Origin of the sequence: Phormidesmis priestleyi BC1401, from assembly GCF_001650195.1 — a bacterium.
GTDB classification, from domain to species: domain Bacteria; phylum Cyanobacteriota; class Cyanobacteriia; order Leptolyngbyales; family Leptolyngbyaceae; genus Phormidesmis_A; species Phormidesmis_A priestleyi_B.
Window position 1 is genome coordinate 1 of sequence record NZ_LXYR01000039.1, and the last position, 48,488, is coordinate 48,488.

Here is a 48,488-nt window from a genome sequence, read left to right on the forward strand (position 1 = left end):
TCACTTGCGGTTTGCGAAAATGCCCACTTTGGTCAGTAGGCTCTGTACAATGACTTCCATCGCTATTCATCCGGTGCTTGGTTGATACTGGCACCCTATCCGATGGATAGCTTTCCTGTCAAAAATTGTCCGGACTATTGATTAGACGCATGTAACCAAATATTCACAAATCTCTTCAAACACGAGCAAGTTATCAGCTAAAACACAGGTATGCCTTGAGGAATTTTGATTCTCTATGAAAGGCTAGGCAATGCTTCAAGGCACAGTTGGGCTGTGGTAGACAAAACCTAAACAAAGTAATATATCTTCATTCGCCGCACCAACGGTTTTTTGGTCTCCGGCGGCTCTCTACCAACCCAAACCTGTAGTACTCAGGCTCACTTAACATCCGAACTCCCGAATTTTTAGCACTGGCTCAAGTTATCTGTAAACCGCTAGAATCATAGACGGCTTAATTAGAGGTGTAACCCTCTCTTGCCGTGCTGATTACTTCACCGAAATTGGAGAGCAAGATGTCGAAAGCCCCCAATCTACCAGTAGAAGCAGAGATCACACCTGAAAAAAGAGATGAGGCTGAAGCAGAAATACGGGACAAGCAGAAACCTATAGACTACGACACAAAAGAGTACCCAGTGGAACTACTTATTCAAAAGTATACTGATGGGCTGGATGACGATACTAATGAATTATTCATCCCGGACTATCAACGAGAACTGGTTTGGGATAACACAATGCAATCAAAATTCATTGAATCTGTACTTTTAGGGTTACCGCTCCCATATATCTTTGTGGCTGATATTCATGGAGAAAAGAATGAGTCCCGCTTGGAAATTATAGATGGGGTGCAACGTATCCGCACCTTGGCTAGATTCTTGAATAATGAGCTAAGGCTTGAAGACCTCAAAAAATTGAAGAAATTGAATGATTTCAAATTTTCTGATTTGTCGCTTCCTCGTCAGAGACGCTTTAAACGAACTACGATTCGGATAATTGAGCTGACTGACAAAGCGGATGAAGATACTCGCAGAGAGATGTTTCAGCGGATCAATATAGGTGGTTCTGCTTTGAACGATATGGAGGTGCGCAGAGGCATACAGCGTGGACCATTTCTTGACTTTATTGATCGACTATCCGAAAATTCTAAGTTCCGCAGCTTATGCCCGTTCTCAGAAGCTCTTATCGACAGACGCGAACCACAAGAGTTTGTGCTGAGGTTTTTTGCCTATCTACATAACTATGAGAATTTCAAACGTCAGGTTAATGAGTTCCTCAATGAATATTTAGAGAAAAATAACGATGGCAGTTTTAATCGTGAAGCAATGCAAAATGAGTTTGAATCAATGCTTGATTTCGTAGAGAAGTATTTCCCGAATGGATTTCGCAAAGGTAAAAACCATACTACAACCCCTCGTATTCGGTTTGAGGTAATTTCTGTAGGCACTGCACTTGCGTTAAGGGAGAAAAGCGATCTTGAGCCAAGTTTAATGACATGGCTTGACTCACCAGAGTTTAAGGAACACACTACCTCGGATGGGCTTAATTCCAAAACTAAAGTAAAAAATCGGATTGAATATGTGCGCGACAAATTTCTCGGCAAATTGTGACTAGTGTGTTGATTCAAGATTTCACGGAACGCTCTAAAGAAGTGAGCAAATATTTTATTTTTTTAAAAAGTCTGGAACAAGGCACAACTAAATTAAGCATGAATGGTAAGGGGAACAATTCAAAAATTAAAGAAATTGATCCTGAGTTATTGAAGACTTTAAAAGCAAGCGGTTTCTTATTGCTCTATAACTTAGTAGAAGCAACCATGAGAAATATCATCGAAGCAATTTTTGATCAATTGAGAAGTGAAGGAATATCTTACGATGAAATAAGACCTGAACTTAAGAAGGTTGTACTTAAAAATCTTAAAAAGCGAAATCCCGACGAAGTTTTTTCCAGCATAGCAGCAATTTCTGTTGATATTATCACTGCTGGATTTGACAAAAAAGACTTGTTTTCAGGGAATCTTGATGGGAAAAAGATCAGAGAGACTGCTGCCGAATATGGATTTTCTCACTTAACCGATCATACAAAAACTGGTAACGGTAGTGATCTTTTAACTGTCAAAGCTAATAGGAATGATTTAGCACATGGAATCAAGTCCTTCGCAGAAATAGGGCGCGACAAAACAGCAGATGAGCTTTTAGAAATCAGAAATAAGGTAATTAGATATTTGAAGCAGATACTAAAAAATATTGAGACTTATTTAGACAACAAAGATTATCTAGATGCTTCGGTTGTGAGAACTTCCTAGGTAAACTTTTCGATATGTTCTAGAATGCTTTGAGCAATGACTTGACCTAATTTAACAGGAACAGCATTACCTACCAGTCGCCCTATCCGATCAAAAATAACAGGTTGGTCAAGAGCCATAAACTCATAATCCGATGGGACGGTTTGCAATAATGCTGCTTCTCTAAGAGATATCGCTCGATCTTGTTCAGGATGTCCAAAACGACCATTACCAAAACCAAAGCATTGAGTTGTAATAGTTGGACTAGGTTGATCCCACTCCATTCGACCATACACTCCTGGGTAAGTTTTACCACTTTTTTTCGTATGGCACTTAGCTACTAAATCTTTAGACCAATCGCGCCAAGTTCCTCCAGGTCTTGAAGCACGAATGCGACGAAGATTTAAGTCAGATAATTTGCTGCATTGATGAAGCCGATCAATCTTAGACGTTTGACCTGCAATAAGGGGACTCAGATGCTCAATCGTTTTACGGACGGTTTCATATCGTTCAGCGTCATGTGTTGGCGGAATCAATTCGATTTCCCCAAACTTTGAAGCAAGAAGAACTAATCTTTTGCGAGCTTGAGGAACTCCATAATCTGAGCAATTGACTTCATAGGATTCAATTGAATAGTTTAGATTTTTTAGGGTTTGAATAAATTCTGTGAAGACAGAATGATGTTTTAGCTGGAGCACATTTTTCATTGAGACAATTTCTGGCTCACAATCTTGTACTAAACGAGCAAAGTCTTGAAGAAGCTTCCATTTCGATTCTTTATCGTTGTAACGCCTTGCATAGCTAGAAAACGGTTGGCAAGGAGCACAACCTGCTAAAACCTTAATTGCACTTTCAGAAAAGTGTTGTTCCAAGTCAGACTTACTAACACAACCTACATCTTGTAGTACAAATTTAGCCTTATTATTATGTTCATATGGAAACTTACACGCTGGGTCAATATCATAGCCAGCTTTAACTGGAAGACCTGCTTGCTCAAATCCATAAGTTAGCCCACCAGCACCACAAAATAGATCAACTGTAGAGATGCTGCCAATCATTTACTCTCTCTTCAGTAGCGCGTTGTAAATCAACGCATTACTATAGCGCATTTCAGCAATCAACTCAATATGTTAGTTCAAAAGGAATTTTCGAGCTTTTCAATTAGATATTTTCAGCCACAAGCTAACCAAAGAAGGTTGTTTGTAGTCCAAGCGATGAGGAAACCTATCAATCTTAATCCCTGCCAAGCCGTGTAATTTATCCTTCAATCTTGATTCGTTTCTGTGCGTCTTCTAAGGCTTTTTGCACCTGCTCAAATCCGGTGCCGCCATAGCTATTGCGGGCAGACACTACTTGTTCGGGCGCGATCGCCTCATAGATATCTGCTTCAAAGGCAGAATGCAGATCTTTCCACTCGTCGAGGGTCAAATCTTTGAGCAGTTTGTTTGCCGCCAAAGACGTTTTGACCACCTTTCCGACCAGGCTATAGGCTTCGCGAAACGGAACGCCCTTTTTAGCTAAGTAGTCTGCAACATCGGTCGCGTTAGAGAAATCTTCGTTTACCGCTTCAGTCAACCTCGCCGTGCGAAACTCTAGCCCTTCGCGAAATAGGATGGTCATCGCTTCGAGACAGACTTTGACGGTTTTGACTCCATCAAACAGCGCCTCTTTGTCTTCTTGCAAATCTTTGTTATATGCCAGAGGCAGCCCTTTCATCAACACGAGCATCGCCTGAAGATGCCCAAACACCCTGCCCGTTTTGCCACGTACTAATTCGGGTACATCGGGATTCTTTTTCTGGGGCATAATGCTCGAACCCGTGGCGCAGCTATCGGTAAGGCTGACAAAGCTAAACTCTTGCGATGCCCACAGAATCACCTCTTCAGACAAGCGACTGAGATGCACCATGATTAGACTTGCTGCACAGAGAAACTCGATCGCAAAGTCTCGATCGCTAACGCCATCTAAGCTATTGGCGTAGACACTGCTGAAATTTAATCGTTCGGCGGCAAAGTGACGGTCGATCGGAAAGGTCGTGCCTGCAAGTGCCCCAGAACCTAACGGAGAAATATTCACCCGTTGACAAATCTCACCTAAGCGCTGCCAGTCTCGCTGAGTCATCTCAAAATAAGCCAGAAGATGATGTGCCAAGCTGATCGGCTGCGCTCGTTGCAAGTGAGTATAGCCAGGAATCAGCGTCTTGACGTTCTGACTTGCCAGACTCAGCAAGACTTCTTGAAACTGGCGAATCTGCTGACGAATCTGCTGAATTTGATCGCGTAAATAGAGCCGAGTATCGGTGCCGACCTGATCATTGCGCGATCGAGCCGTGTGCAGCTTTTTGCCCACGTCGCCCACTAATTCAGTTAATCGCCGCTCGACCGCAAAATGGACATCCTCTGCGTCGGTGCCGGGGTTGAAAGTGCCCTGGCGATAGTCTTGACGAATTTGCTCAAGCCCCCGAACCAGTTGCTCACCTTCTTCTGGCGAAATGATGCCTGTCTTGGCTAGCATTTCGGCGTGTGCCTGAGAGCCAGTCAAATCATATTCGATCAGTTCGATATCAAATTTGATGCTGGCGTTAAACTCAGCGATCGCAGGATGCAAGGCTGACTCAAATCGCTGACTCCAGGTTTGGGCAGGGTTCGCGTCGGGGGGCTGATTGGGGTGCGTCAAAAGAAATCCTCTCTGGATTGCGATGATAGACACTCGACTATACCAGAGGAGCCGAAACCGATTCTAGCCATCTGGGTGAGTGTGTCAGCGATCGATGAGGAAGCGTCTGACTAGCCGTAAGTAGTCATCGCCCTCACGAGGTATCCCAAGATCAGTCCGACCAAAAACGCCCAGACTTGCCCGGTTCTGACAAACTGATTCCAGGCTTTGCTGACATCGCCGCCCAAATCGGTTTCTTTAAACTGCTGGGCAAGCACGACCCAATCATGGGGCAGTTGCCAGTGCACGGTTTGCAGCACGTCGCTCCAGTGAGTCATTCCAGCGAGCCAGCTTGTCATCTCCTGCATTACGTGAATCATCATCTTGGTCGTCTCCTCAAGCTGGTGGTGATTGCTTCGTTTGGGTCTAAGAGCTTTCTTGTACCACAGAACTGAGAAGACAACCTATTTAATCCGGCTAATTTAATAGCGGCATGACGGAGTTGGCAATAATTGCAGCTTGGGTACGATCGCGCAGATTCAATCGCCCTAAAATACTAGCGACGTGGTTTTTGACCGTGCCTTCTGAGATTTCGAGCGATCGAGAGATTTCTTTGTTGCTTGAGCCAGACGCAATCAGTCTTAAAACTTGCCGTTCTCTGGCGGTGAGTTTGGCGAACCCAGGCGGAGGCGGGGACGATCGACGCTGCGCTGAGTTGAACGCTACGACATTTGAAGTGGCATTGCTGACATAAGCAATGGGCGGTGGAGCCGATTCGTCAGACGTTCCCAGGAGTTTAGAGAGAATTCCGGGGCTGAGTTGGGTATAGCCTTTGTGAACCGATCGCACAGCGTTGGCTAATTCATCGGGGCACAAGTCTTTGAGAAGATAGCCCTTTGCCCCAAATCTAAGGGCAGTGGTCACAGATTCTGAGTCATTTAAATCGGTCAAGATCAAAACTTGAGTGTCAGGAAATCGCTGACAGATGGTTTCGGTCGTGGCGATGCCTTCTGTCTTAGCAAAGCAGGGATCAATGAGAACAACGTCTGGATGTAGCGCTTCTACCTGGTCAATCGCGCTTTGTTGTGTATTTGCGTCTCCTACCACTTGCAAATCTTGCTCCTGATTGAGCAACGCCTTTAAGCCTTCACGAATCAGGTTTTGGTCATCGACGAGTAATACACGAATCATGGCAGATAGCTCCGATCGGGTTTAGCCACGGGTAGTCTTAAGTTTGCATTCACTCAAGGCTGATCTCAAGGAACAACCTAGCCAAAAGACGACATTTCATCAGTTTTGTTCCTAGTTGGTCAAAAATTGATAAGTTTTGCTTTAGGGTGAACCAAGACAGAGGATCTTCTGACTTTAGCGTCGAGTTTGCACTAACGTATGCTGAAATGTTGGAAGCGTTTGAGCGTCTGATATGAGTGGGTTGATAAAGCCGATCGAGCAAAACAAAGTCTGGCTGTGGCTGGGATTGGTAGGGTTATTCATTGGGTCGCTGTGCCTGCGGTTTTGGGGGTTAGGACGATTTAATGCCCTGGTTTTTGATGAGGTTTATTACGTCAAGTTCGCCCACAATTATTTGACGCACACACCGTTTTTTGACGGGCATCCGCCTCTCAGCAAATATCTGATCGCGATCGGCATCTGGCTGGGCAATCAGCTTCCATTTGGCAAAGATACGGTGAATACGCTGGCGGGGTCTTCTCTCAGCACCTGGAGCTATCGCTGGCTGAACGCGCTGACGGGTTCGTTTATTCCGCTAGTAGTGGCGGCGATCGCCTATGAGTTAAGTCGTCGGCGCAGCTATGCCCTGATTGCTGGACTGTTTGCCGCCGCTGATGGACTCTTTCTCGTCGAGTCTCGCTACGCGCTCAACAACGTTTATTTAGTGATATTTGGGCTGTTGGGGCAGTGGTTTTTTCTCAAAGCACTGAATGCACCGGGCAAAAAATGGCTGCTGTGGATGGGGCTTGCAGGACTGTTTTTTGGTGCCTCCGCGTCGATTAAGTGGAATGGCTTGTGGTTTTTGTTGGGTGCCTATTTGCTGTGGGGCATTGCCTGGGCGATTCGACTCGTGAGAATGATCGGGCGATCGTCCACTCCCTCCGATGCCACACCGCTCTACCGTTTGGCGCGTCTCAATCCGTTCTATGTGCTGCTCACGTTGGGAGCCATTCCCGCCCTTTTCTATCGCCTGATCTGGATTCCGCATCTCAGTCTCAGCCACGACTTTGGCTTCTGGGAAGTGCAAAAACAGATCTTGGCATATCACGAGCGGGTGGGCAGTGGTCCGACGGTTCACCCCTATTGCTCGACGTGGGTCGGCTGGATTTGGATGCAGCGCCCCGTCGCTTATTTTTATCAAGTTGCGAGTAGTTTGACGGCTCCAATTCCGGCGAGTGGCACTGCCTCAGCCGTCACCTCAGGAAGCGTAATCTATGACGTTCATGCAATGGGAAACCCGTTTTTGTGGTGGTTTTCGGCGGGAGCGATCGCCCTTCTCCTCTGGATTTTAATCGAGAATTTCAACTCCCTGATCAGCCCTGCCGAAACGCTCACTCCGCATCAGCAAATCGGGTTGTTGCCGCCCAACGAGGTCTGGATCGGGCTGTTTCTCGTCGTCAACTACGCCGCCAATCTTTTGCCGTGGGTGCGCGTGACTCGCTGCGTGTTTCTCTATCACTACATGGGGTCTTCGGTGTTTGCGTCGCTGGCATTGGCTTGGTTGGTCGATCGCTGGTTTCGCAGCAATACGCCTCGATTGAGAAGTCGGGCAACGTGGACAATCGCGATCGTGCTAGTCTCTTTTGTGTTCTGGATGCCCGTCTATCTGGGGCTGCCTCTGTTTGAATGGCAATATAACCTACGAATGTGGCAGATTCAGATCGGTAACTTTTGGCTGCTGCGATGGATTTAACTTCCGTCAATGTTGAATTTGCGTTAAATCAAAGAGCCTAGCCAGTTCTGCTGGCTAGGCTCAAAAAAGAAAAGTTAATCGCGATCCTTTTTTCGTAGTTTCTCAACTTGAGTGGAGTAAGCTTCACCGCAAACCATTTCTCTTGCCCAATGCTCACAGTTGTAACTAAGTTGGTTCCAAAACTTTGCCCGACCAGTGCAAATTTCAGCTTGAAATTTTGCAATTCTTGCTTCTATCTCAGCATCGATCGCATCCGCAGGACGCTCTTTAAACTGCCAGACTGTCAAATCTTGCGTAAAGTGAACGTACCCAACTCCCATTTCAACAATTCGATTTTGTGGACGAATCGTTTCGCCTGTGAAGAAGTGCGCGATTCGATAGCCATTAGGTGTGGGTCGAACAATCCCATAATGCTCATACTCTCGCCCCTTATCATCCTGGCAAGGCACCACAACTAAGTCATTAGGGCGAATGGTGTTGCCTTGTTGGTCGCAGAATGCAGGCTCATTATCCAACAACGACACCAATTGAGTCAGAGTCGCTAACTGAATGTCGGTCGCCTGAGACAGGTCTGCTGTCCATTTAGGGTCAGATTGCTCAACTAAGTTTGGGATAAGTTGATACTTCTCTAGCACCCAAGCCAAACGCTTTTGAAGTTTTTGAACAGCATCAAAATACCAACCCCGATCGAAGGAGACAAACTGTTCGGTCGCCTCAATCTTTAGAAGAACTGCGATCGCGCGACACGTCTCTAGAATTTTCTCGTCTTGGGTGTGTCTAGAAATTTGTGCTAATGCTTTTTGAATGGTTTCGCCGTGATAGAGGCGCTCTTGAACCTCAGCAAATAAATAAAGGAGTTTTGCAAGATTCGCAGGCGTTTCTGGCTGTGGGCATTTCTCTCTATGCTTTGCCATCTGCCTTTTTCCCTTTTTTAAACAGTCGCGAAAATGCAGCAGAGATGGACTTTTGATTGCTGATGGGTTGGGTTATTTCTTCGCTGGGCTTTTCGCTAGAAGTGGGTTGAGTGGGTTCAGTCGGTTTAGGCTGCTTTGCGGGGGCTTCAGACTGTTGCTCGACATAAGCTTTGAAGGCAGGAAGAATGACCTTCTCGGAAGATGAAATCGCTAATTTTGAGGCAGCTTGTTGACTTTTCTGCTGAGAGTTGTTTGACATATTGGTTGAGTCGTACTTTAAAGGGTAGTGTGCCCGTCCAGACCGAGAAAAGCGACGATCGAGCCTCACATATCCTGTGGGATTGCTTAAGGGAGTGGGCTTCAGCCCCACGTGCTGCAACCTCGTGGCAGTGATCGCACAGTCACTTCTAGCCGCCCAAATTCCGCCCTGCTAAAATACCCATAGAGTGCCCACCCAAAACTCCGCCATGCCTCAAATCACCCTAGATCTTCCAGACGATCTCCTGCAACAAATTAACCAAAGCGGCAGCCGCGATCGCCTAATCGAACTTCTCACCTTGAGCATTCAACAACCTGCTGTGCCCGCCGCCATTTACCGCTACATCTTCGACTTCATCATTAGCAACCCCACTCCCAAACAAATTGCCAGCTTTCGCCCAACAGCCGCGATGAGAGAACGGTTGTCGATTTTGCTCGATCGCAGCCAAGCCAGCCAACTGACCTCCCTAGAGCAAGCCGAACTTGATGAATTCGAGCGCATTGAACATCTCATCATCATGCTAAAATCCGGCAATTTTCAAGCCTTTCCTTCCGCCGGATGAGCAAAACCCGTATTTCTGCCGCCACCAGGCGGTTCGTCGAAGAACGAGCAGGGTATCGCTGTGAACTTTGCCTCGTCCCGATCGACATTACCTTCTTTCCCCACGAAGTCGATCACCTCATTGCCGAAAAACATCAAGGTAAGACCGAACCAGAAAATCTAGCCCTTGTCTGCTGGCGATGTAATCGACACAAAGGTAGTGATCTGGGTTCATTCGACCCTTTAACCCGTCAGTTTTGCTTCCTGTTTAATCCGCGCACCCAGATTTGGTCAGAACACTTCACATTGCAAGATCACGAAATTCTGGGCACTACACCAGAAGGACGCACAACCGTCTCTCTACTCCAACTCAATACAAACCAACACAAAACAGAAAGACAACGGTTTATGGCATCGCCCGATATGTAAGGATGGAAATCAGGCTGCCCATTCCAAATCATTCTCTCCAGGTCGTTTCATGGCATGATTTCAGAGTCACACCGCTTTTAGAATGAGAGCGATCGCACCTAGCCCCGCCATGAGCGAAACCAACGATACTATTTTTGGCAAAATTATCCGCAAAGAGATTCCTGCGGACATTGTTTATGAAGACAATCTCGCCCTCGCCTTTCGCGACGTGAATCCGCAAGCGCCGACTCACATTTTGGTAATTCCTAAACAAGCGATCGCCAAACTCTCTGATGCAGAATCCGCCGATCACGCTCTCATGGGGCACCTGCTGCTGACCGCTAAACGCGTTGCTCAACAGGTTGGACTCACGAATGGCTATCGAGTTGTGATCAACACAGGCGACGACGGAGGACAGACGGTTGATCACCTGCATTTACACATCTTGGGCGGACGATCGCTGACTTGGCCTCCCGGTTAAGCAAAACCCCCGCTTCATGCGCTAGGATCTTGACAGAATCGGAGGAAAGACAACGGTTTACACACGCCCCCTCGCTCGGTTAATCGAGCATCTTCAACATCTCCCTGGTGTTGGTCCTAAAACAGCCCAACGACTTGCACTCTATATTCTCAAGCGCCCCGAAGAAGAAGTGAAGGCACTCGCTCAGGCATTGATGGAGGCAAAGCTGCAAGTGGGCTTCTGTTCGGTGTGCTTTCACTTATCAGCCGAACCCGTTTGCGATATTTGCCGCGCTCCCAACCGAGACAGCAGCACGATCTGCGTCGTCTCTGACTCTAGAGACGTGATCGCGCTAGAGAAAACCCGCGAATATCGGGGAAAATATCACGTTTTAGGTGGGTTGATCTCTCCGATCGACGGCATCGGTCCCGACCAGCTAAACATTCATGCGCTGCAGAGACGTGTCAGCCAACAGAAAATTGACGAGGTGATTCTCGCGATCAGTCCCACGGTCGAAGGTGAGACGACGACTCTGTTTGTGGGTCATCTCCTCAAGCCCTTTACGCGGGTGACTCGGATTGCGTTTGGTCTGCCGATGGGCGGCGACTTAGAATATGCTGACGAGCTGACGCTGGCGCGCGCGCTTGAGGGCAGACGAGATTTAGAGTTTGGCAGCCGCTAAACGGTATCGTTTGCCATACTAAAATCATTCCCCACTCTGAGTAACCTGATGTTTGGTACGTTTCAACAAAGCAGCCTGCGGATTGAAGTCAGCGCATCTGAAGCAGCGCTTCGCAAAAGCCTCGCCAATCCTGCCCAATATTCGAGGTGGATTTGGTTTGAGCGATTTTCAAGTGGGCTGCCTGACGCAGTGCACCCCGGTTTGACCTTTACAAGTTGGGCGGGCGCGATCGCTATTCAACATCAGGTCGAGACTGCAGAACCCAATCGAGTCCGGTTTTTGCTCAGTCAAGGAATCGATGGCTTTCACGAATGGGCGTGGGGCGATGGGTGGGTGCAGTCGCGCATCGAAGGCATTTCAGTCTTACCAATCCGGCTAGGGCAGACCATCACCTTGTTGAGTCTCAAACAATTCCTCACCACAACCCCGTAGAAGCGTTTCGCTAAAACGTCTCCCAAACGAAATATGCCTCCTCTAGTTCTAATAACCCATATCGAAAGGGCTATAGCATTTGGAGGGTGGCATTTGAGGATCGTCCTCCCATAGCTAGATGATGAAAGACCGCTCAACCTGTTTCGCTCATCAAAGTAGTTTTATCGAGTTTGTTGATGTTGAAGCACTCTATTAGGCTGGTGGGCGTGTTGGGAACGATCGCCGCGCTCACAGTTCCTCAAGTAGGGCTGGCGATCGAGCCTACCCAAACTCAGTCTTTTAATCCTTCTCAAGCCCAGCCTATTGCTCAACCTCTGCGATTAGAGATTCGCCTCAGCAAGCGTCAGGTCACGCTTTATCAAGGAGATGTGAAAGTTAAAACTTATCCGATCGCCGTGGGTCGCCCTGGATGGGAAACGCCGACTGGCAATTTTCGAGTTAGGCAAAAAGTCAAAAATCCGATTTGGGTACACCCTTTTACGGGCGAGCAGGTTCCGGGCAAAGATCCTGAGAATCCTTTAGGAGGCTATTGGCTTGGGTTTTGGACAGATGGGAGAAACTCGATCGGGTTCCACGGCACACCCACGCCGCTATCGGTTGGAAAAGCGGCTTCTCACGGCTGCGTGCGGATGTATGTCAAAGATGCTGCAGAGCTATTTGAGAAAGTCAACATTGGCACAGTAGTCAAGGTTGTAAAGTAATCGCCAAAGCTGATTCTTTAGAAAAATCGATCTATATCTCCAGAGAGAGTATTCATAACCCAAGAATCTTTACACTTCGGGCAAGTGGCAATGGTCTCAACCCAGATTATTTGTGCAGTGATGAGTCGTCATTTCGGCTCTAAAACAGCAGCCTCTAAGATTGCAGATCATCAACAGTAAGGAGATAAACATGAACGGAATCAACAGACACGCTATCGCTAAACTTGCGGGAACTTTAGGACTTGCAGGGGTTAGCTCTCTGCTCGCATTTCCCGCTTTCTCAGCTAACCCTGTCTCAAAAGTCAATCCTAACCCCAGTATCTTTAACGAAGCCCCATACAGTCGCCTTGCGCAATCGACGAGTGCTCCTCAAAATCTAGACAGAATTGGCACACCGGGCGGACCAGGTAGCCCAGTCAATCCTTCTGCGACTCCGACGGCGGAGCCTTCTAACATTGGACCGACTCAAAACCGATCGACCACTCCTGGTAGCTCGAATGGCTCGTCTTCACCGAGCGCAGCTCCTAGCGGAACCCCGACCAATCCTTCTGCGGCTCCAAGTGGCTCTGGTGGCTCTGGCGCTGATGTAGTGGTTCCATCGTCTGGTGGCTCTATGATGCCGAGTGGAACGAGTATGCCTACTCCGGTTCGGGGTGGCTCTATCTCTCCTGCTGGTGGCAATCCTACCGATTCTACAACGACTCCCAGCAGCATCCCTGGCACTCCTGGCAACATGACTACGCCAATGACTCCTGGCACTATGACGATGCCGTCTTCGACTCCTGGCAACATGACCACGCCAATGACTCCTGACAACACGACGATGCCGTCTTCGACTCCTGACAGCACAACCACCACACCGTCTTCGACTCCTAGTAGTGGAAGTGGTGGGGTTCGTGCCCTTTGGTAAGTCTAGACAACGGGTTTGAATAGAGAGTAAATGAAGGGACGCGATCGCATCGTGTCCCTTTAGCGTTTCAAGAGTGTTTTCATGCGTCCTCAACCCATTCCTCCGCAACTTGGTCAAGAATCTGTTTGGGACTATCCCCGTCCGCCTCGATTAGAGCTGACTGAAAAGCCGATTCAAGTCGTGTTTAATGGCGAGGTGATTGCCGATACGCGACGGGCGATGCGGGTGTTAGAAACCAGTCATCCTCCGGTTTATTACATTCCGCCTGACGATATTCAGATGCAGTATTTGATCGCGTCTCCGCGATCGACCTACTGCGAATGGAAGGGTTCGGGCAGCTATTACACTGTATCTGTGGGCGACAAGCAAGCGGCAGATGTTGCCTGGTATTATGCCCATCCGACTCCTGAGTTTGCGGCGATCGAGCACTATGTCGCGTTTTATGCAGCGGCGATGGATGCCTGCTATGTCGATGGCGAAAAGGTGATACCGCAGCCTGGAAACTTCTATGGGGGTTGGGTGACGAGCGATATTGTTGGACCCTTTAAAGGTGAACCTGACTCGTGGGGCTGGTAATGAGTTGAGTAAGCGATCTATTGATTTTCCTGGGATTCGCGTTTACGCTCTTGCAACTTGAGCATGATTTCAGCGTGAACTTCTTTGGTAATGGGGTAGAAGTAGGCTAACACCAAGCCAATGAGCAACACCACGAGCGGAGCGGGACCGACTAAGACTCGAATTGCCCACAGTGCAGAGTCGGGTTGAATCGGTTCTGCCTGACCTGCGGTGGTTGATAAAAAGCCAGACTGTTGTAGCACCCAACCGACGAGAAATAGCCCGATCGCCAGGGCTACTTTTTGCAATAGCACCATAAACGCATAAAACACTCCTTCGCGGCGTTGCCCAGTTTGCAATTCGTCTAGCTCAATCACATCGGGAATCATTGACCAGGGAATCAGATAAGCGGTCGAGACTCCAAACCCTGCCATTACAGCCAAGACATACAGTAACCAAGTCTGACCAGGCTGTAGCATAAAGAGTCCAATCTCAGCAATGATCCAAATGGTCATGCCCATGAAGTAAACCGCTTTTTTGCCCACTCGTTTGCTAACTTCAGTCCAGACAAACAGCATGACGAATGCTGTCACCTGAACCGCAATAATCACCTTGATAAAGTCATCGGTGGTGAGCCTCATCCAGTTTGTAATGAAGTAGGGAATCACCGATACCGTGTTTTGTACTGCAAGCCACGAACACAGATAAATCCCAATCACATACAAAAATGGTCGGTTGCTGAAGACGATTTTAAGCTGTTCAATGAATGGAATCGACACCTCGTTACTTGTTTCTTGACGCAGGCGCTCTGTTTCTTTGACTCGCTTGTGAGTGCCCCAAACGCACCAAAACAAGGGCGGGACGCAAATTACAGCAAACACTGCTCCCATGACTAGGTACTTCTGGATAGGATCGTCCTTTAGGAGTGGAAGAGCGAAGATAGCTTGTGCTATGAGAAGCGACAGAATGCTGCCACCGATCGAAAACCCAAATCGAAAGCTGGTGAGGCTAGTGCGTTCGTCATAGTCTTTAGTGAGTTCGGGTGTGAGAGCGGTGTAGGGTAGGTTGACGATGGTGTAGAAGCTATTGAAGAAAATACCGATCACCACATAATATCCAAATAGCTCCCACTGGTTAGTAGCGGGGTCGTTGCTAAATGAGGGCACTAACCACTGTAGAAAAAAGAAAATCCCGAAAGGGATTGCGCCAAACAGCATCCAGGGATGACGGCGACCCCAACGGCTGCGAGTTTGATCGCTCATCTTCCCCACGATTGGGTCATTGATTGCATCCCAAATTTTGCCAATCATCAGAATGCTGCCCGCCATTCCAGGATTTAGCCCTGCGACGTTGGTAAAGAAGATGAGTAAGAATACAGATAGGATGTTTGCAGTAACGGCAGGTCCAAGATCGCCTGCGCCGTATGCCAACTTGGTGCTTAAATTGAGTTTTCCTAACATCTCGGCAGGTCGATCGGCAGAATTATTCATAAGGACAGCGTGGAGACCGAGTGATCAGTTGTATTATTTTCATCATCTTTAGTGTGCGATCTTTCAAATCGTGCCAAATCTTTAACCGACTTAACACGCCTTCCCATGTCAGATCTTCATGTATCTTGGTCAGATTATCACCGCACGATCGAGCACCTAGCCGCTCAAGTTTACAAGTCTAAGTGGGAATTTAATCAAATTGTCTGCCTTGCCAAAGGGGGCTTGCGAGTTGGAGACATCTTGGCTCGCATCTACGATGTGCCCCTTGCAATTTTGGCGACTTCTTCTTATCGCAGTGGCAAGAGTCGCAGCACGTTAGTCTTTTCGCGTGACTTGACGATGACGACCCTTAACCTCGGCAGTCATGTGCTTTTGGTCGATGACTTGGTAGATTCCGGTGTGACGCTGCAAAAATCGATTCCCTGGCTTGAGCATCACTATGGCTTCTATATCGAAGAAGTGCGGACGGCGGTGCTGTGGTATAAAGCCTGTTCGGTGATCAAACCCGACTATTATGTTGATTATTTGTCTGACAACCCCTGGATTCACCAGCCGTTTGAGCGCTATGAAGACATGACTCCAGAAGATTTGATGACCGAAGTAGGAGCCGGAACACGAGAATAGACGACCCAAAATGGGGCAAGATTTTCGCCCCGCCCCGCAAAATGATAGCGCCGTAGAGACGTTCCACCGAAACGTCTCTACGGCGATCGCGCCTCAACGCACGACTCATATTATTCGCACGATTTAACGCAATTTGGCGATCGTCGGGTCGACCGCTGTGGAGTTGGGAGAGGTTCCACGAAACGTCTCTACCGATAATCTGGGGTTTGGATATCTAAGATACGGGATTCTGGACGCAAGAATCGGTCGATCTGCGATTCAAAAAAGGCTCGGTTTGCTTTCAAATGATTCGGGTTTGGGTCATCTAAGGGATAGAGCAACGCCGATCGGAGGGCTTGAATCACGGCAGATGTAACGCAATACATCGATCGCTGAAAGCTAACGATTAGCTGAATCAACATATCATCTTCGCCCCGGCAGTGCTCTCGATAATAATCCACGAGATATTGGGGTAAGAAGTGCAGCATGTCTTGTGCTAGCAGAGTGGGCGGAATGCCAGCCGTCCCAACGGGAAATTTGTCGGCATACAGCACGCCGTAGTGAAAGTCTTTTTGCTCAGAAGGAACCTGTCCAGCTTGAGCGTTATAAGACTTTGTGCCTCGAAAAGGTGCCGTGCGATAAAATACGGCTTCAACATAGGGAAGCGCCGCTTCGTAGAGCCAGGTAAAGCCCTTAGACTTGGGAATGATTTCGTAGCATTCGCCTTGGATGTAGACATGGTGATAAATGGGACGACCCGCGATCGCAAAAATTCCATTCACCAAAAAGTCCATTGCTTGAGGCACGCTGGTCATCTTGCCCTCATCATACAAATCGGACATCTCAAAAAACACCGGAGCCATCACTTCCCAAAACAGCCCCAAGTTGGCGTAGTAAGACGATTGGCGACACTGCTCTAAAAACAAATCAGGAAACGCTTTGTGTAATGCCAGCATTGCCGGATTGCCTTTGAAGTAAGCTTTGATGGCTCGATCGGCGTTTGCCTTATATTCATCGCTGTCCAAAAACGGATCGAACTGGTTGACGGGCACATACATGCCGCGATGCCAAAGCATTGCCCGCATACACTCTTCGGCAAATTCCATGTTGATCCGATCGTGCCAGAGATGATGCGCCAATCGGGGAAGCTTCATTTTCAGTTCCCCTTTGTCCATAAATTCTCGCAGTTCGGGGTGGGCATCGGCTTGCCCGCGCCAGACTCGCAGATCCGCGTCGTCTCCAGCGTAGTGGTTGTGCCGATCCATATACTCATCTGAGATGAAGTATTTGAAAAATGGAAACGGATTTAAGAAAACCTGCTCACCGATGTAGAGCAAATCTCGCCAATAGAAATCCATCGGGACAGCATAGGCTTTGTATAAGCCGATGATCTGCATCAGGTTTTCTGGCGTGTCAGGCAGCATTGCCCCCCCGGCTTCGAGGCGATGAATGATGTCGGCAAATTTATGCTGCGAGGGCGGAAGCTTAGTGCGATTTGCGGTTACGTTCATAAGACACTCTTAGTGGATGGAAGGGTTGCTAATAGTTGGATGAGAGGACACTTCACTCAAAGGCACGATCGGACTCATTGCCAGTTGACGAGCCTCATAAACTGGGGTCGCCGCCACCAGAGCTGTGGTGGTGGATTCGCTCCAGCGCACGAGCCAACTGGGCTGCACACCGAGCCAGATAATCAGACCCGTAAGCGCGATCGCGGGCAACTGCTCTAACCCAGTGACTTTGGGATAATAGGCAGTCTTGTTATCGAGTTTGCCGAAACACGTTCGGTTGAGCAAAATCACAAAATAAACGGCGGTTAATGCGGTTCCAACGACACAGAGCAAAGTTGGCACCGGAAACGCGGCAAAGCTGCCCTGAAACACCAGAAACTCTGAAATAAATCCTGCCATACCGGGAATTCCGGCACTGCCCATCCCAGCGAGAATCAGCAGTGCACTGATCGTGGGCAACCCCCGAATCGGATTGAGCAACCCATTGAGAACATCTAAATCGCGGGTGCCGACCTTGGTCTCGATTACGCCAACCAAATAGAACAGCAGCGCCAGAATTAAACCATGACTCACCATCTGAGAAACGGCACCGACTAGCGCTAAGGGCGTTAAAGCGATCGTGCCTAACAGAACATAGCCCATATGTCCGATCGAGCTATAAGCCACCATGCGCTTGATGTCTTTTTGAGCGAGCGCAGCCAGTGTGCCATATAGGACACTAACGGCAGCGACGATCGACAATCCTGGTGTGACCAGTGACCAGGTTTCAGGAAACAGCCCCAAACAGAATCGGACTAAGCCATAGGTGCCCAACTTGGCTAAAACGCCGCCCAGCAGAATCGCCGTCGGAGTCGAGGCTTCAACGTAGGCATCAGGGAGCCAAGTGTGCAGAGGCACTAGTGGAATTTTGATGCCAAACCCAACAATCATCAGCGTCAGCAAGATTAATTGGGTTCGTTGAGATAGCCCTTGAGTAGAGATCGCCGCATAGTCAAAGCTAGACGCATTCGTGAGCCAATTTATCGCCAAGAACGCGGCTAAAATCAGAATCCCAGAGACGGCTGTATATAGCAAAAACTTGATGGCAGCATAGTCGCGTTTCTCACTGCCCCAAATTGAGATCATCAAATAAAATGGAATTAACTCCACTTCATAGAATAGGAAGAACAACAGTAAGTTTTGCGCGAGTAATGCGCCTGCCATGCCTCCGCTAATCAGCAACACCAACGAATAAAATAATCGAGGACGCTTCAGCGGGGCTGACTTGGGAGCTTGTAAATCGCTGCTAAAAATGACCACTAAAGTCAGCAGGTTTGTCAACGCCACCAACGGCAGCGACAAGCCATCGACTCCCAAACTGTAGTTCAATCCTAATGTCTGAATCCAGGGCAGATATTCTTGCATCTGTAGCCCAGGCGTGACGAGATTGAACTGAGTCAGGAGATAGATCGTCCAAAGCAAGAGAACGCCAGAAATAGCGATCGCGCCAATTCTCGCCCGACTTGCAGAAATATTGCCGGGAAGAAAGCCCACTAATGCCGCTCCGATCACGGGCAGCCAAATCAATGCACTCAGCATGGTGATGTCTAATCCTTTAGCCTAGAGATTGCTGATGAAACACGCTAGCAGTCATCACTAACACCATGTGCGAGAGCGACGACCAACACAAAAAGACTCCTAGCACAGTCACCCCAACCAAAATCGTCAACGCATAAAACTGCGATTGTCCAGACGTGCTGTATTTGAGGCTTTGACCACTAAACAGGGTTACCATACCAAACAGATTGACTACGCCATCAACGAGATAGCGATCGATCCAGGAAGTCAATTGAGAAACCACAGCAACGCTGAACACAATGCTGTTTCGGTAGAGATTGGGCGTGTAGAAGTCATAGGCGACTAAATCTTGCAGTGCCTTAATCGGAAACTGCACAGGCTTCTGAATGTAGTTGCCCAAGTAGATCACAGCGCTTAGACTCGCGCCAAAAATGCTTGACCAAATCAGCAAGAGTGCCATGTTTGTGTTGATGTCTGCCCAGCTAGGAAGCAGTGACAGAGATTGCAAAATCAGCGGTAGATGCAGCGTAAACGCAGACAGAATGATCATCGGCAGTGCCATCGGCCAATGCACTTCGGGCGATCGCTCTGACATCTGTTTGGGCTTGCCACCAAACACGAGGCTAAAGGCACGAGTCAATCCAAACGCGGTAAGGGCATTCACAATTAGCAGCACACCGACGAGCCAGGGATGCCCAGAGTTTTCTAGACCATCGGCGAGTTTGAGCATTGACCAAAAGCTACCAAATGGGGGCAATGCGATGAGTCCTAATGTCGCCACCACTAATGCCAACCCCGACACGGGACGACGTGACCACAAGCCGCCAAGCTGCGTCAAATCTTGGGTGATGCTGTTCCAAACAACGGCACCGCTACTCATCATCATTAACGCCATTGACAACGCGTGAGTTAACACGATCAGCAGTGCGGCTTCGGTCTGCTGAGTGCCGACTGCGATGAACACAATGCCCATGTAGGCAGTTACTAGATAAGAAAATGCTCGTTTGATGTCGATTTGTGCGAGAGCAATGAGTGACCCACCGATCGCCGAAATCGACCCAATCACAATCATCGTAGACTGCACCACAGGCGACAGTGAAAGCACAGGTTCTAGCTTGACGAGTATCCATGCACCCGTTGCCACAACAACCGAGTTCCGCAAAATTGAAGCCGGAACAGGACCTTCCATCGCTTCATCGAGCCACAGATGTAAGGGAAACTGAGCACACTTGCCCATCGGACCCGCAATCAGCGCCAATCCAATTAAAGTGATTGTGTTTTGATCAACGTTTGCTGTCCTCGCCCATTCTGCCAATTCTGAGAAGTTCCAGGTGCCCGCGATCGGCAACAGCGCAATCACGCCCATCAGCAAAAATAAGTCGCCAATCCGCTTGGTGAGGAACGCATCTCGTGCACCCGTCACCACGAGCGATTGGTTAAACCAAATGCCGACAATCAGATAAGTGCCAAGGGTGAGAATTTCGAGAATGATGTAGCTAAAAAACAGCGAATTACACAGCGCCAGCGCTACCAATCCTGCTTCAAACACTGCCATCAGCGAATAGAGCCGTCCCCAGCCCCAATCCATTTCCATGTATCCGATCGCAAATGTTTGTGCCAATAGATTCAGCCCAGCCACCACGACGATGACCCCGACCGTTAAAGAAGACACCTCGATCGGAATCGTTAAATCTAACCCTGCGACTTGCAGCCAGGGAATCGAGAACTGTTGAGCAGGCTGGTTCCAGGTTGCAGTCAGCGCGATCACTGCATGAACAAACGAGATAAAGGTCATTGTGACGTTGACATAGCCCGCAGGGCGAGGACCTGTGCGACGAGTAATGCCGGGAAACCAAAGGGCAGACAGGGCTGCGCCTAAAAGTGAGTAGCAAGGAATTAACCAGACGGACTGGAGAAGCAGTTGAGCCATCGCAATCATCTCGCAATAGGGATCTGGAAGGAAGATAAGTTCCGGGTTTAGAGCATCTGCGATTCGATTTTTAGAACTCCGTATCGAGGCAGTGCTAACAGTCTTTTAATCTTCTCAGTTAACTATAATTTCTATCACATTCCAAAGTGAAATAGAGTTACCTTTATTGATATAAGCCCTTAGGATTTCTGATGGATTGAATAGACCGAATACCATCGATAGTAAGATGTCGATGTATGACCTTTGTAGACTTTATAGCTGATTCAACAAATTGCTGACCTGCAAACAACAGTAATAACAAACGCTGTTATTGTAGTCACCGTCACACTTGGTTAACGTTTATTACATTGAAGACATACCGATCGGGGAGCAGGTAATCTTCTACACTTCGCAGACTTGGAGATTAGAGAGCCGAGAATCGATCAATCGATCCATCCAACCTTCGAGATATTTGCGGTTTGCCTGCTGTTCTTGAATATTAGTGGTCTCTGCTGAGTGAGGCATCAGTCCCAACATGGCAGCGGTGGTTACACAAAACATCGACTTTTGAAAACTGACACAAATTCTCACCCGCAAGTCTTCTTCACCCCGCAGCGATCGCTGATAAAGCTCATGTAAATAAGGCGGCAGATCATGTCGTAAATCCTGCATCAACAGCGTGGGCGGAATGCCTGCGCCGCCTACAGGCAAAGGATCTGCGTGAAGTACGCCATAGTTAAATCGCTCTTGGTCAGACGAAATTTGACGAGCTTGAGCGTTATAAGAAACGGTTCCCATAAAGGGGAACGATCGGAAAAACACCGCATCAATATATGGAACGCCTGTATCCATCAAGAATGCCAGCCCTGCGGATTTAGGAATGATGTCGTAGGAGCGATCGCCAATCTTCACCGCGTAGGTAATCGGCTCATTGGCAGCAGCAACCAGCGCGGCTTGAATAAACGCAACCACATCAGGAATCGACTGAATCTTGCCTGCATCATAAAAGTCAGACAGATCTAAAAACATTTTGCTCATGATCTTCCAAAACTGACCCAGCGCACTGTAGTAGCACGATTGACGCACCTGTTCGGGCAAAAAGTTAGGAAAGACTTTTGAGAGTCCTTTAATCGGCAGGTTGTTTTTTAGTTTCGCACTGGTTGCCGCTTGCACGAGGTCTAAAAACTCTGGAGAATCGAGATACGTGTCTAATCTGCCGCCGCCATGCCAAAACATGGCTTTCATACAATATTCAGCAAACTCGTAGTTATAGCGATCGTGCCACCAGTGCTTCAGCAATTTGTGGGTTGAGACATCCCCGTTAAAGTATTTAAAGAACGGGAACAACTCTAAAAACTGATGTTCTGAAATGTAGATAAGATTACGCCAATAAGCGTCTAGCACAATGCCATAGCTCTTGAGAATGCCAACCACTTCGATCACGTTATCGGGCGAGTCAGGCAGCAGCGCACCGCCAGATTCTAAGCGATCAATAATGTCGGCTAACGGATGATTTGAAGGCTTGAGAGGAGTGCTGACCATAAACATCTGAAGGGGTGAAAAAGGAATCAATTGTGGATTACAAGCTGCTCATTTGCGAGAATTTTAGGCGGACTCGGAGACTTTAAAACTTTGGCGGCGATCGTCGGAAAATCAGTTAGCATTGCTGTCGTTGTAGTTTCTGTCCAGCGCACCACCCAGCCAGGTTGCAGCCCCAAAATCACAATCAGAACCGCGAGCACAAAACCGGGCGCACGTTCTGACCAAGGCACTTGGGGAAGATTGGCAAACTGATCGGGGAGACGACCGAAAAAAGTCCGGTTGACTAACAGCAGGAAATAGACCGCCGTGAGTCCGGTTCCAACCATTGACAGCAAAGTCTGAACGGGAAACACCGGAAAGCTACCTCTAAAAATCAGAAATTCTGAAATAAAGCCCACCATGCCCGGAATTCCGGCACTCGCCATCACGCCCACCACCATTAAACTACCAATGATCGGCAATCCTCGTTCTGGGTTGAGCAATCCTTGCAAAACGGTGATATCGCGAGTTCCTGTTTTCTTATAAACCACACCCACCAGGGCAAACAACATCGCCGAAATCAGACCGTGACTCACCATCTGAAAAACTGTCCCTAGCAGACTGAGCGGAGTTGCTGCCGCCGCCGCTAAGAGAATGTAGCCCATGTGCGCGATCGAGCTATAGGCAACCATCTTTTTCATGTCGGTCTGAGCGATCGCCGTAAACGCCCCAAATAAGACGCTAACCACTGCCCACGTTGCTAGCCAGGGAGACAGCACTGCCCATGCTTCAGGAAATAGCTGTAGCCCAAATCGAATCAGTCCGTAAGTTCCTAATTTCAGCAATACCCCCGCTAATAAAACAGAAATTGGAGTAGACGCTTCAACGTGAGCATCGGGCAACCAGGTATGCAGTGGAAACAGAGGAACTTTGATTCCAAACCCGATTAGAATTGCGCCCAGCAGCACAATTTGAGCTGTGAGCGGCAACGTCTGAGACAACAGCGGATCAAACTCAAACGAATTTGAGCCGCCCAACCAGGTCAATCCTAAGAAAGCCGCCAAAATCAAAACACCCGAAAACGCCGTGTAAATCAAAAACTTGGTTGCGGCATACCCGCGTTTTGCGCCACCCCAAATTCCGATCAGCAAATAGAGAGGAATCAGTTCAAGCTCATAGAACAGGAAGAACAACAGTAAATTCTGCGCTAAAAAGGCTCCGGTGACTCCCATGTTCAACACGAGAATTAACGCATAATAAAACTTGGGACGCTGAACGGTAATGTCAGTGCAGTAAATCGCAACGAGCGTTAAAAAATTACTCAACGCCAGCAGCGGAAACGATAATCCATCCACACCTAAGCGATAGGTCAACCCCAACGAATCTAGCCAGGGAATATTTTCCTGAAACTGCATCCCAATACTAAGGGCATCAAACTGCGTTGCTAACGCGATCGTCAATGCCAGCGCAATCGACCCAAACATGAGTGCGACCTGCCGAATTCGACTTGCCTCGATCGTAGGGGGCAACACTGCGATGATTAAGGCTCCTAGCACAGGTATCCAAATTAAAGCACTGAGCATAGATTAACTGAAGATAAAAAGATTGGAATTCTAAAGGGTGAATTGTGGAGGGCTGCGGTCAGAAGAACACACCCAAAGCGGATTCCCACATCGACCAGGTAAGCACCATTCCCAACAGACCCACCCCCACCAAAATCGTCAGCATATATGCCTGAGATTGACCCGAAACACTATATTTCAGACTTTCTCCGCTAAAAATAGACGCTAATCCAACAAAGTTGACAAAGCCATCGACAATGTAGCGATCGAACCAGGCGCTAAATCGAGAAATTGTGCTGACCACAAAAACCACTGTGACTCGATAGAACCGATCGACGTATAAGTCGTAAGCCAAAAAGTCTTGCATCAATCGCAGAGGCGCTTGAATCGGTCTAGACCAATTGTGGTTAAACGTCGCGATCGATCCGGCAATCAGCCCAGTTAAGCCCGACCCAATGATCATCAGAGAGCCTTGCCAGTTGAGATATTGCCAACTAGGAAGCGCCGACAGCGTTTGCATGATCAGCGGAACAGTGAGCGTAAAAATCGTCAGTGTCACCATCGGCACCGCCATTGTCCACGGCACTTCTGGAGCGCGGCGCGTCTTGGGCATTGGCTCACCGAGAAAGACTAAACGGTAGATGCGAGTCAGGTTAAAAGCCGTCAGCGCATTCACGATCAGAATGACTGCCACCAGCCAAGGCTGACCATACCAAAAATCATCGACTCCTTGTTGAAATGCCCAAAAGCCTCCTAGAGGAAGGAGTCCGACTAGACCCGCCGAGCCGACCAAAAATGCGCTGGTGGTGGCAGGCATTCGCGACCACAAACCGCCCATTTCAGTAATGTCTTGGCAACTGGTTGTTGCAATAATTGACCCTGTGCTCATGAACAGCAGTGCTTTCGCGATCGCGTGAGCAAACAGCAGCGCCAGTGCAAAGCCTGTCCAGTTCATGCCCACCGCAACGAATACTAACCCTAAATAAGCGCTCGTCGAGTGAGCCAAGGCGCGTTTGATGTCAATTTGGGCGATCGCTACCAGAGAAGCTCCGATCGCGGTCATCGATCCGAGTGCGACCAGAGCCGTCGAAGCCACCGGAGACACCATCAAAATCGGCTGAAGCTTAATCAACACGTAGGCACCACAGCCCACCACCACCGAGTTTCTCAAAATCGACGCAGGGTTTGGACCCTCCATCGCTTCATCGAGCCACAGATGTAAGGGAAACTGGGCGCACTTCCCGATCGGACCCGCAATCAACGCTAAACTCAACAATCCAGCCACCGTAGGAGACAGTTCAGCCGTCTCTGCCCAGTCATATAAGTCAGGAAAATTTAAACTACCCGATAGCGTTGAGAGGGTCACAACCCCCATCAATAGCAGCACATCGCCGACTCGCTTAGTGAGGAATGCGTCTCGTGCCGCCGTCACAACCAGCGGTTGAGCATACCAAAACCCGACGAGCAAGTAAGTTGAAAGAGTCAAAATTTCTAGCAGAGCGTAGGTGAGAAAAAGAGAATTGCTCAACGCTAACCCACTCATCGCCGCTTCAAAGAAGCCCATCAGCGCAAAAAATCGAGCTAATGCCCAATCTTTTTCCATATAGCCCAGTGCAAAAAGCTGTGCCAGCAGACTCAACCCCGTGGTCACTTCCATTGCGCCGACGCTGGCTGAAGAGATATCTAGGGCGATCGACAAATCTAAATCGGCTGCTTTTAGCCAGTGAATGATCAACTCGTGGGACTCTTGCCCCCAAGTTGCGTTAAATAACGCCCATCCGTGAACACACGCCAAAAGCGTCGTAAAAATGTTTAGATAAGCAGCAGGTCGCGGACCTGTGCGCCGAATCAGCCCTGTTGCCCAAGGTAAAGAAAGGATCGCACCCAGAAACCCATAGCAAGGAACCCACCAACTTGTATCAATGAGAAACTGCTGCATCAAACCTGCCTTTACTCAAAAATTTACTAAAAACTCCCTGCAGGCAACCTCGCCCGTTTGGGAAACTCTATCAATTTTGATGTTTGTTAAAAAATAGAACAACTTATTGCATAAATTTCAGCTTAACGCCTAACACCCTTAAAAGTACAATGCGATTTATAGAGCGGAACAATGGTGTCGAAAAGCAAACTTTTGTAGATAAATGTGACTTATGTACAAGAAAGTTTTCTATAAATGGCGTTGAAAAGAGTCTATGATGCTGAAGACGAAATCTTATAGGCAGTCTTCATTATCCGTACGCGGGCAGTGCGGCAGCCTAGCAGAGTCTTGACACGATAGATTAGTCCGGCTTATACCTAGGATTTACAACTATCATCAAGCGTTATATTGTCAAGCGTCAACAACACCCCTATTCTGAGTAGAGACCATCATTAAAGAGCGCTGGTAAAGCTTGGAATCATGGGCTGTCCCGTCAATATTTTTGTCTGGGGCTGATGTAATTAGTTTCACTTATGCAGGAGATCAAGAATGCCGATCGCTGTGGGAATGATTGAGACGCTGGGATTTCCGGCTGTGGTAGAAGCCGCAGACGCAATGGTGAAAGCCGCCCGCGTCACCCTGGTTGGCTACGAGAAGATTGGGAGTGGTCGCGTCACCGTGATTATTCGAGGAGACGTGTCTGAGGTACAAGCCTCGATTGCCGCTGGCATCGAAAACGTTAAGCGTGTTAACGGAGGTCAAGTGATCTCGACCCATGTTATCGCACGCCCCGACGGAAACCTGGAATACGTGCTGCCGATTCGCTACACCGAAGCGGTTGAACAGTTCCGAAGTTAATGGGCGATCGTCCACTGACCCATTTGTTGTGCTTAGAATTTGATTGGAAGGGAGAATTTAACGATGGCTATTGCAGTTGGCATGATTGAAACTTTGGGTTTCCCCGCAGTGGTGGAAGCCGCAGACGCAATGGTGAAAGCCGCTCGCGTCACTTTGGTTGGCTACGAGAAGATTGGAAGCGGTCGCGTCACTGTAATCGTTCGTGGCGACGTGTCTGAAGTTCAGGCATCGGTTGCGGCTGGCATCGAGAACGTTAAGCGAGTAAACGGCGGACAAGTGTTGTCTACCCACATCATCGCGCGCCCTCACGAAAACCTGGAGTATGTGCTGCCGATTCGATACACCGAGGCAGTCGAGCCATTCCGTGAGAGCGTCAGCGGCATTCGCCCTCTCAACCGTCCCTAACTAATGCAAATTGCCAAAGTTCGCGGCACCGTTGTCAGCACCCAAAAAGAGCCGAGTCTAAGAGGCGTGAAGTTCCTACTGCTGCAATTCTTAGACGACGCGGGGCAACCACTTCCGCAATATGAAGTGGCGGCTGACAACGTAGGAGCAGGGATCGATGAGTGGGTTTTGGTTAGCCGTGGCAGTGCTGCCCGTCAAGTTCCTGGAAGTGAACAGCGCCCCGTCGATGCGGCGGTAATTGGGATTATTGACACCGTGAGTGTTGATAATCGGGCGCTTTACAACAAAGGAACTCAATATTGATGATTGCGCGGTGCGTGGGTGATAACTTAACGTGCTCTGCGATCGTGAACGGTGCACTACGCTACCGCTAACCAGCAATGCTATTTGGATTAGGCGTAAGAAAATCACGATCGAGCCATTTCCCTGCAATGGGTGCGATCGTGACTTACACTGCGCGGTCAGTTAGGAGAATGTTTTATGGCAGTCCGTAGTTCTGCGGCTCCGCCCACACCTTGGTCACAGTCTCTCGCCGAACCCGATATTCACCATAGCGCTTACGTTCACTCGTTCTCTAACATCATTGGAGACGTGAGGGTCGGCGAAAATGTGATGATTGCGCCAGGCACCTCCATTCGAGCAGATGAGGGGCATCCGTTCTACATCGGCGACGACACCAATATTCAAGACGGGGTCGTCATGCACGGGTTAGAGCAGGGCAGAGTCAATGGGGATGATGGTGAAGCTTACTCGATTTGGGTAGGAAGCCGTTCTTCGCTGACTCACATGGCGCTCATTCACGGTCCTGCTTATGTAGGTGACGACTGTTTTATTGGGTTTCGATCGACCGTCTTCAATGCACGAGTCGGCAGCGGCAGCATTGTTATGATGCACGCGCTGGTTCAAGATGTGGAAATTCCGCCCGGAAAGTATGTGCCTTCTGGAGCGGTGATCACCAGTCAGCAGCAAGCCGATCGCTTACCCAACGTGCTAGAAGCCGACGTGAAGTTTGCGTCGCATATTATTCACATCAATGATGCGCTGCGATCGGGTTATCGCTGCGCCGAAAATATCGCTTGTATTGCCCCAATCAGAGATGAGATGGCTACCCCTACAATGAATCAACCCCCTGCAAATGTTTCTAGCCGCTCTGCCAATGGTTCGGGCAATAGCGGCGTGATTGAGCAAGTGCGTCAACTGCTAGCTCAAGGCTATCGAATTGGCACCGAACACGCCGATGAGCGTCGCTTTAAGATCAGTTCTTGGAAGAGTTGTGCGATCGTTCAGTCCGATCGCGAATCGGACGTGCTGGCGGCGCTCAACTCGTGTATGCAAGAGCACAGCGGCGACTATGTGCGGCTCATTGGCATTGATACAAACGCTAAAAAGCGCGTGCTGGAAACGATTATTCAGCGTCCGGGCGCGACACCTACCCACCTTTCTAATGGTTCATCCAGTAGCTATACAGCACCGTCTTATTCTTCTAGCAATGGCAATGGAAACGGTCATGTTGCTGCAAGCGGCTCGATCGAGGGTTCTGTCGTTGCTCAAATTCGCCAAGTGTTGAGTAAAGGCGGACGGATTGGGATTGAGTTTGCCGATGAGCGACGCTTCCAAACCAGTTCTTGGAAAAGCGCTTCTATCCAAGCCACCAACGAGGCTGGAATTTTGGCTGAAGTGCAGGCTTGCATGTCGGGTCACCTGGGCGACTATGTGCGGATTATTGGCATCGATCCCAAAGCAAGGCAGCGAATTTTAGAAGCGATCGTTCAGCGCCCTGCTCACAAGCAGCACATTTCAGACTCACCTGTCAGACCTGCTTCTAACGGTGGATTGGCTCCTAGTCAGGGTGCAACCCGTGCGATTGGCAGTGTTGCCCAGCAGGTTCGTCAACTGTTGTCGCAGGGGGCAGCGATCGGGCTGGAGTTTGCCGACGAGCGGCGATTCAAGATTAACTCTTGGAACAGTGCGCCTTTGATCCACACACGATCGGAAGGGGAAGCGATCGCGGCTTTAGAGTCGTTTATCGGAGAGCATAGCGATCACTATGTTCGGTTGGTTGGGGTTGACACTCAAGCCAAAAAGCGGGTTCTCGAAACCGTAGTTCACCGTCCGGGTCGAACGCCTGAGACCGCATTGGTACTTGATCCTCCGGTCTACACTCCGGCTACTACCCCTGCGGGTTCTGGCTTCTCAAGCTCTTCGTCAGGAAGCCAAAAGCTCAGTCATGAAGCGGTCGATCAGGTGCGTCAACTGGTGCGTCAAGGTGCGCGGATTGGGCTGGAGTATGCCGATGCACGTCGCTATAAAGGGGGCGCTTGGCAGACAGGGGCATCGATTCAGGCAGGTTCTGAGTCTCAAGCACTGGCGGCTCTCGAATCGGCGCTGTCTGAACACGCGGGTAACTATGTTCGCTTAGTCGGCATCGATCCAAAGGCAAAACGCCGCCTGGTTGAGCTTGTGATTCAAAAAGCTGGAAAATAAACAGGTTCGAGCTTTGAGTTTTGAGTTGGAGTATCTATTCAGAATTCAAGACTCAAAGCTTAGAACTCGAAAACTCTTGAATGATGCACTTTTTGCCTCTGCAGCTATGTCCGATCGACACCGCCCATTATCTCGTGAGTGGCGATGTCACTATTCACGAAGGGGCAGCGATCGCGCCGGGTGTTTTGCTGCAAGCAGGGTCTGGTAGTCGGATTATCATTGGGGCTGGGGTCTGCATTGGCATTGGCTCTGTGATTCACGTTCATGAAGGGACGCTAGAAATCGGCGAGGGGGCAATCATTGGGGCGGGGGTTTTACTGATTGGTCAGGTAAAAATCGGCGATCGGGCTTGTATCGGATCAGCTACAACGATTTTAGATAGCTCTATCGAGGTGGGCGGATTGGTAGCTCCGGGTTCACTGGTGGGCGATCGCAGCCGTCTTCCAGAAGAACCCAAAGTTACCGATACTCAACCTCCTGTCGAAGCCCCTCCCGATCCTTGGGCTGAAACTAAAGCATCTCCTCAACCAGAGATTCCGGCTGAAGAACCAAAGTCTGAACAACCCTTGCAGGAGCAGGCACCCGAACTCAGCAACGGAATAGTTGCTAGCGTTTATGGACAGTCTTACGTCAATAATCTTCTCGTCAAGTTGTTTCCTCAAAATCAACGCAATTCTGCTTCTGATAACGGTCATTTGAACGGGAATTCTTAGTGACGATCGCTCGGTGCTTCCTATATTTGTAGGAATGGAAACTATGCTAGATAAGGCAAAAATTACTCAAGGCAGTGACAATGTGTTTGAAGATTTAGGGTTCGATGCTGAAGAAGCTATCAACCTGAGAATTCGAGCCGATTTAATGTTGGATTTGAGGCAATACATCTAAGCTCAAGATTGGACACAGGAGCAAGCCGCCGCATTTTTTGGAGAAACACAGCCCCGCATTAGCAATCTAATCAGTGGCAATATTGATCGGTTCAGCGTCGATAAATTGATCAACATGCTGACTCGTGCTGGAATGGATGTGAGAGTTGAAGTTTCACTGAAAGCCGCGTGATTCTACATTGGCAAGAAAGAAACCAAAACTGAAGAACTTTACAAACCAGTTAAGATTGAAGTTAAGAACTGCCCTGTCACTCCTTCGCTGATGAATCGTCTAGACAGATTTACCGATACTGCTTTAGGTCTGGTTTCTACTGAAAGCTTCCCAGCGATCGTGGGCATTGCTGACATGATGCTCAAATCGTCAGACGTGACGCTGGTTGGCTATGAAAAAACAGGCGGTGGGTTTTGCACCGCTGTTGTGCGAGGCGGCATTTCAGATGTGCGGCTGGCAGTGCAAGAAGGCATTGACCTTGCCGCTCAGTTTGGGCAGAAAGTCTCGACGCTGGTCGTTCCTCGCCCCTTAGCAAATCTAGAAGCGGTGTTGCCGATCGGAACTAAACTCGCCGAACTTGCCAAAGGGCGGCACGGTAATCCGTTTCGCAATCAGGCAGTGGGGTTGCTTGAAACTCGCGGTTTTCCGGCGATGGTCGGTGCGGCAGATGCCATGCTCAAATCGGCTGACGTGACTTTGACAGCCTACGAAACGATCGGGTCAGGACTTTGCACCGCCATTATTCGCGGCACGATCGCCAACGTTGCGATGGCGATCGACGTAGGAATGCAAGAAGCTGAGCGCATCGGAGAACTTCACTCTGTAATGGTGATTCCTCGTGCGCTTGAAGATTTAGATCAAACCCTACCGCTTGCAAGCTGTTGGATCGAAGAACTACAGCCCTTGCGGTTGCCGATCGAACTTAAAGAAACCGAAAAAGAACTGGTGGCGTTACCCGAACTTCAGCAAGAGCTACAGTCGCTGGCACCGACCCAAACGGGGCTGCAACTTCCAGAATCGCGCCAGCCCAAGGCAGAAGACTTGCGAGAACTCGCGATGCCTATTCCTCAAGAAGAGACGATCGACGTGACTCCGCCGATCGAGCTTAAAAAGCTCAATCAGCCCCCAGAAGAAGCCGTGTGAGAACCCAGGATTGATGTGCAAAGTGTGACTGGATAGGGCATTCTAGGCACACACCTACCTCGTCCTTATCTAATGGCGGATCATCGCGCTCTGCCCCCGGAGCAAACCTTCTCTGAAATCGTGCGTCGGCTAGAACAAGATGCAAACGCGGCTCGCATTAAAAAGCTGATTTTATACGCCTGCAAAAACTGGTGGGAGAATGATCCCGATCGACTCAGTGTGATCAGCCTGCAAAGCCTGGTGCAAGAGCTGCGTTATCTTAACCCCACGTTAGAGCATCTGAAATACAAGTTACACCTACTGGTCGGCACCCTTAGCAAACAAGAAGAATATCTTCAAGTCGCAACCACGATTATAGAAAACTTGACGGGGTTATATAGAAGTGCGACTCCGATCGAGAAAACGACGATCAACACCAATCCACTGGATGCGATCGGGGGCAAATTACAAAACCAAATTACAAAAATATTAGAACAAGAAGTCCATTCTAGCCGCATTAAAAAGCTAATGATTTATGCTGCCCGCAAACATTGGGAAGCTGACCCGCTTAAAATTGACCAGGCGGAGATCAATAGACTAATCAGCGAATTAGCGCATCAATATCCGACGATCGAGAGTTTGCAAATCGGACTGGCGGCAATCGTCAAAAGCTTAAATAAGCCGATTGAGTATGCGGCGATCGCCAACATGATTTTGCGTGAAATGGGCAAGCTTTATTCTCAGGAAGGTGAGGTTATCAGTCCAGAGTCTACAAACGATTTAGCGACTCAAGCAGTCGCTCCGCCGAGTTCTCAAACTGCACCTGCGATCGAGCTTTTTGATATGCGATTAGAAATCGTCAAGTTTGCTAACCCGCTTCGAGCAAAAATTCTGCTGTTTTCTCTGGTCTACTATCCATTTACCTACAAAGAACAAGATTGGTCAAATCTCAAGCTCTATAGCCTTGAAGGATTGCTGCGCAGCGTCACAACGGTCTGTCACTCTTTAGAAGATCTGCAATCAAATCTAGAAGTGGCAGCACAACAGTTGAACCCACCTGAGGATTATGTCGAGGTGGTTCGCGTCATTCTCAAAAGTCTGAAACCAGGCTATATCAGCCTTCAGCAGCACGTTCAGCAGGCTTTGCAGATCACTGCCGAGGTTACACGGGCAAACTCCACGCAAGTTTTAATCAGTGGTGTGCCGAAATCAAGTTCAGCGATCGGGAATCAAGAATTATGAACGGTCAAGAAGTGCTGGGTCGCTATGAATCGGGAGATGCAAATTTCACGAAGGAAAACCTGAGCGGAGTCAATCTGACGGGAGCAGACTTAATTGGGGTCAATTTAGCTCACGCTGACCTCCATCATTCGATTTTGATCTTTGCATATTTGAACCGATCGAATCTCACCCACGCCAATCTCAAAGGCACAAAGCTGTGTGGTGCAAATCTCAGTCAGGCAACTCTATGTAACGCAAGTCTACGAGATGCCGATCTACATGGAGCCATTCTCTATGGGGCTGATTTGCGAGGTGCCGACCTGGGTTTAGCAACGTTGCTGGATGCCAATTTTAGAGATGCCGATTTGCGAAACGTCAATTTCAGCGGGGCAGATCTGCGGGGTGCTTGCCTGCGCGGGGCAAACCTACGAGAAGAAAAACGTGCTTACAAAGGGGCAAACCTACGCGGGGCAGATCTGCGAGGTGCCGACTTGCGCGGAGCTAATTTAGCCGGGGCTGACCTGAGTCGATCGAACCTGATCGGCGCAAACCTCAGTGAAGCTAGCCTCCGCAATGCAGACCTCACCGAAGCCAACTTAACCGACGCAATTCTCAACGGGACGTTTTTAACCGACGCGATTCTCACCGAGGCAAATCTCAGCCAAGCGACGTTACGCAACTGCAAGCTAAACCGCGCTCAATTAAACGAGGCAAATTTATCGGACGCTGATTTGAGAGATGCCACACTGAGCGATGCAAAACTGCACAAAACGAATTTTCAGCGGGCGAACTTGACTCGATCGCGCCTCAATCGTGCCGAATTTACTCACGCCAATCTTCGTTATGCAATCTTGGTAGACGCTCTTTTGATCAAGGCTTATTTGGGTCGAGCCGATTTACGCGACGCAAATTTAACGGGGGCAAATTTAGCGGGGGCAGAACTCAGCAGCGCTCTGTTGAATGGCGCAATTTTGCAGGGCGCAACCTTGCCCGATGGCAGTGTGCAGACCTAACTTGCGAATGCACCCGATAAATCCTGTAAGTTAATAACTCTAACCTTCAACGTGCGACAGATGAGTGAGTTGATCAGCGCCATTTTTGCTGGAGTGACCGCCTTTATTGCCACCAATTTAGATGACCTTGTGATCTTGATGCTGTTTTTTGCACAGATCAATGCCGTCTTTCGTCCCAAACATATCGTGGTGGGTCAATACCTAGGCTTTGGTGCTTTGATTCTTGCAAGTTTGCCCGGTTTTTTTGGCGGCTTGATAGTGCCAAAACCCTGGATTGGGCTGCTCGGATTGGTCCCGATCGCGATCGGGCTTTATCAACTCATTCACCCAGAAGATGAGAATGAAGTACAGACGGTCGCCAACGACTTTCAATCAACAATCAAGTTGCCAATTCTGTCAGCGTTAGGGCTGTTGGCTCCTCAAAGTTATCAGGTGGCTGCGGTGACGATCGCCAACGGTGGCGACAACATCGGAATTTATGTGCCGTTGTTTGCCGCTAGCAGTGCAGCCAGTCTCAGAGTGATTCTCAGCGTATTTTTTGTGCTGGTGGGAGTATGGTGCTACGTGGCGTATCAACTCGCTCGTCACCCGATCGTCGCTCGTGTGTTGACGCGCTATGGTGCGGCGATCGTGCCTTTTGTGCTCATCGGGGTAGGAATTTTTATTCTGATTGACAGCGAGACTTATAGGCTGCTCATAACCCTTCAGTCTCTTAATTGACTGACGATAAATGTCAGTCAATTAAGAAATTTAACCCCGACTTAAAGTTCGCGGACTGAAGGCTTGCCGTCTATGATTTCTCCCACGAGAACTACATCAGTCAAGCCTACAAACAAGCCATTCTCTAACACGCCGGGAATGTTGTTGAGAGTCTTCTCAAGGTCAGCCGGATTGTCAATGCGATCGAACTTCACATCGACGACTAAATTGCCTTGATCAGTGACGACTGGACCTGCTTTTCTGATGCCCATCCGCAGTTCGGGTTTGCCGCCGAGTTTGGCGATCGCTCTCATCACCGGAGTCACCGCCATCGGAATCACTTCGACCGGAAGTAAAAAGGTTGATCCCAAATGCTCAACTAATTTGCCACTATCGACCACGACAATAAACAGAGTTGCGAGCGAATCGACGATCTTTTCTTGCGTGTGAGCAGCGCCGCCCCCTTTGATCAAATTCTTGTGCGGATCGACCTCATCGGCTCCATCGATCGCCACATCAATGTGGTCGATTTCGTCTAACGTCACGAGCGGAATATTGTTTTGTCTTGCCAGCACGATCGCTTGAAACGAGGTGGGAACGCCTTTAATATCTTTGAGGTCGCCTGACTTGAGACGATCGCCCAACGCCTGAATCGCGTAGGCAGTTGTTGACCCAGTGCCCAGTCCTACAATGGAACCAGACTGCACTCTGGCGGCGGCGGCAATTCCCACCTGCTGTTTCATGATTTTTGCGGGGTCAGTTTCTACGCTCATGATCAAAAGTCCTAAACAATTCGGGGTGCAGGAGTGATCACTCCCTAGCCTTTAATACTATCTGCGCGTGACCGTCTATGAGTGATGATGAAGATTTCTTGCCCGAAGAATCCACTGAGCGATCGCTGTCTTGGCAATTGCAACAAGGCAAGCAGTTTGCAGACGCAGCCGACTTTGAAACTGCGATTCAGCACTACGATCGGGCGCTAGATCTTCAGCCTGATGATGAAGATATCTGGTGCGATCGAGGCATTGCCCTATATAAATTGGGTCGCTTTGAAGCGGCGTTAGTCAGTTTCGATCGGGCTTTAGAGTTACAGTCAGATTTGATTGACGCATGGATCGGTCGCGGACTGACGCTCAAACAGATGGCGAGATCGCAGGCAGCGATCGTCAGTTTTGACCAAGTTTTAAAGTACGATCCTGAGAATGCAGAAGCGTGGCTGCATCGAGGCAATCTCTTGCAGAGCTTAAAGCGTCGAAAAGAAGCGCTGACGAGCTACCACAAAGCCGTTCTATCCGATCCAAATCTGGCGGAGGCTTGGCGCGATCGGGCTGCCATTCTTTGGAGTCTCGGTCGCTATGACGATGCGCTTGCTAGCTACGATCGGGTCGTTGAGTCGCAGCCCAACAATGCTGATGCTTGGAGTCGTCGAGGCGATTTGCTCTATGGGTTAAAGCGCTATGACGATGCGGTTGAAAGCTACGATCGCGCCTTGTTTTTAGAACCTACAGCTACGCTCTGGAGTCGTCAAGCCGCAGCCCTGCGAAAACTCACGAACTATGAGCAGGCGATCGCTAGTTATGATCATGCCCTCAAACTCAAATCTGATGAGCCGCAATTTTGGCACGGTCGAGGATTGGCATTACGCAAATTAGAGCGATATGACGGAGCGATCGCCAACTTCGATCGAGCGCTTGTCCTGCGTCCCGATTTCTATCTAGCAACGCGCAGCAAACTCTTCACACTCGCTAAAGCGGGACGGTTAAAACGCTATTTATTCAGTCAGAGTCCGATCGATAAAGAACGGTTGCGGAACGACCTGCAAAATATCTGCGGGATGATCGTCAAAACAAAACTTCCGGCAATGGTGGTGATTGCGCTGAGTTTATTCTATAGCCTGGGCGGATTCTATAGCGTGATGAATGGAGGATTGGCGATCGCTAGTCGATTCACCGCGATCGCAGCAGCAGCCATAATCTTAGCCCTCTCACTCGTTGGCGAGTGGATGGATGAAAAACGAAACTAGTAACGCTCAAAATAGCGGCACGTTCCAACCAAGGCTAACGCCAACCGATAGATTATCGAGATCGATCGCTGAACTGGACGATCGCCCAAACAAATAAGACACGCTACCCGCGACAAAAACATCAGAATTAATGTTGTAGATTGCCAGGGCACTAATCTGATGCTCGGTGTCAGAGCGATCGACCTGAGTGAAATTCTTAAAGGTGAGTCGATAGTCTAATGCGCCTTGCAGCTTAGGGGTAACGTCATATCGCAGTCGAGCACCCAGCGTATTTGCCACGCGATTTTGATCATCGGGATTGGTAAAACTAGCTCTCAATTCATAAAACGAGTCGAGACGCAGTTGTTGCCCAAGCTGATCTTGCCGACCCAAAATAAACTGGAGAGAATTATCTTGCAAGAGTCGATCGCCACTGCCCGATCGATAGAGGTTTTCTTGCACCCAGCCCAATTGTCCATAGGTTCCGGGGGCGATGCGCTGCTGCACTGCCACGTTAAAGTTGAGCAGGTTATGGTCTGAGTCACCGCGATTGGCAAACCGCACCAACCCACCGCCAGCCGCCGCAATCAGGCGCGTTGTTTCACCCAACTTTGGCGTGGCTAACAGCGATGCACTATTGATAAACACGGTGTCACTAGGGCGAAACGTGCTGAGAGACGTGATGTTAGAGCTAGAAAACACAGAAGACCGCAAGAGTAGCTGCACATCAGGTTGACGACGCTCTGCGGTTGCTGGACGATCGAGAATCCGAATCTCACCGACTTCTGATCTGGTATCTTCTGGGTCAAGCGGTTGGGCATCTGGGGGCGCTGTTTGATCAGATGGAAATGCCGTCGGGTCTGGATTTATTGGAAGTTGACGGGTTGGCACCACCAGATCTGGGGCAGCCTGAGCGATCGCAGAAAGCCCACAACGGCTGAGCGTTGCCAACACACAGAGAGCGATCAAAGGAGAAATACGCATAATCCATCATCTGGGGTGAAAAGATTCAAAGAGTCGTCTTAGACTAAATCAGCGAAGTCCGGGGGTCTGATTGTTGACTGGAAGCGCTTGATTATTGCCACCCTGCACCAGCACCGGAGTTCCTGTGATCGCATTAGGGTTAGGTGGAGTGGTCGGAACCGTGACGACGGGGGCGTTTGAGGCACGATCGGCGGGGCTTGCGGGATTGGGATTTGTGGGATCGGACGATCGGGCACCGGAGTCACCACATCACGTCGATCGAGATAGCCTCGAAGTGGGTCGTCAGAATTAGTCGTAATGCAATTAGTCGCTAGCGTGCTATCTCCTCCTCTGGCGTTAAGCGTGCAGAGTCCTTCGATCGCTTTGGTTTGCAAATCGAGCGTTGCCAGGGTTGCTGTTCTGACTGCTTTTAGAGTCTGCTGAACAGGTGGCGCTTCTTGGAGCACGATCGAGTCTTGTCCGGGTCCCAAGCCCACAGCTAACCCGCTCGTTTGGTAAAACGTCCGCAAGTCAAAGGTTTTGACTTCGCCTAACGTGCCTTTGACAACAGATGCGGTTTGTCCGCCCTGGATAAATATGAAACTGCCTTTAGCATCAGTGATTTTGATCGGTGTGCCCGTGAGATTATAAAAGTCCGATTTTTGCGCCACGCCATCGACTTGAACGACCATCGCTAGACTCGTCACATTTGTGGCGGCGGCACCGGGGGGTGAACTAGCCGGAATCTCGGCGACTGCCTGACCTTCTAAAGTCTCAATGCGTGTCGATGCGGTCGTCGGCGGACTCATGATCAGCGCCGTCCCGTTTCTAAGCTGAAAGCCTCGCAGCCCTGGAATGAAGCGAAAAATTGCGTTTGAGCCAATGCGAGCTAGAGAGCCTTCGTTAAACAGCAATTCGGCTTTCGATCGACTTGCTGTGCGGAGCGCATCCTGCGGCACCATTACATCCGAGACTCTGGCAGAACGCGGCGATCGATTGTTGAGCAACAGTTGCACGTTGTTGATCAATTTATAGACTTCGCCACGAGTCAGCATGGCTTGTTGCGCCGTGGCAGGCAGCATCCACACCACCCCTAAAAGACTGCCTATAATGACGCTACGACTCAGTGATTTTACATTCATGACTACTCTCTCTTGACAGCAATATGTTTAAAGTAGGATTCAAAATGCGTATTTATGCGGTTGCTCATCAAACATTGATGATTCTCTAACTACAGCCTTGCAGATTTCCCATCCGGAAAAAGTTACGATCGGAAATCTATCTCAAGACGGGGAAAAAATCTAACTAAGAGGCTGATAATAAAAGGCTATTTACAGTGAATCTCATGGCATTAAAACTGCATGTTCCAACCCTTGACAACTCTGCAATTGCCAAAGACATCAAAGATACTATTTTGACGGCTGAACCCAATGCCAAAGTAGACATTGATGTTGAACAAAAAACGGTGACGATCGACGCAAAAGCTTCTGAAGAGACGTTTAAGCAATTGATCACGGCGGCTGGGCACAAAGTAACCGAGAGCTAGAAAATGCGGACGATCGCCCCACGCGAAGAGTAAAGTAGATCAACGATCGGACGATCGCTTTACTCTTCACCGTTTCTCACCGTGTCAAAGTTTTATCGCGAACTCACTGAACCGCTGCAAGCGTTTATCGCTGAACAGCAGATATTTTTCACAGCATCTGCCCCAACTCATGGACGCATCAACCTTTCACCGAAAGGAATCGATACCTTTAGGTGTCTTGATGCTCACACTGCCGCCTATCTCGACTTGACCGGAAGCGGCAACGAAACCAGCGCCCATCTGATCGAAAATGGACGGATGACGATCATGTTTTGCAGTTTTACGCAGCAGCCTTTGATTTTGCGGCTCTATGGTCAAGGCAGTGTGATTCGTCCGCGAGATGCTGAATGGGAAAACCTCGATTGTTTATTTCCTTCTACTCCAGGTACGCGACAAATCATCCAGTTAAGCGTTGAGTCTGTTCAGACTTCTTGTGGTCATGGCGTGCCATTTTATGACTATCAAGGAGAGCGAGAAACCATGATTCGTTGGGCTGAGAAAAAAGGGGAAGACGGGCTTCAACGCTATTGGCAAGACAAAAATCAAGTCAGTATTGATGGGTTGCCGACTTATCTATTGGGTAAAACTGATGCAGTCCATCAATAAGACGGTGGGATCGCAAGTATAAATTAGCTCGATCGTGAGAAAGATTGGCGATCGCTTTAGTTCGGTGCTACATTTTGTAGAAAGTTAGATAGTAAGTCAGCTTAATTCAGCTTTTTCTGAGTGGTTAGCTGCCCTTAGATTGCTGAAGCGGAGGAACCAAATTATTGGGGCTTATCTTCGTGAGTTCAGGGTTTGAATGATCCGAAGAGGGGCATCTCTCAGCCCTCGCCCGTCAGCTAACTCCGTCAGCATTGAGAGAGGACTGAAGAGTCAGCATTTATTTGTGTTTTAGACTCATCAGTGCCTCTTCCCAGTTTACTTATTCGTTGGGGCATTGATATGGTTCTTCAGCTAAATTTGGCTGCGATTTTGGCGATCGCGGCTCAGGCTACTTGGCGAAAGATGCGTCCTGTGATCTCGCGGGATGCCGTTGTGCTACCGATTCTCGGCTTTTTGGGAGTGATTGCAGTCTGGTGGGCAGTGGCGAGTTTTAACCATGATGTGATGCCCACCCCCCCCGAAGCGGTGATCGCAAATTTAGATTTTATTCTCCATCCGTTTTATCGTCGCGGTCCAGGTGATTTAGGCATTGGTTGGTTACTTCTAGCAAGTTTGCGTCGCGTGTTGATTGGGTTTCTACTTGGCGCACTGGTTGCCATTCCGATCGGGTTCTTGATCGGGATGTCTAGAAAAGCGATGATGGCGTTAAATCCAGTGATTCAGATTTTCAAGCCTGTGTCACCTCTCGCATGGTTACCGATTTCGCTGGCGATTTTCAATTTGGCTGATCCATCTGCTATTTTTGTGATCTTCATTACGTCTTTGTGGGCGACGATTATTAATACCGCTTTAGGAGTCGCTAGCGTTCCCAAAGATTATCTTGAAGTGTCACAAGTGTTAGAGATGCCACGTTGGAGGCAAATGCTCAAAGTGATTCTTCCGGCGAGTCTGCCCTATATTTTTACTGGATTACGAATTAGTTTAGGCGTTGCATGGCTCGTGATCGTTGCCGTTGAAATGCTCACCGGAGGCGTAGGTATTGGCTTTTTTGTTTGGGATGAATGGAGCCGCTTAAACCTAAGTTCTGTGTTTTTAGCCGTGTTTGTGATCGGGTTAACCGGATTGTTTTTAGATATGGCGATCGGGCAATTAGAAACGCTCGTGACTCACCGACAGCGATCGCTCTAACACTCATTCTCCTAATCATCATGACCAATATCTGGACGCGCCGAAACTTTCTCCAGCAAATGGGAGGATCTGCCGCAGGGTTTGCGCTTTCTGCCTGTGCGATTAACGCCAATCGTGCTCCTCAAAGTCTCTCAGAGTCCGCGATGTCGATCGAGCAAGTCGTCAAACCAGAGACGTTAGAAAAGCCGAATCTGACGATCGGATATGTGCCCGTCAATGACTGCGCCCCGTTTGCGATCGCTTGGGAAAAAGGCTTTTTTCGTAAATATGGGCTAACAGTGAACCTCAGCCGCGAGGCAAGCTGGGCAACCTCTCGCGATGGCATTATTTTTGGGCGACTAGATGCCTCTCCGGTCGTCTCAGGTGCCGTCACCAACGCCCACATCGGGGCAGAAGGCGCTCGTCATGCACCGCTTTGTGCGGCGATGACTCTACATCGTCACGGCAACGCGATGACGATGAACAAAGCCATGTGGGATGCCGGACTGCGCCCCTGGTTTGAATATAACGGCGACTTAGCCGCATTTGGGCAAGACTTTCGCCGCTATTTTGACAATCTGCCACCTGAGAAACGAGTCTGGGCAGTGGTGCTAAGTTCTGCGATTTACGAATACTTTGTGCGTTATCTGGTTGCCGCAACTGGAGTCGATCCGCTCAAAGAGTTTCGCATAATTATCGTGCCGCCGCCGCAAATGTTGGTGAATGTGCGAATCGGGGCGATGCAAGCCTACATGGTGGCTGAACCTTGGAACACCCGCGCTATTACAGGCAATGACGGCATTGGCTTCACGTTTGCTCAGGGCAAAGAGATCTGGACAGGGCACCCCGATCGACTCCTCGGTGTAATGCAGTCATTCATTGATGAAAATCCTAAAACCTATCGATCGCTGCTCAAAGCCATGATCGAAGCCTGTCGCTATTGTAGTAATCCGCAAAATCGCGAAGAAGTCGCCCAGATTATTTCGGCTCGATCGTTTACGGGAGCCAAGCCCAAACTGACGCGACCCGCGATCGTGGGTGACTACAATTACGGCGGATTTGATGGCAAAGATCGCACGATTCGAGCGGCGGACACGACGATATTTTTTGACATTCCGCCCAATATTCCCCAAGTGGCGAATGCTCACTCGACGTTTATGTGGCGATCGCACAGCATTTGGTTAATGACTCAAGCAGCGCGCTGGGGACAGATCAAAGAGATTCCTAAAAACGCCGATCAGATTGCCAAAAACGCTTGGAAGACGGAACTCTATCGAGAGGTTGCTGCCGAGATGGGCATTGCATGTCCAGCAGACGATTATAAAGTCGAACCTGCTGAGGTGTTTATCGACAAAAAGGCATTTGATCCCAGCGATCCGGTGGGCTATCTTAAAAGCTTTGAAATTCGTGCCGATCGTCCTACTCAGTTCTACTTGGCTTAATCGATCGTCCTTAATTGTAGGAGTCTTATCATGATTGAATCTACTGCTATGAGCGTATCGCAGCCTTCTCAGTTTGATCGGTCTGAATTCTTGAAAATCGAGGATCTGCACAAATCGTTTAAAGCTGGAAACGGCAGAGAATCGTTGGTGCTGAAAGAGATTAATTTAACGATCGCCGAAACTGAATACATTTCAGTCATCGGTCACTCTGGCTGTGGCAAGTCAACGCTGCTGAGAATTGTGGCAGGGTTAGAAAAACTGACTTCTGGTTCAGTCCGATTGCAGGGCAAAGAAATCTGCAAACCTGGCTGCGATCGGATGATGGTATTTCAACAGTATTCGCTGCTACCGTGGCTAACCGTGCGACAAAACATTCGCCTTGCGGTCGATGAAGTGCTGACTCACCTCTCACCCGTTGAGAAAAAAGAACTCGTCAATGAACACATTGCAATGGTAAATCTGACCGCCGCCGCAGACAAATATCCCGATGAGATTTCGGGTGGGATGAAACAGCGGGTCGGCATCGCTCGTGCATTGTCAACTCGTCCCAAAATGCTGCTCATGGACGAACCGTTTGGAGCCTTAGATGCGCTGACTCGCGGCAAGCTCCAGCGTCAAGTCTTAGAGATTTGGGAGAGCCATCGTCAAGCCGTGATGATGATTACCCACGATGTAGACGAGGCAATTTATATGTCCGATCGAATCGTCCTAATGACCAACGGACCTGCTGCCACGATCGGAGAAATCTTAGAAGTGCCGTTTCAGCATCCGCGCGATCGTGCTCAACTCCGTCAATCTTCTGACTATTATGAATTGCGAAATCACGCGCTCAATTTTCTCGATTCTCACTTTGGCGCAGAAGACTAAGAAGGAATCAGGAATTCAGAAAGATTGAGAAGGAATCAAAAATTCGGAAAAATGACTCTGAATGCTGAAGAAACGTCTGGAGCCTCAAACGTAAAAGCTACGATGATTGCAAACTCCTTCTGACCTCTGCCTTGTTTTCCCTATGCACCTGCGGTTTTCTCAAGATATTGAATCGTTGCTGAAGCGTATTTCTGAGCAGCCGTTAACCTTGGCGGCAATTTTGTCAGAGACTTCAGAGCGTGGATTTAGTTTGGTGATTGGGTTATTGGTGCTGCCCTTCTTGTTTCCTGTGCCACCCGGCTTGACGGGCATTCCGGGGGCTGGCTGCATTTTGTTGGGAATGCAAATGGCGCTGGGGCGGCGATCGCCCTGGCTTCCCAAAAAAGTGGCTCGATTTCAGTTTCCCCAAGCGTTTGCCAAACAACTGTTGCAGAACGTGAAACGAGTCACTAAAGTTCTTGAAAAAATCACTCGTCCGCGTTTGACTCACATTGCCTCAAATCCTTATATCTGGCAGTTTAATGGGCTGTGTATCACCTGGTTAGCGATTCTATTGATTGCGCCGATTCCATTCACGAATCCATTTCCCACGATCGGGATTTTGCTCTTAGTCGTCGCCATGTTGGAGTCAGATGGTTTATTGATGTGCGTCGCCTATGGGATGACGCTGCTGATTACGATCGCCTGTGCTGCGATCGCTTATCTTCTCTGGCAAGCGCCTAATTTTTTCCAAACGCTGTTTTAAATAACATGGGTTGTTGCTACATAACCACAAGTCTTCTATTCACGTTAAATCCTTACTCTTCGATCGAGACTCTCCATTCCCTAAACTAACTATTCATTTGAATGGATTAACAATTCCTAACCCCTGATCAGAATGTTAGTATCAACGGCGTTCATGCAGCATTTCTCGCGTGAATCGAGGAGCGTTGAGTGGAATCGGATTTTGCTGCATTCGCTCAACTAGCGATTTGAGAAACTGTTGTTTAGTTTCTACATCAGGAATCGGCGACGACACGACTTGAGGAGATTGAATCAACAACTCGACCTCAGTTCCTTCGGGCAATTCAAAATCTGTTTGAAGGATGAATGCACCATTACGAGAAATTGCTTTCAGCGCTTGAGGCATTGAGGAACTCCAGGCTAATTGCTATGCTCTCAAGCATAGTCGATCGCTTCATAACCCAACTCAAAACATTGCCATCCTTACTCTTGGTGGCTTGTGACATTTTCACCTCCGAGACTTCCCGCTCCCTAAATTATTCACCTGCTCTGAGGGGTGACTGCCACTATCAAAGGCTCGATCGTCTGCCGTGCCTCTGAGCGAAAATGACTGTTGAGGAATCCCGATCGCGATGCCTTGCTCATCCATTGCTAGCTTTAAACGTCGTCGAAACTCTCGCCCCACGTTCCATTGCTGCAACGGTTGTGTCTTAATCCAGACGCGAATGGTCACACCCGCATTGTTTAAGTCATCGACTCCGAGCACTTCTGGAGGCTCGATAATTTTTGCCTGCCAATCGGGGGCTTGATCTATTTCGTGCCCAACTTGTTTGATCAGGTGAATTGCCTGATCGAGGTTAGCATCATAGGAAACGACGATCGCCAGATCTACCCGTGACCAATCTTTAGAGAGATTTTCTACGATCGCGATCGAGCTATTGGGAATCGTAATTAATCGTCCCTCAGCGTTTCGCAGTTGAGTGATTCGCAAATTCATGTTTTCAACTAATCCAGACACGGTGCCAACCTGAATCACATCACCAACCGCATATTGATCTTCTAAGAGAATGAGAAATCCGTTAATCACATCTTTAATCAGGTTTTGAGATGCGAGAGAAATGCCTAAACCAATGATTCCAGCACCTGCTAATAATGGAACCACTTCAATTCCTGTAACCGAAAGTATCGCGATAATAGCAATACTAATAAACATGAGAGCCGATAGACTTTTAACTACGCCGGAAAATGTAGAAACTCGTAAAGCAATTCTTTGTGACGCTTGAGGGCTAATAAACTCTCCATCACTCAAGGCACTAAAGACGCGATCGATTGCCACATCAGTGAGACGAATGACTAGATAAGTGACGATCGTAATGCCCAAGATTTTGGGCGGAGTCGAGAAGACAATCGGTTGCAGCCAGCGCGTATAGGGAAATAACCCCAAAATAATCAGAGTGCCGACTCCCCAGATTCCGACTTGGGTGAGTTGCAAGAGCCTCCTTTGTGCCTCTCTTAGGTTGCGCTGTTGACGCTTGACCATTTGCTGCTGGACGATTTGGCTGGTGGCAACTTTAGCCGACTCTGCGGTATTGGGTGACACAATGGGATCGGCTGGAATCTCTGCTTGAGTTTGCTTTTGCTGACGAGTTAACCGACGCTGCCACTGAGAGAGAATCCAACTTGTCAAGAATATGCCAAATAAAATCGCGACCGCTTGCACTCCCTGACGCACCAGGAAGTCGGATTGCCGTTCTTGTTTCGCTTCAACCAAAGCATTGCGAATGGTTGGCGTGAGTTCTTTTGCATAGCTGCTAGGTTGTTGCCCTTGTAACTGAGCGTCTAAAGTCGTGACCGTCATTAAATATTGATCGTTAACAGAGATGACAGGCAGATTACTGGCTGAATCGATCGCCGTTGTCACTTGCAATTGATCAGGGTCAAAACTACGATCGACAAGACGATTTAGGTTGGTCTCAATGTTTTGCACGCGAGACGCGATCGGTGTGCTGCCCTGTGGGCTGCGAGTTGCAGGAGCGGCGATCGTAAACAATGTCCGCCCGTCTAGTTTGACATCTCCTCTCGCAAGCTCGGTATTAGCGGCGATTTGGGGAGCCGTCAATTGAGGCAACGTCAACTGAGGAAGGCTAGGAGTGCTTGGAGATTGGGCAGATGAAATGAATGGACACAACAACACGATCGCTAATCCAAAAATTATGCCGATCGCAACCGTTTTTTGTCGAATCACACCTGCCTCCTAATCACATCCAGCAAATCAACCTTTAACAGGCTAGCGAATAGTCATCTTGATTCATTTACCTACATAATATTTAGACATGACAAACCACTGCGATTCTTTCCTAAAACTTGATTCTCCTGCTTTAGAATCGTAGCCTTGTCTAATTCAACGGAGAGGGGGGGATTCGAACCCCCGTTGAGTTGCCCCAAAGCGCATTTCGAGTGCGCCGCATTCAACCGCTCTGCCACCTCTCCAAGAGAGCCTGATGGTCAATCATCACTCTTTGGTCATTAATCATACTATATCGGCAAAGCATCTTTCTCATCTGATCCTGAAGTCTTTTCAAATTTTGTCTGCGGAGTCCAGCGCATTGCCCCATCGCGCCCTAGAGAATAGAACTGAACTCCACGTTTCTCAAGTTGAGCCACGGTTTCAGGATCGACTTGATTGGAGTAAGCGATCGCCACGTTTGGCTTGAGTCGATCGAGCATCTCGGACTGAATGGCTTTGCCTGACCACCACAGCACCTGATTGTTTTGCAACGCTGGATTTGAGAGCAATTCTGTCTGCTGCTTTTTAGGAACATCCTTTAGCCAGAGCCAATTTTGTTCGCCGATTTGAAACTGCACCATTTCAGGTTTGCTGTTCACCAGTGCCACTGAGGTCGAGTGCATCTTCATGATTTGCCCGATCGAAAACGGTAAATAACGCCCTTGATGAGTCTGAACAGTTTGCGCGATCGTGGCATTTTCAGCCGTATTTAAATTCGCCAACTGATAAAAAGATTTGGTAGGAATCTGATCGAGTAGGGCAGACCACCCTGCGTTTGTCGTTTCGTTTGAGAGAGTTGCGATCGCCCAATCGAGCTGATTCACGCCCTCTTTTTGCAGAAACGGCAAGACGGTTGAACTCGCCGTTGATTCATCACCACTATTCACTAATGCAATTCGTCCATGATCTTGAATGACTAAAATGGGATCTCGTAGCGTTGCCAGCAAGGTGATTTGCAGCGAATTTGCTTTAACGTATCCCGCAGGAATAAAGACTAACGCGACAGCAGCTAGTCCGATCGCCCACGAATAAGGTTGCAGTTTGGGTCGCAGCCAAGGCAGACAAATCAGTCCGTAGAGAATGATCATGAGGAATGCAGAAATCGTGCCAACGGCGATCGAGTTTCCGGGTAGTTTGTAAAAGAAATCAATAATCGCCAACATTGCATAAGTTGGATAGTGCAGCAACCAGGCTGAGGCGCTGCCTGCGATCGGAGAAATCAACGCTAGAAAAGCGCTAATCACTCCGCCAATGCTAATGATAGAAATTAAGGGAGTCACTATTACATTGACTGGAATGCTGTAAGGAGAAAGCACTCCAAATGAATATAACTGAAGCGGCAATGTCCAAATATAAGCTGCGATCGGAACTGCAATCATAGACGTAAAAACGCTAGGCAGCCAGTCCAGTGACTTGACTAAGGACGGTGATGTGACTTGCAGTCCCAGTGTGGCTAGAAAACTTAGCTGAAATCCTAAATCCCAAATCCACATCGGATTAAAGATCAGCAAGATGATTGCAGCGAGTAATAGTCCTCCTAACGGCTTAACGCTGCGTTTGTTTGCAAGTCCGATTAGCAATCCAAAGCCCATGATCACGGCTCTTAAAACAGATGGCTCCAGTCCCGTTAATCCTAAAAATATGAGAAGGGCTGTCACTCCGGCGATCACTTGAACTGTGGTTGAGAACCGATTTAATAACGCTAGGACAACACTTAAAATCAGCGATACTTGAAATCCTGATGCGGCTAGAGCGTGGGACAATCCAACTCTTTTGATACTCCCCATGCCTAAAGGCGAGGGGATTCTTGAAGAGTCCACAAGCGAACCTTCAAAGGCGTTAACAAAGCGCCCCTACTGACTCCCTCAAGGCATAGCCCTAAAGTTGTCGCTACTTTTCGCAAGATGTTTGCCGCACCGTTGCAATCAGCATTGATGTACTGATTGTTTTGAGTGCGGTACAAGCCACGTTTAACTCGTCTGCCTGACTCCTTCCACCCTTCGGGTTTCTCACCGATTTTAGGCAGGAAATCATCATCCACAAACGAAGCCTTAGACGTATAGCTTTCTTCCGTCTCAACGAATCGAATCCCGTGCTGTTCGCACAGTTGCGAGACTCTCTCTTTGAGTCTGCCCGTGGGAATCTGGACAAACTTCTGATTGGTTTTAGCACCCATATTGGCACCGTCTTTCTGCCCTCGATTCCAGCCAAACACGACGGTGCCGATTCTGTTCTCAAGACAATGATTGATCACCTTTCTAGCCGCTTTATTGACCGCATCCCTAACCTGACGATTGCGTTTCTCAGTGATGGCAGCTAATCGCTTAGACCAAAAACCTTGAGGCTGATTCTCTTTGAGGGTGGCAACTTGCTTGTTATT

The 48,488-nt window shown here is 48.8% G+C and carries 49 protein-coding genes, 1 tRNA gene, 1 pseudogene and 1 riboswitch; of the genes and pseudogenes, 30 read left to right on the top strand and 21 right to left on the bottom strand.

What is annotated here, in order from left to right:
* Window positions 1-512 precede the first annotated feature (512 nt).
* Window positions 513-1,604, top strand: coding sequence for a DUF262 domain-containing protein (locus tag A8707_RS18145; RefSeq protein WP_068818616.1), 1,092 nt, complete (start codon window positions 513-515; stop codon window positions 1,602-1,604).
* Complete coding sequence (locus tag A8707_RS18150; RefSeq protein WP_068818617.1) at window positions 1,601-2,299, top strand: MAE_28990/MAE_18760 family HEPN-like nuclease; 699 nt, start codon at window positions 1,601-1,603, stop codon at window positions 2,297-2,299. Before A8707_RS18145 ends, A8707_RS18150 begins: the two co-directional genes overlap by 4 nt.
* Here A8707_RS18150 and A8707_RS18155 read toward each other — a convergent pair.
* From A8707_RS18155 to A8707_RS18170, 4 genes are all read right to left on the bottom strand, one after another.
* Complete coding sequence (locus tag A8707_RS18155; protein ID WP_068818618.1) at window positions 2,296-3,336, bottom strand: DNA cytosine methyltransferase; 1,041 nt, start codon at window positions 3,334-3,336, stop codon at window positions 2,296-2,298. The genes A8707_RS18150 and A8707_RS18155 overlap by 4 nt on opposite strands.
* Window positions 3,337-3,535: 199 nt before the next feature.
* Complete coding sequence (gene argH / locus A8707_RS18160) at window positions 3,536-4,954, bottom strand: argininosuccinate lyase (RefSeq protein ID WP_068818657.1); 1,419 nt, start codon at window positions 4,952-4,954, stop codon at window positions 3,536-3,538.
* 110 nt (window positions 4,955-5,064) lie between these two features.
* Entirely contained in the window at window positions 5,065-5,316 is a 252-nt protein-coding gene (locus A8707_RS18165) for a hypothetical protein (RefSeq protein ID WP_197484870.1), read from the bottom strand.
* Window positions 5,317-5,410: 94 nt separating this feature from the next.
* Window positions 5,411-6,124, bottom strand: a complete 714-nt coding sequence (locus A8707_RS18170; RefSeq protein WP_068818619.1) for a response regulator — start codon at window positions 6,122-6,124, stop codon at window positions 5,411-5,413.
* A 232-nt stretch (window positions 6,125-6,356) separates the two neighbouring features.
* Between A8707_RS18170 and A8707_RS18175 the strand changes: the two genes are divergently transcribed.
* Window positions 6,357-7,856, top strand: coding sequence for a dolichyl-phosphate-mannose--protein mannosyltransferase (locus A8707_RS18175; RefSeq protein WP_068818620.1), 1,500 nt, complete (start codon window positions 6,357-6,359; stop codon window positions 7,854-7,856).
* Window positions 7,857-7,930: 74 nt separating this feature from the next.
* Here the strand turns inward: A8707_RS18175 and A8707_RS18180 are convergent, their stop codons facing one another.
* Window positions 7,931-8,770: a hypothetical protein gene (locus A8707_RS18180; protein WP_068818621.1), complete on the bottom strand. Its 840-nt coding sequence runs from the start codon at window positions 8,768-8,770 to the stop codon at window positions 7,931-7,933.
* Window positions 8,757-9,140, bottom strand: a complete 384-nt coding sequence (locus A8707_RS18185) for a hypothetical protein (protein ID WP_156518694.1) — start codon at window positions 9,138-9,140, stop codon at window positions 8,757-8,759. Before A8707_RS18185 ends, A8707_RS18180 begins: the two co-directional genes overlap by 14 nt.
* A gap of 97 nt (window positions 9,141-9,237) precedes the next feature.
* On the opposite strand from A8707_RS18185, the gene A8707_RS18190 reads away from it, so the two are divergent.
* From A8707_RS18190 to A8707_RS18225, 8 genes are all read left to right on the top strand, one after another.
* Complete coding sequence (locus A8707_RS18190) at window positions 9,238-9,591, top strand: hypothetical protein (RefSeq protein WP_068818623.1); 354 nt, start codon at window positions 9,238-9,240, stop codon at window positions 9,589-9,591.
* Window positions 9,588-9,998, top strand: a complete 411-nt coding sequence (locus A8707_RS18195; protein ID WP_068818624.1) for an HNH endonuclease — start codon at window positions 9,588-9,590, stop codon at window positions 9,996-9,998. The genes A8707_RS18190 and A8707_RS18195 overlap by 4 nt, the downstream gene beginning before the upstream one ends.
* 109 nt (window positions 9,999-10,107) lie before the next feature.
* Window positions 10,108-10,458, top strand: a complete 351-nt coding sequence (locus A8707_RS18200; RefSeq protein WP_068818625.1) for a histidine triad nucleotide-binding protein — start codon at window positions 10,108-10,110, stop codon at window positions 10,456-10,458.
* Window positions 10,459-10,495: 37 nt separating this feature from the next.
* Window positions 10,496-11,119, top strand: coding sequence for a recombination mediator RecR (gene recR, locus A8707_RS18205; protein ID WP_068818626.1), 624 nt, complete (start codon window positions 10,496-10,498; stop codon window positions 11,117-11,119).
* A 48-nt stretch (window positions 11,120-11,167) separates the two neighbouring features.
* Window positions 11,168-11,551, top strand: a complete 384-nt coding sequence (locus A8707_RS18210) for a hypothetical protein (protein ID WP_068818627.1) — start codon at window positions 11,168-11,170, stop codon at window positions 11,549-11,551.
* Between the two features lie 176 nt (window positions 11,552-11,727).
* Window positions 11,728-12,252, top strand: coding sequence for a L,D-transpeptidase (locus A8707_RS18215; protein ID WP_068818628.1), 525 nt, complete (start codon window positions 11,728-11,730; stop codon window positions 12,250-12,252).
* A 190-nt stretch (window positions 12,253-12,442) separates the two neighbouring features.
* Window positions 12,443-13,162, top strand: coding sequence for a hypothetical protein (locus tag A8707_RS28350; protein ID WP_156518696.1), 720 nt, complete (start codon window positions 12,443-12,445; stop codon window positions 13,160-13,162).
* An 81-nt stretch (window positions 13,163-13,243) separates the two neighbouring features.
* A complete protein-coding gene (locus A8707_RS18225) occupies window positions 13,244-13,738 on the top strand; it encodes a DUF427 domain-containing protein (RefSeq protein ID WP_068818630.1) in 495 nt (164 codons plus the stop codon).
* Window positions 13,739-13,755: 17 nt separating this feature from the next.
* Here the strand turns inward: A8707_RS18225 and A8707_RS18230 are convergent, their stop codons facing one another.
* Window positions 13,756-15,207 (bottom strand): MFS transporter, encoded by a 1,452-nt coding sequence (locus tag A8707_RS18230; protein ID WP_068818631.1) that lies wholly within the window; start codon window positions 15,205-15,207, stop codon window positions 13,756-13,758.
* A gap of 105 nt (window positions 15,208-15,312) precedes the next feature.
* On the opposite strand from A8707_RS18230, the gene A8707_RS18235 reads away from it, so the two are divergent.
* Entirely contained in the window at window positions 15,313-15,831 is a 519-nt protein-coding gene (locus A8707_RS18235; RefSeq protein ID WP_068818632.1) for a phosphoribosyltransferase, read from the top strand.
* A 188-nt stretch (window positions 15,832-16,019) separates the two neighbouring features.
* Here A8707_RS18235 and A8707_RS18240 read toward each other — a convergent pair whose 3' ends face one another.
* From A8707_RS18240 to A8707_RS18265, 6 genes are all read right to left on the bottom strand, one after another.
* Complete coding sequence (locus tag A8707_RS18240; protein WP_068818633.1) at window positions 16,020-17,321, bottom strand: CO2 hydration protein; 1,302 nt, start codon at window positions 17,319-17,321, stop codon at window positions 16,020-16,022.
* A gap of 9 nt (window positions 17,322-17,330) precedes the next feature.
* Window positions 17,331-18,899, bottom strand: coding sequence for an NADH-quinone oxidoreductase subunit M (locus tag A8707_RS18245; RefSeq protein ID WP_068818634.1), 1,569 nt, complete (start codon window positions 18,897-18,899; stop codon window positions 17,331-17,333).
* Window positions 18,900-18,915: 16 nt separating this feature from the next.
* Complete coding sequence (locus tag A8707_RS18250; RefSeq protein WP_068818659.1) at window positions 18,916-20,808, bottom strand: NAD(P)H-quinone oxidoreductase subunit F; 1,893 nt, start codon at window positions 20,806-20,808, stop codon at window positions 18,916-18,918.
* A gap of 381 nt (window positions 20,809-21,189) precedes the next feature.
* Window positions 21,190-22,329 carry a CO2 hydration protein gene (locus A8707_RS18255; protein WP_068818635.1) on the bottom strand — a complete coding sequence of 380 codons (1,140 nt, stop codon included), beginning with the start codon at window positions 22,327-22,329 and terminating at the stop codon, window positions 21,190-21,192.
* A gap of 26 nt (window positions 22,330-22,355) precedes the next feature.
* Entirely contained in the window at window positions 22,356-23,891 is a 1,536-nt protein-coding gene (locus A8707_RS18260; protein ID WP_068818636.1) for an NADH-quinone oxidoreductase subunit M, read from the bottom strand.
* 58 nt (window positions 23,892-23,949) lie between these two features.
* Window positions 23,950-25,809, bottom strand: coding sequence for an NAD(P)H-quinone oxidoreductase subunit F (locus A8707_RS18265; RefSeq protein ID WP_068818637.1), 1,860 nt, complete (start codon window positions 25,807-25,809; stop codon window positions 23,950-23,952).
* 528 nt (window positions 25,810-26,337) lie between these two features.
* Between A8707_RS18265 and A8707_RS18270 the strand changes: the two genes are divergently transcribed.
* The 11 genes and pseudogenes from A8707_RS18270 to A8707_RS18315 all read left to right on the top strand — a co-directional run bounded on the left by A8707_RS18270 (window position 26,338) and on the right by A8707_RS18315 (window position 34,487).
* Complete coding sequence (locus A8707_RS18270; RefSeq protein WP_068818638.1) at window positions 26,338-26,646, top strand: carbon dioxide-concentrating mechanism protein CcmK; 309 nt, start codon at window positions 26,338-26,340, stop codon at window positions 26,644-26,646.
* A gap of 63 nt (window positions 26,647-26,709) precedes the next feature.
* Complete coding sequence (locus A8707_RS18275) at window positions 26,710-27,051, top strand: carbon dioxide-concentrating mechanism protein CcmK (RefSeq protein WP_017290237.1); 342 nt, start codon at window positions 26,710-26,712, stop codon at window positions 27,049-27,051.
* Between the two features lie 3 nt (window positions 27,052-27,054).
* Window positions 27,055-27,354, top strand: coding sequence for a EutN/CcmL family microcompartment protein (locus A8707_RS18280; protein ID WP_068818639.1), 300 nt, complete (start codon window positions 27,055-27,057; stop codon window positions 27,352-27,354).
* A gap of 177 nt (window positions 27,355-27,531) precedes the next feature.
* The gene (locus tag A8707_RS18285) at window positions 27,532-29,535 is read left to right on the top strand and encodes a ribulose bisphosphate carboxylase small subunit (RefSeq protein WP_068818640.1); all 2,004 of its coding nucleotides are present in this window, start codon (window positions 27,532-27,534) and stop codon (window positions 29,533-29,535) included.
* An 80-nt stretch (window positions 29,536-29,615) separates the two neighbouring features.
* Window positions 29,616-30,248: a hypothetical protein gene (locus A8707_RS18290; RefSeq protein ID WP_197484872.1), complete on the top strand. Its 633-nt coding sequence runs from the start codon at window positions 29,616-29,618 to the stop codon at window positions 30,246-30,248.
* A 43-nt stretch (window positions 30,249-30,291) separates the two neighbouring features.
* Window positions 30,292-30,420: a hypothetical protein gene (locus A8707_RS30295; protein ID WP_269452743.1), complete on the top strand. Its 129-nt coding sequence runs from the start codon at window positions 30,292-30,294 to the stop codon at window positions 30,418-30,420.
* 15 nt (window positions 30,421-30,435) lie between these two features.
* Window positions 30,436-30,591 (top strand): annotated as a pseudogene (locus A8707_RS30680) (helix-turn-helix domain-containing protein); the annotation flags it as partial.
* A 90-nt stretch (window positions 30,592-30,681) separates the two neighbouring features.
* Window positions 30,682-31,554 (top strand): carbon dioxide-concentrating mechanism protein CcmK, encoded by an 873-nt coding sequence (locus tag A8707_RS18300; RefSeq protein ID WP_068818641.1) that lies wholly within the window; start codon window positions 30,682-30,684, stop codon window positions 31,552-31,554.
* Between the two features lie 72 nt (window positions 31,555-31,626).
* The gene (locus tag A8707_RS18305; protein WP_068818642.1) at window positions 31,627-32,775 is read left to right on the top strand and encodes a hypothetical protein; all 1,149 of its coding nucleotides are present in this window, start codon (window positions 31,627-31,629) and stop codon (window positions 32,773-32,775) included.
* Window positions 32,772-33,767, top strand: a complete 996-nt coding sequence (locus A8707_RS18310; RefSeq protein WP_068818643.1) for a pentapeptide repeat-containing protein — start codon at window positions 32,772-32,774, stop codon at window positions 33,765-33,767. The genes A8707_RS18305 and A8707_RS18310 overlap by 4 nt, the downstream gene beginning before the upstream one ends.
* 60 nt (window positions 33,768-33,827) lie before the next feature.
* Window positions 33,828-34,487 (top strand): cadmium resistance transporter, encoded by a 660-nt coding sequence (locus tag A8707_RS18315; RefSeq protein ID WP_068818644.1) that lies wholly within the window; start codon window positions 33,828-33,830, stop codon window positions 34,485-34,487.
* Window positions 34,488-34,528: 41 nt separating this feature from the next.
* Here A8707_RS18315 and rpiA read toward each other — a convergent pair whose 3' ends face one another.
* The gene (gene rpiA, locus A8707_RS18320; protein WP_068818645.1) at window positions 34,529-35,239 is read right to left on the bottom strand and encodes a ribose-5-phosphate isomerase RpiA; all 711 of its coding nucleotides are present in this window, start codon (window positions 35,237-35,239) and stop codon (window positions 34,529-34,531) included.
* Between the two features lie 77 nt (window positions 35,240-35,316).
* Here rpiA and A8707_RS18325 point away from each other — a divergent pair, with 77 nt between their 5' ends.
* A complete protein-coding gene (locus A8707_RS18325) occupies window positions 35,317-36,489 on the top strand; it encodes a tetratricopeptide repeat protein (protein ID WP_068818646.1) in 1,173 nt (390 codons plus the stop codon).
* A gap of 6 nt (window positions 36,490-36,495) precedes the next feature.
* Here A8707_RS18325 and A8707_RS18330 read toward each other — a convergent pair whose 3' ends face one another.
* Window positions 36,496-37,452, bottom strand: a complete 957-nt coding sequence (locus A8707_RS18330) for an outer membrane beta-barrel protein (RefSeq protein ID WP_068818647.1) — start codon at window positions 37,450-37,452, stop codon at window positions 36,496-36,498.
* 38 nt (window positions 37,453-37,490) lie between these two features.
* Complete coding sequence (locus A8707_RS18335; RefSeq protein ID WP_068818648.1) at window positions 37,491-38,573, bottom strand: FecR family protein; 1,083 nt, start codon at window positions 38,571-38,573, stop codon at window positions 37,491-37,493.
* Window positions 38,574-38,776: 203 nt separating this feature from the next.
* Between A8707_RS18335 and A8707_RS18340 the strand changes: the two genes are divergently transcribed.
* The 6 genes from A8707_RS18340 (at window position 38,777) to A8707_RS18365 (ending at window position 43,843) form a co-directional block, all read left to right on the top strand.
* Window positions 38,777-38,977, top strand: coding sequence for a cation transporter (locus tag A8707_RS18340; RefSeq protein ID WP_068818649.1), 201 nt, complete (start codon window positions 38,777-38,779; stop codon window positions 38,975-38,977).
* Window positions 38,978-39,058: 81 nt separating this feature from the next.
* A complete protein-coding gene (locus A8707_RS18345) occupies window positions 39,059-39,622 on the top strand; it encodes a pyridoxamine 5'-phosphate oxidase family protein (protein ID WP_068818650.1) in 564 nt (187 codons plus the stop codon).
* 130 nt (window positions 39,623-39,752) lie between these two features.
* A riboswitch (cyclic di-AMP (ydaO/yuaA leader) is annotated at window positions 39,753-39,887 on the top strand.
* 35 nt (window positions 39,888-39,922) lie between these two features.
* On the top strand, window positions 39,923-40,810 hold the full coding sequence (ntrB, locus tag A8707_RS18350) for a nitrate ABC transporter permease (RefSeq protein ID WP_231948136.1): 888 nt from the start codon (window positions 39,923-39,925) through the stop codon (window positions 40,808-40,810).
* Window positions 40,811-40,830: 20 nt separating this feature from the next.
* Complete coding sequence (locus A8707_RS18355; protein ID WP_068818651.1) at window positions 40,831-42,231, top strand: CmpA/NrtA family ABC transporter substrate-binding protein; 1,401 nt, start codon at window positions 40,831-40,833, stop codon at window positions 42,229-42,231.
* Window positions 42,232-42,261: 30 nt separating this feature from the next.
* Complete coding sequence (locus A8707_RS18360) at window positions 42,262-43,098, top strand: ABC transporter ATP-binding protein (protein ID WP_068818652.1); 837 nt, start codon at window positions 42,262-42,264, stop codon at window positions 43,096-43,098.
* 142 nt (window positions 43,099-43,240) lie between these two features.
* Window positions 43,241-43,843 carry an exopolysaccharide biosynthesis protein gene (locus A8707_RS18365; RefSeq protein WP_068818653.1) on the top strand — a complete coding sequence of 201 codons (603 nt, stop codon included), beginning with the start codon at window positions 43,241-43,243 and terminating at the stop codon, window positions 43,841-43,843.
* Window positions 43,844-43,984: 141 nt separating this feature from the next.
* On the opposite strand, the gene A8707_RS18370 is transcribed toward A8707_RS18365, so the two are convergent.
* The 5 genes from A8707_RS18370 to A8707_RS18390 all read right to left on the bottom strand — a co-directional run.
* On the bottom strand, window positions 43,985-44,227 hold the full coding sequence (locus A8707_RS18370; protein WP_068818654.1) for an antitoxin family protein: 243 nt from the start codon (window positions 44,225-44,227) through the stop codon (window positions 43,985-43,987).
* 102 nt (window positions 44,228-44,329) lie between these two features.
* Complete coding sequence (locus A8707_RS18375; RefSeq protein ID WP_068818655.1) at window positions 44,330-46,066, bottom strand: mechanosensitive ion channel family protein; 1,737 nt, start codon at window positions 46,064-46,066, stop codon at window positions 44,330-44,332.
* Between the two features lie 160 nt (window positions 46,067-46,226).
* Window positions 46,227-46,311 (bottom strand) — tRNA-Ser (locus A8707_RS18380).
* 45 nt (window positions 46,312-46,356) lie between these two features.
* Window positions 46,357-47,895, bottom strand: coding sequence for a ComEC/Rec2 family competence protein (locus tag A8707_RS18385; RefSeq protein WP_068818656.1), 1,539 nt, complete (start codon window positions 47,893-47,895; stop codon window positions 46,357-46,359).
* Between the two features lie 2 nt (window positions 47,896-47,897).
* On the bottom strand, window positions 47,898-48,488 hold a 591-nt coding region (locus A8707_RS18390), incomplete at its 5' end, for an IS200/IS605 family accessory protein TnpB-related protein (protein WP_156518698.1).

Excerpts from the sequence above, each read along its gene's own strand:
- A8707_RS18145 (WP_068818616.1), top strand. The coding sequence starts at position 513 with ATGTCGAAAGCCCCCAATCTACCAGTAGAAGCAGAGATCACACCTGAA.
- A8707_RS18155 (WP_068818618.1), bottom strand. The coding sequence starts at position 3,336 with ATGATTGGCAGCATCTCTACAGTTGATCTATTTTGTGGTGCTGGTGGG.
- A8707_RS18165 (WP_197484870.1), bottom strand. The coding sequence starts at position 5,316 with ATGATGATTCACGTAATGCAGGAGATGACAAGCTGGCTCGCTGGAATG.
- A8707_RS18170 (WP_068818619.1), bottom strand. The coding sequence starts at position 6,124 with ATGATTCGTGTATTACTCGTCGATGACCAAAACCTGATTCGTGAAGGC.
- A8707_RS18175 (WP_068818620.1), top strand. The coding sequence starts at position 6,357 with ATGAGTGGGTTGATAAAGCCGATCGAGCAAAACAAAGTCTGGCTGTGG.
- A8707_RS18180 (WP_068818621.1), bottom strand. The coding sequence starts at position 8,770 with ATGGCAAAGCATAGAGAGAAATGCCCACAGCCAGAAACGCCTGCGAAT.
- A8707_RS18190 (WP_068818623.1), top strand. The coding sequence starts at position 9,238 with ATGCCTCAAATCACCCTAGATCTTCCAGACGATCTCCTGCAACAAATT.
- A8707_RS18195 (WP_068818624.1), top strand. The coding sequence starts at position 9,588 with ATGAGCAAAACCCGTATTTCTGCCGCCACCAGGCGGTTCGTCGAAGAA.
- A8707_RS18200 (WP_068818625.1), top strand. The coding sequence starts at position 10,108 with ATGAGCGAAACCAACGATACTATTTTTGGCAAAATTATCCGCAAAGAG.
- A8707_RS18210 (WP_068818627.1), top strand. The coding sequence starts at position 11,168 with ATGTTTGGTACGTTTCAACAAAGCAGCCTGCGGATTGAAGTCAGCGCA.
- A8707_RS18215 (WP_068818628.1), top strand. The coding sequence starts at position 11,728 with ATGTTGAAGCACTCTATTAGGCTGGTGGGCGTGTTGGGAACGATCGCC.
- A8707_RS28350 (WP_156518696.1), top strand. The coding sequence starts at position 12,443 with ATGAACGGAATCAACAGACACGCTATCGCTAAACTTGCGGGAACTTTA.
- A8707_RS18225 (WP_068818630.1), top strand. The coding sequence starts at position 13,244 with ATGCGTCCTCAACCCATTCCTCCGCAACTTGGTCAAGAATCTGTTTGG.
- A8707_RS18230 (WP_068818631.1), bottom strand. The coding sequence starts at position 15,207 with ATGAATAATTCTGCCGATCGACCTGCCGAGATGTTAGGAAAACTCAAT.
- A8707_RS18235 (WP_068818632.1), top strand. The coding sequence starts at position 15,313 with ATGTCAGATCTTCATGTATCTTGGTCAGATTATCACCGCACGATCGAG.
- A8707_RS18240 (WP_068818633.1), bottom strand. The coding sequence starts at position 17,321 with ATGAACGTAACCGCAAATCGCACTAAGCTTCCGCCCTCGCAGCATAAA.
- A8707_RS18245 (WP_068818634.1), bottom strand. The coding sequence starts at position 18,899 with ATGCTGAGTGCATTGATTTGGCTGCCCGTGATCGGAGCGGCATTAGTG.
- A8707_RS18250 (WP_068818659.1), bottom strand. The coding sequence starts at position 20,808 with ATGGCTCAACTGCTTCTCCAGTCCGTCTGGTTAATTCCTTGCTACTCA.
- A8707_RS18255 (WP_068818635.1), bottom strand. The coding sequence starts at position 22,329 with ATGGTCAGCACTCCTCTCAAGCCTTCAAATCATCCGTTAGCCGACATT.
- A8707_RS18260 (WP_068818636.1), bottom strand. The coding sequence starts at position 23,891 with ATGCTCAGTGCTTTAATTTGGATACCTGTGCTAGGAGCCTTAATCATC.
- A8707_RS18265 (WP_068818637.1), bottom strand. The coding sequence starts at position 25,809 with ATGCAGCAGTTTCTCATTGATACAAGTTGGTGGGTTCCTTGCTATGGG.
- A8707_RS18270 (WP_068818638.1), top strand. The coding sequence starts at position 26,338 with ATGCCGATCGCTGTGGGAATGATTGAGACGCTGGGATTTCCGGCTGTG.
- A8707_RS18275 (WP_017290237.1), top strand. The coding sequence starts at position 26,710 with ATGGCTATTGCAGTTGGCATGATTGAAACTTTGGGTTTCCCCGCAGTG.
- A8707_RS18280 (WP_068818639.1), top strand. The coding sequence starts at position 27,055 with ATGCAAATTGCCAAAGTTCGCGGCACCGTTGTCAGCACCCAAAAAGAG.
- A8707_RS18285 (WP_068818640.1), top strand. The coding sequence starts at position 27,532 with ATGGCAGTCCGTAGTTCTGCGGCTCCGCCCACACCTTGGTCACAGTCT.
- A8707_RS18290 (WP_197484872.1), top strand. The coding sequence starts at position 29,616 with ATGATGCACTTTTTGCCTCTGCAGCTATGTCCGATCGACACCGCCCAT.
- A8707_RS30295 (WP_269452743.1), top strand. The coding sequence starts at position 30,292 with ATGCTAGATAAGGCAAAAATTACTCAAGGCAGTGACAATGTGTTTGAA.
- A8707_RS18300 (WP_068818641.1), top strand. The coding sequence starts at position 30,682 with ATGAATCGTCTAGACAGATTTACCGATACTGCTTTAGGTCTGGTTTCT.
- A8707_RS18305 (WP_068818642.1), top strand. The coding sequence starts at position 31,627 with ATGGCGGATCATCGCGCTCTGCCCCCGGAGCAAACCTTCTCTGAAATC.
- A8707_RS18310 (WP_068818643.1), top strand. The coding sequence starts at position 32,772 with ATGAACGGTCAAGAAGTGCTGGGTCGCTATGAATCGGGAGATGCAAAT.
- A8707_RS18315 (WP_068818644.1), top strand. The coding sequence starts at position 33,828 with ATGAGTGAGTTGATCAGCGCCATTTTTGCTGGAGTGACCGCCTTTATT.
- rpiA (WP_068818645.1), bottom strand. The coding sequence starts at position 35,239 with ATGAGCGTAGAAACTGACCCCGCAAAAATCATGAAACAGCAGGTGGGA.
- A8707_RS18325 (WP_068818646.1), top strand. The coding sequence starts at position 35,317 with ATGAGTGATGATGAAGATTTCTTGCCCGAAGAATCCACTGAGCGATCG.
- A8707_RS18330 (WP_068818647.1), bottom strand. The coding sequence starts at position 37,452 with ATGCGTATTTCTCCTTTGATCGCTCTCTGTGTGTTGGCAACGCTCAGC.
- A8707_RS18335 (WP_068818648.1), bottom strand. The coding sequence starts at position 38,573 with ATGAATGTAAAATCACTGAGTCGTAGCGTCATTATAGGCAGTCTTTTA.
- A8707_RS18340 (WP_068818649.1), top strand. The coding sequence starts at position 38,777 with ATGGCATTAAAACTGCATGTTCCAACCCTTGACAACTCTGCAATTGCC.
- A8707_RS18355 (WP_068818651.1), top strand. The coding sequence starts at position 40,831 with ATGACCAATATCTGGACGCGCCGAAACTTTCTCCAGCAAATGGGAGGA.
- A8707_RS18360 (WP_068818652.1), top strand. The coding sequence starts at position 42,262 with ATGATTGAATCTACTGCTATGAGCGTATCGCAGCCTTCTCAGTTTGAT.
- A8707_RS18365 (WP_068818653.1), top strand. The coding sequence starts at position 43,241 with ATGCACCTGCGGTTTTCTCAAGATATTGAATCGTTGCTGAAGCGTATT.
- A8707_RS18370 (WP_068818654.1), bottom strand. The coding sequence starts at position 44,227 with ATGCCTCAAGCGCTGAAAGCAATTTCTCGTAATGGTGCATTCATCCTT.
- A8707_RS18385 (WP_068818656.1), bottom strand. The coding sequence starts at position 47,895 with ATGGGGAGTATCAAAAGAGTTGGATTGTCCCACGCTCTAGCCGCATCA.